This window comes from Pseudidiomarina sp. (assembly GCF_048267825.1).
Classification (GTDB): domain Bacteria; phylum Pseudomonadota; class Gammaproteobacteria; order Enterobacterales; family Alteromonadaceae; genus Pseudidiomarina.
In genome coordinates this window covers 1-55,451 of the sequence record NZ_JBLWWR010000013.1, presented here as the reverse complement: position 1 = coordinate 55,451, position 55,451 = coordinate 1, and the positions used below count along the sequence as shown (strand labels likewise).

The 55,451-nt window shown below is 48.0% G+C and carries 49 protein-coding genes, 1 tRNA gene and 1 pseudogene; 19 read left to right on the top strand and 32 right to left on the bottom strand.

Annotated elements, in window-relative coordinates; all coding sequences use genetic code 11:
- From ACN0UN_RS10095 to ACN0UN_RS10065, 7 genes and pseudogenes are all read right to left on the bottom strand, one after another.
- Positions 1 to 566 (bottom strand): annotated as a pseudogene (locus ACN0UN_RS10095) (hypothetical protein); the annotation flags it as partial.
- Positions 567 to 579: 13 nt separating this feature from the next.
- The gene (locus ACN0UN_RS10090) at positions 580 to 1,188 is read right to left on the bottom strand and encodes an energy transducer TonB (protein WP_417659866.1); all 609 of its coding nucleotides are present in this window, start codon (positions 1,186 to 1,188) and stop codon (positions 580 to 582) included.
- A gap of 2 nt (positions 1,189 to 1,190) precedes the next feature.
- Positions 1,191 to 1,598 carry an ExbD/TolR family protein gene (locus ACN0UN_RS10085; protein ID WP_128352965.1) on the bottom strand — a complete coding sequence of 136 codons (408 nt, stop codon included), beginning with the start codon at positions 1,596 to 1,598 and terminating at the stop codon, positions 1,191 to 1,193.
- Between the two features lie 12 nt (positions 1,599 to 1,610).
- Positions 1,611 to 2,156: a MotA/TolQ/ExbB proton channel family protein gene (locus ACN0UN_RS10080; protein WP_417659868.1), complete on the bottom strand. Its 546-nt coding sequence runs from the start codon at positions 2,154 to 2,156 to the stop codon at positions 1,611 to 1,613.
- 8 nt (positions 2,157 to 2,164) lie between these two features.
- Positions 2,165 to 3,532 (bottom strand): MotA/TolQ/ExbB proton channel family protein, encoded by a 1,368-nt coding sequence (locus ACN0UN_RS10075; protein WP_417659865.1) that lies wholly within the window; start codon positions 3,530 to 3,532, stop codon positions 2,165 to 2,167.
- A 2-nt stretch (positions 3,533 to 3,534) separates the two neighbouring features.
- Positions 3,535 to 4,308 carry a DUF3450 domain-containing protein gene (locus ACN0UN_RS10070; protein ID WP_339878464.1) on the bottom strand — a complete coding sequence of 258 codons (774 nt, stop codon included), beginning with the start codon at positions 4,306 to 4,308 and terminating at the stop codon, positions 3,535 to 3,537.
- An 81-nt stretch (positions 4,309 to 4,389) separates the two neighbouring features.
- Complete coding sequence (locus ACN0UN_RS10065; RefSeq protein ID WP_417659864.1) at positions 4,390 to 5,652, bottom strand: mechanosensitive ion channel family protein; 1,263 nt, start codon at positions 5,650 to 5,652, stop codon at positions 4,390 to 4,392.
- A gap of 147 nt (positions 5,653 to 5,799) precedes the next feature.
- Between ACN0UN_RS10065 and ACN0UN_RS10060 the strand changes: the two genes are divergently transcribed.
- The 4 genes from ACN0UN_RS10060 to srmB all read left to right on the top strand — a co-directional run bounded on the left by ACN0UN_RS10060 (position 5,800) and on the right by srmB (position 11,808).
- Positions 5,800 to 7,530 (top strand): ATP-binding protein, encoded by a 1,731-nt coding sequence (locus tag ACN0UN_RS10060; protein WP_417659863.1) that lies wholly within the window; start codon positions 5,800 to 5,802, stop codon positions 7,528 to 7,530.
- Positions 7,531 to 7,591: 61 nt separating this feature from the next.
- Positions 7,592 to 8,491 carry a recombination-associated protein RdgC gene (gene rdgC, locus ACN0UN_RS10055; RefSeq protein ID WP_417659862.1) on the top strand — a complete coding sequence of 300 codons (900 nt, stop codon included), beginning with the start codon at positions 7,592 to 7,594 and terminating at the stop codon, positions 8,489 to 8,491.
- On the top strand, positions 8,488 to 10,161 hold the full coding sequence (locus ACN0UN_RS10050; RefSeq protein WP_417659861.1) for a dipeptidyl-peptidase 3 family protein: 1,674 nt from the start codon (positions 8,488 to 8,490) through the stop codon (positions 10,159 to 10,161). Before rdgC ends, ACN0UN_RS10050 begins: the two co-directional genes overlap by 4 nt.
- Before the next feature lie 444 nt (positions 10,162 to 10,605).
- A complete protein-coding gene (gene srmB, locus ACN0UN_RS10045; protein ID WP_417659860.1) occupies positions 10,606 to 11,808 on the top strand; it encodes an ATP-dependent RNA helicase SrmB in 1,203 nt (400 codons plus the stop codon).
- Between the two features lie 4 nt (positions 11,809 to 11,812).
- Here srmB and ACN0UN_RS10040 read toward each other — a convergent pair whose 3' ends face one another.
- Together ACN0UN_RS10040 and thiI are read right to left on the bottom strand one after the other, a co-directional pair.
- The gene (locus ACN0UN_RS10040; protein WP_417659859.1) at positions 11,813 to 12,166 is read right to left on the bottom strand and encodes a VanZ family protein; all 354 of its coding nucleotides are present in this window, start codon (positions 12,164 to 12,166) and stop codon (positions 11,813 to 11,815) included.
- An 11-nt stretch (positions 12,167 to 12,177) separates the two neighbouring features.
- Positions 12,178 to 13,689, bottom strand: coding sequence for a tRNA uracil 4-sulfurtransferase ThiI (gene thiI / locus ACN0UN_RS10035; RefSeq protein ID WP_417659858.1), 1,512 nt, complete (start codon positions 13,687 to 13,689; stop codon positions 12,178 to 12,180).
- Positions 13,690 to 13,816: 127 nt separating this feature from the next.
- Between thiI and ACN0UN_RS10030 the strand changes: the two genes are divergently transcribed.
- From ACN0UN_RS10030 to dxs, 3 genes are read left to right on the top strand one after another with little or no spacing between them, the layout of a single operon-like run.
- Entirely contained in the window at positions 13,817 to 14,053 is a 237-nt protein-coding gene (locus ACN0UN_RS10030; protein ID WP_417659857.1) for an exodeoxyribonuclease VII small subunit, read from the top strand.
- A 23-nt stretch (positions 14,054 to 14,076) separates the two neighbouring features.
- The gene (gene ispA, locus ACN0UN_RS10025; protein ID WP_417659867.1) at positions 14,077 to 14,949 is read left to right on the top strand and encodes a (2E,6E)-farnesyl diphosphate synthase; all 873 of its coding nucleotides are present in this window, start codon (positions 14,077 to 14,079) and stop codon (positions 14,947 to 14,949) included.
- A gap of 3 nt (positions 14,950 to 14,952) precedes the next feature.
- Positions 14,953 to 16,827 carry a 1-deoxy-D-xylulose-5-phosphate synthase gene (gene dxs, locus ACN0UN_RS10020; protein WP_417659856.1) on the top strand — a complete coding sequence of 625 codons (1,875 nt, stop codon included), beginning with the start codon at positions 14,953 to 14,955 and terminating at the stop codon, positions 16,825 to 16,827.
- Here the strand turns inward: dxs and ACN0UN_RS10015 are convergent.
- The 10 genes from ACN0UN_RS10015 to yajC are packed head-to-tail and all read right to left on the bottom strand — an operon-like array spanning position 16,795 to position 24,693.
- Positions 16,795 to 17,268, bottom strand: a complete 474-nt coding sequence (locus ACN0UN_RS10015; protein WP_417659855.1) for a phosphatidylglycerophosphatase A — start codon at positions 17,266 to 17,268, stop codon at positions 16,795 to 16,797. The genes dxs and ACN0UN_RS10015 overlap by 33 nt on opposite strands.
- A 3-nt stretch (positions 17,269 to 17,271) precedes the next feature.
- Positions 17,272 to 18,267 carry a thiamine-phosphate kinase gene (gene thiL / locus ACN0UN_RS10010; RefSeq protein ID WP_417659854.1) on the bottom strand — a complete coding sequence of 332 codons (996 nt, stop codon included), beginning with the start codon at positions 18,265 to 18,267 and terminating at the stop codon, positions 17,272 to 17,274.
- 12 nt (positions 18,268 to 18,279) lie between these two features.
- On the bottom strand, positions 18,280 to 18,699 hold the full coding sequence (gene nusB / locus ACN0UN_RS10005) for a transcription antitermination factor NusB (protein ID WP_128352981.1): 420 nt from the start codon (positions 18,697 to 18,699) through the stop codon (positions 18,280 to 18,282).
- Between the two features lie 11 nt (positions 18,700 to 18,710).
- On the bottom strand, positions 18,711 to 19,175 hold the full coding sequence (gene ribE / locus ACN0UN_RS10000) for a 6,7-dimethyl-8-ribityllumazine synthase (protein ID WP_128352982.1): 465 nt from the start codon (positions 19,173 to 19,175) through the stop codon (positions 18,711 to 18,713).
- A 50-nt stretch (positions 19,176 to 19,225) separates the two neighbouring features.
- Positions 19,226 to 19,834, bottom strand: a complete 609-nt coding sequence (locus ACN0UN_RS09995) for a lysophospholipid acyltransferase family protein (protein ID WP_417659853.1) — start codon at positions 19,832 to 19,834, stop codon at positions 19,226 to 19,228.
- On the bottom strand, positions 19,834 to 20,700 hold the full coding sequence (locus ACN0UN_RS09990; protein ID WP_417659852.1) for a DUF3014 domain-containing protein: 867 nt from the start codon (positions 20,698 to 20,700) through the stop codon (positions 19,834 to 19,836). Before ACN0UN_RS09990 ends, ACN0UN_RS09995 begins: the two co-directional genes overlap by 1 nt.
- A gap of 19 nt (positions 20,701 to 20,719) precedes the next feature.
- Entirely contained in the window at positions 20,720 to 21,502 is a 783-nt protein-coding gene (yaaA, locus tag ACN0UN_RS09985; RefSeq protein ID WP_417659851.1) for a peroxide stress protein YaaA, read from the bottom strand.
- 31 nt (positions 21,503 to 21,533) lie between these two features.
- A complete protein-coding gene (secF, locus tag ACN0UN_RS09980) occupies positions 21,534 to 22,481 on the bottom strand; it encodes a protein translocase subunit SecF (protein ID WP_417659850.1) in 948 nt (315 codons plus the stop codon).
- Positions 22,482 to 22,490: 9 nt separating this feature from the next.
- Complete coding sequence (secD, locus tag ACN0UN_RS09975) at positions 22,491 to 24,338, bottom strand: protein translocase subunit SecD (protein ID WP_417659849.1); 1,848 nt, start codon at positions 24,336 to 24,338, stop codon at positions 22,491 to 22,493.
- A gap of 19 nt (positions 24,339 to 24,357) precedes the next feature.
- Positions 24,358 to 24,693 carry a preprotein translocase subunit YajC gene (yajC, locus tag ACN0UN_RS09970; protein ID WP_339878427.1) on the bottom strand — a complete coding sequence of 112 codons (336 nt, stop codon included), beginning with the start codon at positions 24,691 to 24,693 and terminating at the stop codon, positions 24,358 to 24,360.
- Positions 24,694 to 24,880: 187 nt separating this feature from the next.
- Here yajC and ACN0UN_RS09965 point away from each other — a divergent pair, with 187 nt between their 5' ends.
- Positions 24,881 to 25,507 carry a trimeric intracellular cation channel family protein gene (locus ACN0UN_RS09965; RefSeq protein ID WP_128352989.1) on the top strand — a complete coding sequence of 209 codons (627 nt, stop codon included), beginning with the start codon at positions 24,881 to 24,883 and terminating at the stop codon, positions 25,505 to 25,507.
- Between the two features lie 2 nt (positions 25,508 to 25,509).
- Positions 25,510 to 28,887 carry a PAS-domain containing protein gene (locus ACN0UN_RS09960; protein ID WP_417659848.1) on the top strand — a complete coding sequence of 1,126 codons (3,378 nt, stop codon included), beginning with the start codon at positions 25,510 to 25,512 and terminating at the stop codon, positions 28,885 to 28,887.
- Here the strand turns inward: ACN0UN_RS09960 and ACN0UN_RS09955 are convergent.
- The gene (locus ACN0UN_RS09955; RefSeq protein WP_417659847.1) at positions 28,865 to 29,563 is read right to left on the bottom strand and encodes a response regulator; all 699 of its coding nucleotides are present in this window, start codon (positions 29,561 to 29,563) and stop codon (positions 28,865 to 28,867) included. The genes ACN0UN_RS09960 and ACN0UN_RS09955 overlap by 23 nt on opposite strands.
- A gap of 80 nt (positions 29,564 to 29,643) precedes the next feature.
- A complete protein-coding gene (locus ACN0UN_RS09950; protein WP_417659846.1) occupies positions 29,644 to 31,890 on the bottom strand; it encodes a TonB-dependent receptor in 2,247 nt (748 codons plus the stop codon).
- A gap of 233 nt (positions 31,891 to 32,123) precedes the next feature.
- Here ACN0UN_RS09950 and ACN0UN_RS09945 point away from each other — a divergent pair, with 233 nt between their 5' ends.
- Genes ACN0UN_RS09945 through ACN0UN_RS09935 form a run of 3 tightly spaced genes read left to right on the top strand, consistent with a single transcriptional unit; the run spans position 32,124 to position 36,281 of the window.
- Positions 32,124 to 33,419 (top strand): GntP family permease, encoded by a 1,296-nt coding sequence (locus tag ACN0UN_RS09945; protein WP_417659845.1) that lies wholly within the window; start codon positions 32,124 to 32,126, stop codon positions 33,417 to 33,419.
- Positions 33,420 to 33,438: 19 nt separating this feature from the next.
- Complete coding sequence (locus ACN0UN_RS09940) at positions 33,439 to 35,106, top strand: long-chain fatty acid--CoA ligase (protein WP_417659844.1); 1,668 nt, start codon at positions 33,439 to 33,441, stop codon at positions 35,104 to 35,106.
- Complete coding sequence (locus tag ACN0UN_RS09935) at positions 35,103 to 36,281, top strand: E22 family MetX-like putative esterase (RefSeq protein WP_417659843.1); 1,179 nt, start codon at positions 35,103 to 35,105, stop codon at positions 36,279 to 36,281. The genes ACN0UN_RS09940 and ACN0UN_RS09935 overlap by 4 nt, the downstream gene beginning before the upstream one ends.
- Before the next feature lie 72 nt (positions 36,282 to 36,353).
- On the opposite strand, the gene ACN0UN_RS09930 is transcribed toward ACN0UN_RS09935, so the two are convergent.
- Positions 36,354 to 38,141, bottom strand: a complete 1,788-nt coding sequence (locus ACN0UN_RS09930) for a TIGR03545 family protein (protein WP_417659842.1) — start codon at positions 38,139 to 38,141, stop codon at positions 36,354 to 36,356.
- A gap of 5 nt (positions 38,142 to 38,146) precedes the next feature.
- A complete protein-coding gene (locus ACN0UN_RS09925; protein WP_417659841.1) occupies positions 38,147 to 38,653 on the bottom strand; it encodes a TIGR03546 family protein in 507 nt (168 codons plus the stop codon).
- Between the two features lie 164 nt (positions 38,654 to 38,817).
- Between ACN0UN_RS09925 and ACN0UN_RS09920 the strand changes: the two genes are divergently transcribed.
- Positions 38,818 to 40,281: a RimK family protein gene (locus tag ACN0UN_RS09920; protein WP_417659840.1), complete on the top strand. Its 1,464-nt coding sequence runs from the start codon at positions 38,818 to 38,820 to the stop codon at positions 40,279 to 40,281.
- A gap of 1 nt (position 40,282) precedes the next feature.
- A complete protein-coding gene (locus ACN0UN_RS09915; RefSeq protein ID WP_417659839.1) occupies positions 40,283 to 40,747 on the top strand; it encodes a GNAT family N-acetyltransferase in 465 nt (154 codons plus the stop codon).
- A gap of 1 nt (position 40,748) precedes the next feature.
- Here ACN0UN_RS09915 and glpQ read toward each other — a convergent pair whose 3' ends face one another.
- The 3 genes from glpQ to rcsF are packed head-to-tail and all read right to left on the bottom strand — an operon-like array spanning position 40,749 to position 43,239.
- Entirely contained in the window at positions 40,749 to 41,813 is a 1,065-nt protein-coding gene (glpQ, locus tag ACN0UN_RS09910; RefSeq protein ID WP_417659838.1) for a glycerophosphodiester phosphodiesterase, read from the bottom strand.
- Positions 41,813 to 42,853 carry a cysteine synthase A gene (locus tag ACN0UN_RS09905; RefSeq protein ID WP_417659837.1) on the bottom strand — a complete coding sequence of 347 codons (1,041 nt, stop codon included), beginning with the start codon at positions 42,851 to 42,853 and terminating at the stop codon, positions 41,813 to 41,815. Before ACN0UN_RS09905 ends, glpQ begins: the two co-directional genes overlap by 1 nt.
- A gap of 26 nt (positions 42,854 to 42,879) precedes the next feature.
- Complete coding sequence (rcsF, locus tag ACN0UN_RS09900) at positions 42,880 to 43,239, bottom strand: Rcs stress response system protein RcsF (RefSeq protein WP_417659836.1); 360 nt, start codon at positions 43,237 to 43,239, stop codon at positions 42,880 to 42,882.
- A gap of 145 nt (positions 43,240 to 43,384) precedes the next feature.
- On the opposite strand from rcsF, the gene cfa reads away from it, so the two are divergent.
- Positions 43,385 to 44,509: a cyclopropane fatty acyl phospholipid synthase gene (gene cfa / locus ACN0UN_RS09895; protein ID WP_417659835.1), complete on the top strand. Its 1,125-nt coding sequence runs from the start codon at positions 43,385 to 43,387 to the stop codon at positions 44,507 to 44,509.
- A 3-nt stretch (positions 44,510 to 44,512) separates the two neighbouring features.
- Here cfa and ACN0UN_RS09890 read toward each other — a convergent pair whose 3' ends face one another.
- On the bottom strand, positions 44,513 to 45,559 hold the full coding sequence (locus ACN0UN_RS09890) for an AI-2E family transporter (RefSeq protein ID WP_417659834.1): 1,047 nt from the start codon (positions 45,557 to 45,559) through the stop codon (positions 44,513 to 44,515).
- Positions 45,560 to 45,624: 65 nt separating this feature from the next.
- Here ACN0UN_RS09890 and ACN0UN_RS09885 point away from each other — a divergent pair, with 65 nt between their 5' ends.
- From ACN0UN_RS09885 to ACN0UN_RS09870, 4 genes are all read left to right on the top strand, one after another.
- Positions 45,625 to 46,116 carry a DUF962 domain-containing protein gene (locus tag ACN0UN_RS09885; RefSeq protein ID WP_417659833.1) on the top strand — a complete coding sequence of 164 codons (492 nt, stop codon included), beginning with the start codon at positions 45,625 to 45,627 and terminating at the stop codon, positions 46,114 to 46,116.
- Positions 46,117 to 46,354: 238 nt separating this feature from the next.
- Complete coding sequence (locus tag ACN0UN_RS09880; protein ID WP_417659832.1) at positions 46,355 to 47,008, top strand: LiaF domain-containing protein; 654 nt, start codon at positions 46,355 to 46,357, stop codon at positions 47,006 to 47,008.
- A gap of 20 nt (positions 47,009 to 47,028) precedes the next feature.
- The gene (locus ACN0UN_RS09875; RefSeq protein ID WP_417659831.1) at positions 47,029 to 47,568 is read left to right on the top strand and encodes a DUF3750 domain-containing protein; all 540 of its coding nucleotides are present in this window, start codon (positions 47,029 to 47,031) and stop codon (positions 47,566 to 47,568) included.
- Between the two features lie 88 nt (positions 47,569 to 47,656).
- Positions 47,657 to 49,846: an OsmC domain/YcaO domain-containing protein gene (locus tag ACN0UN_RS09870; protein WP_417659830.1), complete on the top strand. Its 2,190-nt coding sequence runs from the start codon at positions 47,657 to 47,659 to the stop codon at positions 49,844 to 49,846.
- A gap of 20 nt (positions 49,847 to 49,866) precedes the next feature.
- On the opposite strand, the gene ACN0UN_RS09865 is transcribed toward ACN0UN_RS09870, so the two are convergent.
- From ACN0UN_RS09865 to rpoD, 5 genes are all read right to left on the bottom strand, one after another.
- Positions 49,867 to 51,408, bottom strand: coding sequence for a S10 family peptidase (locus tag ACN0UN_RS09865; RefSeq protein ID WP_417659829.1), 1,542 nt, complete (start codon positions 51,406 to 51,408; stop codon positions 49,867 to 49,869).
- A 102-nt stretch (positions 51,409 to 51,510) separates the two neighbouring features.
- Complete coding sequence (locus tag ACN0UN_RS09860) at positions 51,511 to 53,586, bottom strand: S8 family peptidase (protein ID WP_417659828.1); 2,076 nt, start codon at positions 53,584 to 53,586, stop codon at positions 51,511 to 51,513.
- Between the two features lie 111 nt (positions 53,587 to 53,697).
- Positions 53,698 to 53,774, bottom strand: a tRNA-Ile gene (locus ACN0UN_RS09855).
- A gap of 104 nt (positions 53,775 to 53,878) precedes the next feature.
- Positions 53,879 to 54,673, bottom strand: a complete 795-nt coding sequence (locus ACN0UN_RS09850) for an amidohydrolase family protein (protein ID WP_128352908.1) — start codon at positions 54,671 to 54,673, stop codon at positions 53,879 to 53,881.
- A gap of 131 nt (positions 54,674 to 54,804) precedes the next feature.
- On the bottom strand, positions 54,805 to 55,451 hold a 647-nt coding region (rpoD, locus tag ACN0UN_RS09845; RefSeq protein WP_417659827.1), incomplete at its 5' end, for an RNA polymerase sigma factor RpoD.

Genomic DNA, 55,451 nt, shown 5'->3' with positions numbered 1-55,451 from the left:
TCTGGTACTTGTTGCTTCGCTTCAACAGCATTAATTGCAGTTGAGATTGGTTTCAAGGCTTGCTGATAATCACCTTTCTGATACAAAGCTTGTGCCTTAAGCACATAGGCTTTTTGCTTTTGATCTGCACCAACCAGCTGTTCCCATTGGTCTAAATACGCCAACGTTTTGACATAATCACCTTGGCCCAAAGCCAGTTGCGCAAGGCTAAATAGAGTGTTTTGCTCCAGTGCTTCAGGAATCGCTTCTTCTTTGGTCACTTTATCGAAGTAACTCATCGCTTTGGCAATGTCGTCCTGGCCGTAATACATGTAACCGTAGAAATTCCAGAGCATGGCGCGCTCATAGCTGTTCATGCTACTCAGCTTACTCTCAACATTGTTTAGCGCTTTCAACCCGGCTTGCACATCGCCTTCATCCGCTAACTGCTGCGCGCGGGCTAACTGGCTATAAACTTGCTCGCGTAAGGCCGGTGTTTTCTTGCGCTCTTGCGCAATGGCACTGGCGTTAGCAAGTACCGAGAGCACAACAGATAATACAACGATAACTTGTATAAAATGACGCATTGACCTATCTCCTCTAACCATCTATCGCGAATGTGAGGCGATTTTGAACGCCCTGTACTTCAACAGGTTCGCCGTTAACCACGCGTGGCTTATATTTAAACTTTAAAACCGCATCCATCGCTGCCTGATCAAAAATGCTTTCAGGCTGCGCCTCAATAACATATGGGTCACGCACGGTTCCTTGCTTGGTGACCGTAAATTCCACCACCACATACCCTTCAATGCCGCGCTGAAGTGCGCGCCGCGGATATACGGCCTGAACTTTTACAATCGGCAAATACTCACCATCACTGGTATCGAGCCCAACCCCACCTGACAAGCTTGTATCCGCTTGAACATCGGTAGAGAAATCTAAGCCCGCCCCGTCATTATCCACCACATCGCTTTGCATTTGCGGTTGCGGCATATTCGGCGGCGGTTGCTCTGGCTCAGGTGGGCGCTGCGGCTTGCGTTCTTTTTCCTGCACGACCTCTTCAGGCTTCACGCGGACAAAGTCCAGCACACTGCCTTTCGGTGGTTCCGACATTGCACCTTCGCCACCGGCTATTAATGACTGCATTAAATAAAACAGCCCGGCAGTAACGGCGAAAGCAACAACTAAAGCGGCTAAAAAACGTTTCATAACTAGTCTTCTTGGGTTGCAATCGAGACATCAAATACACCCGCGGCACGGGCAGCATCCATCACCTTAATCAGGGTTTCAGTGGTGGCTTTTTTATCTGCCTGAATAACCACTGAACCTTGCGGATTTTCCGCATACAGGCGCTCAATGTTGGCTTGCACGGCGCGTGCATCCACTTGACGTTTGTTAATCCAAATTTCACCACTGTCGCTAATCGCAACAAGAATGTTGGCGCGGTCCTTTTGCACTGCAGTAGCTGCTTCTGGACGGTTCACGTCAATGCCCGACTCTTTGACAAAAGACGCCGTAACAATAAAGAAGATCAACATGATGAACACCACATCGAGCATTGGCGTCATATCAATTTGCGCTTCTTCTTCATCAATCAAATTTGCAAAATGCTGTTTCATTGCGCGCTACCTCTATGCGTGTTCAGTCGTATGTTTGTTTGAATGGTCAAGCAGTAAGCGGTCTTCAAGTTTGAGCCGCTCGCGCTTTGCCGTACGTTGTAGCCAGGTGGTTGCAAATACTCCTGACAGCGCACCAACCATTCCTGCCATGGTTGGAATGGTGGCTTTGGAAACACCCGCTGCCATCGATCGTGCATTGCCGGTTCCAGCCACGGCCATAACATCAAAAACTTCAATCATGCCGGTTACGGTGCCCATTAAGCCAAGCAGCGGACACAATGCGACCATGGCCTGCAAAATAGGTAGGTTGCCACCTAAAGCTAAGGAGACCCTTGAAATCATGGCCTCGCGAATTTGTTCTGCCTGCCACGATGACTTATCCGCCCGATTTTTCCATGCCTGCATCGCTGCTTTTGTGTTTTCTCGATGACCACGCAAGTAATAGAAAATACGCTCGAGAATCATTAACCACATGACAAAAATGAGTACGCCGATAACCAGCAGCACGTTGCCGCCGGTTTCGATGAAGTCTTGAATTGCGTTGGTGAACTCAAGCAGAAACATGATTAATGACTCCGCTCAGAGCGCTCCGCAATAATGCCAGACGCTTGTTCTTGCAGTATGTGCACAATGTTACGGCTGCGTGTGTTCAGAGTGGCGAATAACAATGTCATTGGAATGGCAACGACCAGACCCAATACGGTTGTTACGAGTGCTTGCGAAATACCACCCGCCATCAATTTCGGGTCGCCGGTGCCAAACAAGGTAATTGCCTGGAAGGTATTAATCATACCGGTTACGGTACCGAGTAAGCCCATCAGCGGCGCGACCACCGAAATAATCTTAATAAAGGTTAAGTTGCGCGTGATTTTTGGAATCTCACGCAAAATGGCCTCACTGAGCTTCAGCTCCAGCGTTTCAGTGTCGACATCTGGGTATTTGCTTTGCACCGCCATAACACGCCCCAGCGGGTTGTCATTGACTGGTTCCATGTTCTTCATCTGACGTTTCACTTTACCGCCCATCAGAATCAGGGTTACAAAGCGCTCTAATGCAATGAGTAAGCCGATAGCACCTAATGCCAAAATGATATAGCCGACCGTGCCACCTTGGTCGATACGCTCACCGAGGTCAGGCGCTTGTACCAATAGGCCAAGAATCGATCCACCCGTTGGGTCCATAGCGAACTTAACCGGATTGTTTTCTGCCGACTCAAGCGCACCAATGGTGTCAAGGTAGCGGCTCGATGGCTGACGAATTAACTCCGCCACCGTATCCGTGCCAGGCACAAGTTCTAAATAACGGCCATCCGCGACCATATTAAAGGTGCCCACACGGGTTACTGGCTTCTGCACCTTCTCACCGTTTGCAAGCGTCACTTCCGTGGCGAACTGGCTGACTTTGCCAGACTCGGTCATTTCTTGCAGAAGTGCTAACCACACTGACTCAATTTCTTCTATTGATGCCAACTTCGAGCTGCTGCCCATTTTTTGTGCGAGATCACTCAACTGTTCGCTGCGACCAGGAAACTCAACTGAAACAAACGAAGATTGCAGCTTACTGCTGGTGTCGCCCGCAACTTGTTGCAATACACCGAATAGCTCACGTAATGAACCCATGCGCTGGGTTAATGTGTCGGTAAGCCCGGCAAGTTCAATCTCGTTCTTTTCAAAATTGGTTTCTAACGTTTCGCTCAGTTGCTCCAAACGATCACGTTCGGCAATGGCTTCACGCAATATGCGCGCCTGCTCATTGGCTTCTGCGCGAAAGCGCGCTTCACGCTGTTGGTTCTCTTCAGACTGCGCAAACTGACCTTGTTGCAACTGTTGTAACAACTGGTCCAAATTTATCGGGTCTTGCGGCGCAGCAGCGGTGCTTGCTGAAAGTACCATTGCGGCGGCTGCTAACGTGGTGGTGAACAATTGTTTTAGCATGGTTACTCTCCAGCGCCAGTGGTGTTAGTAAAAACGGGAAGCATCAACAGATCAGGTGCAAGCTGTTTGCGCGCAACGCGCAGTGCTTCTTGTACATTGCTGGCATAGCTGGAATCTAAAGGCTGCCAATCGCCTTGTTGTTGATTCCAAACACCCATTTGATTGCCGTCGCGGGTTTTATAAACAAGTACCGTGCGGCCCATGCGCAAGAACTCGACGTCTTGTTGCTGACCGTCAACAGTCATTTCACCGTTATAGGCTTCGATATTACGGCCGTAATCAGCTTCAATTTGAAAGGCTTCCATAACGCGGCGAAATTTCTCTGAAACATCAACATCGGCGCGGTCCATCAAGTCACGTAGGCCAGCTACGCGCTCAGCGCGTTCTTCTGGCAAGAATGGCACGTCAAGCTCAACAAACTTGGCCAGACTATCAATCATGCGCAACATTAATGGGGTAATTTGACGCTCAACCACGCTCACTTCATCAATCGATGTATTGAGTTCGTTTTTTTCGGTGGCTTGGGCGTTAAGTTGTTTTTGCAGTTGCTGGGTATAAACTTCCAGCCCCTGAATTTGACGTGTTATTTGCTTATATTGCTGGATTCTCTCTTGGGTAGAGTCTGCAATTTTTTCAACAGTAAGTTGTGACGATTTCGCCGCTGCATTAATTTTGTTGGCCGCATCAACAACCGGCTCAAGCGATTGTTCTTGAGCGGCAAGCGGTGCGCTTAGCAACGCCAGTGCCGCGACCGAGGAAATAAAGGAATGCTTCATAACAATACCCTGCGCATCTAATGAGTGATGATGCGCACGATACTGCAGTTATGTGACAGCTTGGTGACTCTATTGTGTCAGTTATGTGTCAATATGACGGTTTTGTTTGATTTGTGTGACCATCTCGCGCATATCCACCCCGCTAGGGTGCTGGAACACACGCAAGCCAAACTCGGGCAGGATTGAAATCAAGTGATCGAAAATATCCGACTGAATGCCCTCGTACTCCACCCATTCAGTGGTGGCGGTAAAACAATATATCTCAAATGGCAAACCATCGGCGGTTGGGTTCAAATGACGCACCATTAAGGTCATTTCCTGATGCACCCGTGGATGATTTTTTAGGTACTGCAGCACATACGCGCGGAAGGTTCCCAAATTGCTTATACGACGCGTATTAACCGGCTCTTTGCCTTCGTCTTTCAGTTGTTGGTTCCAGTCATCAATTTCTTTTTGTTTCGTATTCAAATAGTCTTTCAACAAGCGAAAACGATGCAGCTTACCGCGCTCTTCTTCTGATAAAAAGTGAACGCTGTTCTGATCAAGCATCAGACTGCGCTTAATGCGACGCCCGCCCGACTCTTGCATACCCCGCCAGTTTTTAAACGGATCAGAAATAAAACGCTTGGTTGGTATGGTTGATATGGTTTTATCCCAGTTCTGCACTTTTACGGTATGCAGCGCGATATCAATTACATCACCATCAACACTTAAATTCGGCATTTCTACCCAGTCGCCCACGCGAATAATGTCATTCGAGGTAATTTGAACACTGGCAACCAATGATAATAATGTATCTTGAAACACCAACATCAATACCGCAGCCATGGCACCCAGACCGGATAAAAGTATGATGGGTGAGCGGTCAATCAATGCTGCAACTATAAGAATTGTGACAACGGCGTAGATACCAATTTTGACAACCTGGATATACCCTTTAATTGGTTTTTCATAGGCATTGGGTTGCCGTTCATAAACTGTATTTACCACCGTAAGTATGCCGCTAAGCGCGCGGCCGATGGTGAGCACTATGAAGGCGTTACATACATTGGTGACAACTATCGCAACTTCCTCGGGTAGGCCTGGTACCAAGCTAATCCCATAGGAAATAACCAGAGCCGGAACGACGTTGGCCAACCGCGCAATAATATTGCGCTCAAATAACTGGCGATCTTTTCCTGCTGGCGTGTAGGAAAGCGCCGTCATGGCACCGCGCATGAGCACTTTTTTGACAATAAAATTCGCGAGCCAGGCACCACCCAGCAACAGCGCCAATTTGACGACGGTGTCCATATCCGGGTGCTCTGAAAGCCATTGTTGCCACTGCTGAAATTGCTCTTGCATGCGGTTTTATCTCTGTGCGACACCGTATTGGCGAAGGGTTTTAAACTTCCCCTAACATAGCTGAAGCGGGTCGTTTTCTCAATGCTTGATATATTGCGAATCTAGCTAAATTCCAGTACCTTGTGTGAAAGTTTTATAGGACCTCACATGGCAACGTCGAGTATTTCAAAATCCCTTTTGACGAATGTACTCTCAGTGTACTTTGTACTGACACTGATCGTTACGTCCGTGCAGGTTGTGGGAGAATACTACGACACCAAAAACATGTTGGTGCAGGAATTAAACAACCAGCAAAGCACGTTCAGCCACTCGCTGGCCCGCTCATTATGGGAATATAACACACCGCAAATTGATGCAATCGCCGACGGACTTATCAATATTCCGGCCATTGCTGGCTTGGTTATTCGCGATGATACCGGTCGTATTGTCAGTCAACTTGGCCGCACGCCGCCATTGCGCGCATTCCCAGTTATTTCGGCGGACAGTTATGAATTGCCTGAACGCGAGGGTGTGTTTGGTTACTACGCAAAGCTAGTTTTTGAGTTCTCAGGCGACTCCACGCAAGTTGGCGATGTAACGCTCTATACCACCCGAGACATTGCCATTGAGCGTATAAAGGTGAGCCTGTACTTCATCATTGGCTCCGCCATTATCAAAAGTACATTTCTTATCATGCTCTTTAGTTTCGCCTTTCATCGCATGCTGAATCGCCCTATGCGCGACATGATTGGGCAAATCAAAAACTTCCGTCTTGATGACCTTGACCACTCGAAGTTGCATTTACGCAACCTGCGCAATACTGAATTCTTGCTGCTTGAACAAGCTTATAACCAACTGGTAGACAGCCTTAAAGATTATCAGGACGACCTTGACCGCACACAAAAACAATTGCTGCATGCCAATCGAAAACTGGATGAACAAAACGGTATTTTGGAGCAAGAAGTTGCCCGTAAAACCAGTAACTTGAGTCGGGTTCTGGTTGACCTTGAGCGCCAGAAAAACGACCTGGAACTGCGTCAGGAGTCATTGGAAAACGAAATTCGTCAACGCCGCATCATTGAAACCGATTTGCGTGAAATTAACAGCCGTTTGCAAGATTCGTTAAGTGCGCTTGAACGCGCCCAAGATCAATTGATTGAATCTGAGAAAATGGCTTCGCTTGGCGGTCTTGTGGCGGGTATTACGCATGATGTAAATACACCGATAGGTATTTCAGTGACAGCTGCAACCTACATTCGTGATCAACTCGCCGAGGCAGAGCGGGCGCTCGGTAATAAAGAGTTGACCCAGGCACAACTGAAAAAAGTTTTTGCGCTGAGTAAAGAGTCGCTCGACTTGCTTGAAAGCAACTTGGCGCGGGCATCCGATTTGATTAGTAGCTTCAAACAAGTGGCTGTTGATCAGACTTCAGAAGCCATACGCGATATTAATATGAAGCAATACGTGCAAGGCGTTATTCAAACCCTTAATCCACGTTTTAAGCCGTTTAAACCCAATATTCACGTCGCGTGCGCCGATGACATTAACGTGCGCTGCCCAGCTGGGGCATTTGCCCAGATTTTCACAAATTTAATCATAAATTCATTGATTCATGGCTTCGAAAATAAGCAAGATGGTGAAATACATATCACCATTAAACGCATCGATGACAAGCTTGAAATTACTTATAACGACAACGGAAAGGGTTTGGAACAGCAGCAGCTCGATCAGCTGTTTGACCCTTTCTTCACCACCAAAGTGCAACAAGGTGGCAGTGGCTTGGGTACGCATATTATTCGCAACCTGGTTACCCAAACACTAAATGGCACGATTGAAGCACAGAGCAAGCCCGGACACGGCTTAACCTATCGAATGACACTGTCAGTTACGTTTATTTAATTTTAAGCAAGGTTATGAACGCAACAGATACGTGTCGCATTGATTGATTCAAGGAACAAACATGTGGTTTAAGAACTTGCGTATTTACACGCTCGCAGAAGACTTTGCATTACCGGAAAATATTGAACAGCGCCTCGAGGAGCATGCCTTTCGGCCTTGCGGACGCCAGGAACTCGCGACTTTCGGGTGGAGTTCACCTTTTGGTCAAAATAGCGAGGTGCTTTCACACCAGCTTGGCACCAGTTATCTATTTTGTGCCCGCAAAGAAGAAAAGGTGTTACCTGCTGCGGTGGTTACTGCAGAACTTGATGAGGCCGTTGCCCAAATCGAAAGTGAGCAAGGTCGTAAAGTACCGAGCAAAGAAAAGCAAAACATGAAAGAAGACATTATTCATCGTTTGCTACCGCAAGCCTTTACGCGCTTTCGTTTAACCTGGGGCATGCTGGATACTGATTTGGGCATTGTTGTGGTTGATGCGTCAGCGGCTAACCGCGCTGAAGATTTTCTTGGCTTGTTACGCGGCAGCTTCGGCTCGTTACCGGTGAAGCCCCTATTTAGCGAAAACCCAAGTGAGCTCTACTTCACACAGTGGCTGAAAGACGGCAAAGCGCCGGGTTCATTTGATTTTGGTGACGAAGTTGAATTGCATGATGCTGCCGATGAAGGTGGCATTGTCCGTGTTCGTAAACATGCATTGACAGGTACTGAGATAGATACCCATATTGAACATGGTAAACAAGCTATAAAAATAGGGCTAAACTGGAACGATAGAATGACGTTTGTGCTTGAACATGATCTTGCAATAAAACGCTTCAAGCCAACCGACATGCTCATCGACGAGCAGGACAAGCTCGTTGATGCAACGCCAGAACAAAAAATTGATGCTGACTTTGCGCTCTTGGCCGGAGAAATTCGCGCGTTGTATCCTGACTTAGTTAGCTTATTTAAGGAAAAACAATGAACAACACATTACGTATCACCATGACAGCACTGGCCATCAGCTTCGCTTTGGTCGGTTGCAGCAAAGAACCAGCGCCAGTCGAACCGGCTGACACTGAGGTTGCCGAAACAACATTAGTTGCTGGCGCTGAGTCGCGCTTAGGCATTTACTATCCCGTTGATTTAAAAGCTGACTTGAGCCACCTCTCTGATCGCCAACGGCATGTTGTGGAGCTACTCATTGAAGCTTCAGAGATCATGGATAACTTATTTTGGCATCAGGCCTACGGCGCAAGCAAAGAGAGCTTATTGAGCCGTATCAATGATGAGCAAGTGCGCCGATTTGCAGATATAAACTACGGCCCTTGGGACCGTTTAGATAACAATAAGCCGTTTTTAACCGGGTTTGGTGAAAAGCCTGCAGGCGCCAACTTTTATCCTGCTGATATGACCAAAGCTGAGTTTGAACAAGCGCAGTTTCCTGGAAAAATTGACTTGTACACGTTGGTTCGTCGCAACGACCAAGGTGAACTGTATGCGATTCCCTATAATGAAGCCTACCGCAGTGAATTAGAGCGCGCGGCCGCATTGTTACGCGAAGCTGCTGAGTTTGCCGAAGATGAAGGCTTTAAAAAGTATCTAACCATGCGCGCCGATGCTTTTTTAAGTAATAACTACCAGCCGTCTGACTTTGCATGGATGGACATGACCGAAAACGCCATCGATGTGGTCATTGGCCCCATCGAAAGCTACGAAGACCAATTGTACGGCTATCGAGCTGGGTTTGAGTCTTACGTGTTAATCAAAGACTTGGCCTGGAGTGAAAAGCTCGCCGTTTACGCACAGTACTTACCTGAGCTGCAGCGCAACTTACCGGTGCCAGCCGAGTATAAAGCGGAAGTACCTGGTTCGGGTGCTCAGTTGAATGCCTACGACGTGGTTTACTATGCTGGCCACTCCAACGCTGGCAGTAAAACCATTGCGATTAACTTGCCGAACGATGAGCAAGTTCAACTGCAAAAAGGCACGCGCCGTTTACAACTGAAAAACGCCATGCAGGCAAAGTTTGATGCCATTTTGGTGCCTATCGCAAACGAGCTGATTGTGCCGGATCAGCGCCAACACATCACCTTTGATGCTTTTTTTGCCAATACCATGTTTCATGAAGTTGCACATGGTTTAGGCATTAAAAACCTTATTGGCCAAGAAGGAACGGTGCGTGAAGCCTTAAAAGAACATGCATCAGCGCTAGAAGAAGGCAAAGCTGATATTTTAGGTTTGTACATGGTCACGCAATTGCTGGAAGCTGGGGTGATTGAAGAAGGTACACTGGAAGATTATTACACCACGTTCTTAGCGGGCATTTTCCGCTCAGTGCGTTTCGGAGCGTCCAGCGCACACGGCAAAGCCAACATGATTCGCTTCAACTACTTTGAGCAAGCTGGTGCCTTTTCACGCAATGAGCAAGGCCAGTATTCAGTAAACATGGATGCCATGCGCGAAGCGATGAATAGCCTGTCAGAGAAAATTCTGACCCTGCAGGGCGACGGTGACTACGCGGGTGTTGGTGAGTTATTTGACACCATGGGTAATATTGGACCGCAGTTACAAGCTGATCTTGATCGCCTGTCAGCTGCCGACATTCCAGTTGATATAACCTTCCGTCAAGGCAAAGACGTGTTGGGTTTATAAGCATTCAAAGGGAGCCAAGGTGTTTGGCTCCCTTTCTCTCACCTTTCAATTTCGCCAATCACGCTCGGTCGAATTTATTAACAAACCAGTAGAGCGCTGCACTCGGTATTCCAGCAACAAGCGTTAAAATGAACCAAAAGAATCCATTCAATAAATGTTCTTACCGGCTTGTCGGGTTGAAAGCGCATCTGAATACACGGCAACGGCTAATACGACATGAATTATAGCCGTAAGAAGTAAATAAAAAATGCCGATACCCGAAGTAAAAGAATGTTCGAAAATCATACAAATCTCCTTTTGTGATTCGCCACAACTATACCAATAAATATCTCTGCAGACTTAATGTTTTCAAGCATCGCACATTGGTCATCTTTAAGGTAAAATTGCTGGCATTGAAAGCCCATCGGCTTCTCCGTGGCTTCTCCGTAACTACAGGAATAACGCATGACACCCGATTGGGATGAACTCGAACTGGACGATGAACTCATCGACGTTCTACGAGCAGCTGACATTAACAAGCCCGCTAAAGTACAGCAAGCCGTAATTCCAGCGGCCCTTGAAGGGCACGACCTATTGGTTAATTCGCCGACGGGTACGGGTAAAACACTCGCCTTTCTGCTACCAGCTATTCAGCATTTGCTGGATTTCCCACGTCGGCACCCAGGGTCTGCACGCATCTTGATTTTAGCGCCAACGCGCGAATTAGCGCAGCAAATAGCAGAACAAGCCGATGCGTTTGGTGAAACAACCAACCTGAAAACGGTATTAATTACCGGCGGCGTTAATTACGGTTCACAGCATCAAGCTTTGCAAGCCAACCATGACATTGTGGTGGCGACGCCGGGCCGTTTGCTGGACCTTATTGGTGCTGATCAGTATGAGCTTGAAAGCGTTGAGTGGTTGGTGATTGACGAAGCCGATCGTATGCTCGACATGGGCTTCACCAGTGCCGTGAAACAGCTCGTTAACGAAGCACGCAACCTGAAGCAAACTTTGCTATTTTCTGCCACGTTAGACAGCACTGGGGTGCAACGTTTTTCTACGGAAATTCAAAAAGAACCGCAGCAAATTACCATCGACCCACCGAAGCGCGAGCGCGGTAAAATAGTCCAACGCTGGTATCAGGCCGATACCGCAGCGCACAAATTCAAGCTGCTTGAGCGAGTTCTGGGCGAATACAAAGGGCGCCGTATTATCTTTGTGCGCACCCGTGAGCGTGTTGAAGAGCTGGCCGGAAAACTGCAGTCTGCCGGCGTGAAAACGCTGACGTTACGTGGCGATATGCCACAGTCAGATCGCCAACGCATTATCGCGCGCATGGAAAAATTTGAAGACAGTACGTTGATTGCAACGGACGTTGCTGCGCGCGGTATTGATATTGACGATATTGAAGTGGTTATTAACTTTGATTTGCCGAAGCAGGCAGACGTTTACCTGCATCGCATTGGCCGCACCGCCCGCGCCGGTAAATCGGGCGTAGCTGTTGCCTTGGTGGAAGCGCATGATGCCGAACTACTTGGGCGGATTGAGCGTTACCAAAAGGTCAAAATGGAACGTCGTGTTATAGATGACTTACGCCCGCAGTATAAATTCCCTACGCCCGGCAAGTCGAAAAAGAAAAAAGCAAAGAAAAAGAAAGCTAAGTAGGCAACTACTTAGCTTTTTTCTTATGCTGAAAGCGCCAATAGGCGAATGCGTAATACGTTGCGGCGCCAGCCGCATCAGCAAGCAAATCACCTAAGCTTGCTTGCCGATAGGGCAATAAGTCTTGTGCCCACTCAATTGCCAAACCATATGACGTCAAAATAGCCAACGCTGCCCATATCGGGATTGGAAAGGCCCGATGAAATGTCAGGGCCAAAACAAAGAACGCACCGAAATGAACGACTTTATCTGCATGCTCAAATCGCGGTACTTGATTGCCCGAAATTTGCACTAGAAAAGCAACCGACAACCCTATCAGTACAATTAAAAATATAATTCGAGCAACATTTCTTGGCGTCATTTAGTATCCTTTTACGACTTGTTCGCCTTGCTTTCAGGCTGGAACACTGCAACGTTTTTGTACCCCTGCTCTTGCAAATACAGGGCCTGTAATTTACTCATTACCCCTTTGTCACAATACAACAAATAGGTTCTACTCGGATCAAGTTCAGCAAACGCCGTTGCCAATTTGAAAAAGGGGATATGGCGTACCTGAACATCCGAGTTTGGCGCGATAAAGGCTTTTCGCTCAACTTCATCGCTACTGCGAATATCGATAATTTCGCTGGTTGAACTGTCGATTGTACTAACCGAGTCAACTTTTTGAATCTGTTCTTCCGTAGCACTGCCAATTTGGCTGACTTCTTCAACGCGTGACTGCCGCACAACCTGTTCCAGTAAACCGGCGTCTAATGCAGCCTCAGCTTCAATCAACGCATCACGTTGCGCTTTCACTGTCGGCTTGTTGGAAATCACGCCACAGTATTCTGGCATACTTCGCGCAAAATCGGCGGTACCAATTTGTTGCGCAATGTTAATGATTTCCTGTTTATCCATAGTAATCAGCGGGCGCAGCACCAGCTTGTTGGTGGCCTCATCAATTACACTAAGGTTACTCAGCGTCTGGCTCGACACTTGACCTAGTGCTTCCCCTGTTACGATTGCCGCGGTGTGCAGTTTGTCAGCGACCATTTCGGCTGCCCGCAACATTTGGCGTTTTAATACCACGCCCATTAACCCGTTATCTATTTTGGTTAGAATTTCTTCCACCACAGGTGCGAAGTCGATGCTAATAAATTTAAGCGGATGTGAACTGGCGTATTGCTGCCACAGGTAATAAGCAGTTTGCCTGACACCCGTTTCGTGTTGTGCGCCGCCTAAGTTGAAAAAGCAAAAATGCACACGAGCACCGCGGCGAATCAGCTGAAAACTCGCGACACTTGAATCAAAGCCGCCCGAAAGCAGACTTAACACGGTTTCCTGGGTAGGCAGCGGGAAGCCACCTAAGCCCTGTTGTTTGTCACCGAATACACGAACAACGTCATTATCGATTTCAACACGTACCTCAACGTCTGGTCGGCTTAAGTTCACGCGGCTATTGGGGCAATGCTGCAAAATGGCGCCACCTAAGTAACGCTCTAAATCTATCGAGCGAAAAGGATGTGTCCCTTTTCGTTTTACCCGAACAGCGAAACTCTTGTTCGGCAAAGAGGACTGCCAACACTGCAATACTTCCGCCATAATTGGCTCAAAGTCGGTTGGGTCGCCGCTCGCATTTCCGTAAGGCAAAGGCAGCTCATGCGAACGGCTAAACCACGAGATACCCGGAATGCGTTGTAAGAGTTCGCTGATTTGTTCGGCGCCTTGCTGCTGATCGTGAGCAGCAACCACTTCGATTCTATCCCAACACCAGATAACCTTGGCGTCTACTTCGTTACGTCGCAAGATACTTTTCAGATTATTTACCAGTACCTTACCGTAGCGTTTACGAACGCCTTTACTTTTAATGGTGATTTCTGCGTGCAATCGAACTATAAATTTCATGATATTATTTACGGCCGTTTATGTTACTTCGTGTAAAAACGCGGCATTATACCTGATTTGACCGCACTGCGGAATCAAGGTAACTTGTGCGCCATATAACAGCACAGCCACTGGATTCACTAGCCTTATGAGCGATTTATCATTTGAACAAGCCATGCAACAACTTGAGCGTATTGTGGTTCAGCTTGAGCAAGGCGAACTGCCGTTAGAACAAGCGCTTGAACAGTTCGAGCAGGCCGTGAAATTGTCCCGCTTAAGCCAACAGAAATTGCAGCAAGCTGAACAGAAAGTCAGTCAGTTATTGCAACAACAAGGCGCGGAAACCCTTGCACCATTTCAGCCAACAGCTGAGGACGACGCGTGAACCAACGCGAACACCTGCAAGCCCTGCTGGATGAAACGCGGGAACAATTTAATCAACAGCTGACGCGTTTACTTGAGCAGCGTACTGCGCTGGCACCGCGCCTCAATGAGGCCATGCATTATGCTTTGGTGCTTGGCGGTAAGCGTGTGCGCCCTTTCTTAACGCTGCAGGTTGGTCGATTATGCGGTGCTAATAAACATAGCTTAGAACGGGCTGCGGCCGCCGTTGAATGCGTGCATGCGTACTCATTAATCCACGACGACCTACCCGCCATGGATAATGACAGCTTACGCCGCGGTCAACCAACGTGCCACATTGCATTTGACGAAGCTACGGCTGTTTTAGCTGGCGATGCGCTGCAAACCTTGGCTTTTGAATTGCTCAGTACCAACGACAAAGCCTTGGACACAACCCGCCAACTGGAAATGATTCATGTGCTTGCCGATGCCAGCGGTGACCGCGGCATGTGCGGTGGCCAGGCATTGGATTTAGCCGCAACAGGTATGCAACTGCCTGAGTCTGAGCTGGCTCAAATACACATTCATAAAACCGGTGCGTTAATTCGCGCCGCTGTGCAGCTCGGCGTTTTGGCGGGTCATTCAGAAGCCCAATCGTATCGCGCTCACTTTGATGCGTTCGCGCATTATCTGGGCTTGGCATTTCAGGTGCAGGACGACATTTTAGATGTTGTTGGCAATACCGCAGCGCTTGGAAAAACCCAAGGCAGCGACCTGAATGCCAACAAGGCAACCTATGTGAGCTTGCTTGGAATAGACGGCGCGAAGCAACGGTTACACGATTTACACCATAAAGCGCTTCATGCGCTGGGCAAAATTCCTTACAATACCCAGATATTGGAAGCATTCGCAGATCATCTGCTGAACCGGGATCATTAATACATGTCGTCACCTAGCAGTCACTCAACGTCTTCAGCAACTTTGTTGGACACTATCAACCTACCGGCAGACTTACGCTTACTTCATGAGCGTCAGCTACCGCAGGTATGTGCGGAAGTGCGTGAGTTTCTGCTTAATTCGGTTAGCCAGAGCAGCGGGCATTTAGCTTCGGGCTTAGGTACGGTGGAACTCACCGTGGCGCTGCATTATGTGTATTCAACCCCGCATGATCAATTGGTCTGGGATGTTGGCCACCAGGCGTATCCGCATAAAATACTGACTGGCCGCAAGAATCAGTTGCATAGCATTCGTCAGAAAGATGGGTTGCACCCGTTCCCATGGCGTGAAGAAAGCGAATACGACACACTAAGCGTTGGCCATTCCAGCACCTCAATAAGTGCAGCTTTAGGTATGGCGATTGCCGCGCAGCGCAACAACAGTCAGCAAAAAGTCGTTTCCATAATTGGTGATGGCGCGATTACTGCCGGTATGGCTTTTGAAGCACTCAATCATGCGGGTGATATTAAACCCGACATGTTAGTGATTCTTAATGACAACGACATGTCGATTTCGGAAAACGTTGGCGCACTGAATAATCACCTTGCTCGCGTTTTATCCGGCAAGGTTTACACCTCGATTCGCGAAGGTGGTAAAAAATTACTGCAAGGTATGCCCGGTATCTCGCATCTTGCCAGCCGTGCTGAAGAACATGTGAAAGGCATGGTTGCGCCCGGTACTATTTTTGAAGAACTTGGCTTCAACTACATTGGCCCAATTGATGGGCACGATGTGAACCTGCTGGTGGATACACTGCGTAATATGCGTAGCTTAAAAGGCCCGCAGTTTTTACATGTGGTTACCCGCAAAGGCAAAGGCTATGGGCCAGCTGAGAAAGACCCTATCGGTTATCACGGCGTGCCTAAATTTGACCCAAAACAAACATCGCTGCCGAGCAAGAAGCCGGGCACCCCGTCGTATTCCAAAGTGTTTGGCGATTGGCTGTGTGAAATGGCGGCAACGGATGGCAAACTCATGGCGGTTACGCCAGCCATGCGCGAAGGTTCCGGCATGGTCGAGTTTTCCCAAAAATATCCTGACCAGTATTTCGATGTAGCCATTGCTGAACAACATGCGGTTACCTTTGGGGCTGGCTTAGCCATTGGCGGTTACAACCCCGTTGTTGCTATCTATTCAACGTTCCTACAGCGTGGTTATGATCAATTGATTCATGACGTAGCGATACAAAACTTGCCGGTATTGTTCGCGATAGACCGTGCGGGCATTGTTGGTGCTGACGGGCCAACCCACCAAGGCGCATTTGATTTAAGTTACATGCGCTGCGTGCCTAACCTGGTGATTATGGCGCCTAGCGATGAAAACGAATGCCGCAACATGCTCTATACCGGGCACCTGCATCAAGGCCCTGCGGCTGTGCGCTACCCACGTGGTAACGGTATTGGCGTTACGATGGACGAGCACATGCAGCAACTGCCGATTGGCAAGGGCCGCATTGTGAAAAATGGGCAACGCGTGGCTATTTTAAATTTCGGTACCCTGCTTGAAGATGTTCAAACCTGCGCCGAAGCAATCAATGCCACGGTAGTCGATATGCGCTTCGTGAAGCCACTCGACACTGACTTAATTGATAGCGTTTGCGCTGAACATGAACTTATCGTAACGGTTGAAGAGAACGTAATTGCTGGTGGTGCTGGCAGTGCGGTAAGTGAGTATTTGGCATCGCAAGGGAAAGCTATGCAACTCTTGCACTTAGGTTTGCCAGACGCCTTTATTAAACACGGTAGCCAAGACGAGATTCGCCACGAACTGAAGCTTGACGCAGCGGGCTTAGAAGAACAAATTAAAGCCCGTATGAAGTAAGTGTAATACGGTGACGCTGGCCAATCCGGCCAGCAAGTCATCAACCATGATCCCCGCCCCACCTTTTAGGTTTTTATCACACCAGCCAATTGCGCCAGGTTTGTAGATATCGAAAAACCGAAAAAGCACGAACGCGCCAAGTACGTTGTACCAAGTAAATGGCAGTGCAAACATTGCAATCATATAGCCGGCAATTTCGTCCCAGACAATCGCGGGATGGTCGTGTACACCGAGCGCTTTTGCGGTATACCCGCAAATCCATAGCCCTGCCACTGCCGCTATGATTGTCACCAAAGCGTAGCCGACCAAATTCAAATACTGCATTGCGAATACGAGTGGAATGGCCGCTAATGTGCCGAAGGTGCCCGGTGCTTTTGGTGCCAGGCCACTACCAAACCCAAGCGCTAAACAGTGAACGGGGTGCAGCAATAAGCGTTTCATGGCTTATTCCGACTCAACGGCTGGAGAACTGAAATGTTCAAAGCCATGTGCGATTTCCGGTAATTCCCAAGGTTCATCGCCGTGCCGTAGCTGCAGCACTTCTACGTCACTGGTAATTCTGCCAATACAAACCGGTTTGCTGGGGCTGTGCGCGGTTACTGTATCAAATAGTCCACGTTGTGATTCTGGCACGGTAAATAACAATTCATAGTCATCGCCGCTGGTTAACGCATACATTAAAGCTTCTTCAGCCGAAAGGCTTTCCGTTAACGCCATCGACAATGGCAATTCATCCACGCTGATACGCGCGCCGACGTGGGAGGCTTTGAGCACATGCTTGATATCAGCCAACAAACCATCAGATACATCAATGGCGCTGCTGGCTATGCCGCGTAAAGACTGCCCTAGGGCAACCCGTGGTGAAGGGAAATAGAGCCGCTCTGTTAAGCGGCGTTGATAATCAGGATTAAGCTTACGGCGATGTTGACGAGCGGCTAACGCTAGGCCTGCATCACCTAAGGTGCCGCTTACATAAAGCCAGTCACCGGGCTTGGCCCCATCACGACGAACGGCTTTGCCGCGCGGAACAAAACCATGTGCTGTTACCGTAATCGATAACGGCCCCTGGGTGGTGTCACCGCCGATTAACTGACAGTTATAGTAGTCACAGATTTCCCGCAACCCATGCGCGAAGCCGGTTAGCCATTCTTGGTTAATTTGCGGCAAACTAATTGCCAGGCTAATCCATGCGGGCTCGGCACCCATGGCTGCCAGGTCGCTTAAGTTAATGGCGACAATCTTATGGCCAACAGCTCGGGCAGGCGTTTCCTCATCAAAGTGAACACCCTGCACCATGGTATCGGTTACGATAACCAAGTCAGAATTATCTGGAACTCGAGTAACAGCACCATCGTCGCCGATGCCTATTTCTACATCGTCTCGCTTGGGTAGGCGGTGCGTGAAATAGGTTTCAATGAGATCGAACTCACCAAAGGCCATATCGTTTCTCACCTACTGGCGAGCAGCGCGAAGGGAATCAATTGCTTTATCGAGCACACCATTTACAAAACGATGGCTGTCATCAGCACCGAACGCTTTTGCAAGCTCAATCGCTTCATTGATTGCGACCTTATAAGGAACGTCTAGCCGCTCACGTAATTCATAGGCGGCTAATCGCAATACCGCGCGCTCTACTTGATCGAGATCTTTCAGTGGGCGGTCTAAAAACGGTTCAAGCGACGCATCCAAAGTATTTGATTGACCGGCTACGCCTCGCACTAAGGCAAGGAAGTAATCCACATCAATTTTACTGGTGTCGTTATCGGTTAAAAACTGTGCTTCGATATCACTCATGCTATTTTGCGTTAATTGCCATGAGTAAATCGCCTGTACGGCAAGTTTTCTAGCCTTACGGCGTGCAGCTGGTTTCATTATCAACTCTCTTAAATTTGGCTCAGAACATTAACCATTTCGAGTGCGCTGAGTGCCGCCTCGGAGCCTTTATTGCCGGCTTTGGTACCGCTACGTTCAATGGCTTGCTCAATGCTGTCGGTGGTTATAATACCGAATGCAACGGGTACTTCGTGCTCAAGGGCAACGCGACCAAGGCCACTGTTACTCTCGCCAGCAACAAAATCAAAATGCGGCGTACCACCACGGATAACTGCGCCAACAGCGATAATCGCATCGTAGTTACCTGACTTCGCGAGCTTTTTCGCTGTCAGTGGAATTTCATAGGCACCAGGCACACGTACCACAGTGATATCATCACTATTTACTTGGCCATAATGCTTCAGCGTTGTTAAAGCGCCTTCTAACAGGCTATCAACCACAAAGTGGTTAAACCGAGAGACGACAATCGCAAATTTCTTACCTGGAGCGGCAATTCCGCCTTCAATAACTTTCATGGTTGAATCCTTTTCTTAAAATCGGCGCGATAATAGCACAAATTTGCCAATCAGGCATGTTCTGGATGTTTTCCGACCGCATGCGCTAGAGCGGCCTTAACGCGCAGCAATTCGGCGTCAATGTCGCCGCGGATCATCAGTGCTGGGGTGATTTCAATAACTTTACGGGAAAAGTCGAGTGCAATCGGTACTACGGGTACCTTCGCGGACTGGGCTATGTGTAAAAAACCTTTCTTCCATTCATCAACTTTCTTGCGGGTACCTTCTGGCGACAGCGCCAAAATAAGGTGTTCGCGCTGCTTAAATTGCGTAACCATTTGTTCCACCACACCACTAGCAGCACGTCGGTCGACTGGGATGCCGCCCAACCAGCGCAGTAACCCGTTAACTGGGAAACGAAATATTGTGTGCTTGCCTAAGAAACTTAAATTTAAACCTAACGCTAACATCGCAAACACACCGATGAAAAAGTCCCAGTTCGATGTATGAGGAGCAACCGGAATAATGGCTTTGCGTACCTGGGGTAGGTCACCTTCAACTTTCCAACCACCGAGTAAGAATAGGCCGGCACGCCCAAGCCAACGGCTAAAAGCGTTTCCCCGAAGCGGAAAGTCACCTTGAATTTCCGCAGGAATTTGAACTGATGACGCGTCTTTCATTACTGCATAAGAGCCTGTTGTATTGACTCAAGTTTCAGTTTGATACGGCGAATATTATCTGGGCCCGTACGTAACATTTGTTTCTGCGCAGCAGGCAATTCTTCTAAGGTAGGGTCCGCATAACGGTACATTACACTGTCGTCGTTCAATTCAATGACAGTGCCTACCGAAGGCGTTGCTAACAACGTGTCGATAGCTTCCAGTAACACATCGTTCGGATTCTGATCAGGGTAACCAATCTCCGCAAGCGCGTCGCTGATTAATGGCCGATAACGGCCCATCATCGTTACCAGAACTTCAGTGTCCAAGCTTACAAACCAGTCCACAATCGGGTTGTATCGGTCATAGCTACGCGGGTCAATATAGATTTTACCGTTCTGTTCCAGTACACGGAATTGAGCTTTCGGACCTTCGATAACAGCCTTCTCACGAATCACCATGCCTTGACGCAGGTTGTCCACAAACACCACTGCGTCACGGATTATCTGCTTGCTGACAATTGGAGCGATATCCTGCTCGGCTTCTTGCAGCTCAGCCAACACAACTTCTGTGCTTTCCGCTAACTTCGGTAGTGGCTTCGCTGGCTCTGGAGCTGGTTCAGGTTCTAATTCAACCGTTTCGCTAACTTCAGGTATTGGCTCGTCAATTTCAGGCTGTTCAGTCGGTTCAGGTTGTTGTTCAGGAGCTGGCTGAGAGACGGGTTCCGGTTGCTTAATTTCAGGCGCTGCTTGCTTATCTTGCTGCTGTGCTACCCAAAACACGACGACAATCGCAATTGCGATGACCACAATGGCGCTTAAGATTAGCTTACCTTTGTGCGTAGACGTCGCAGCTGGCTGCCCTTGCTCCTGCCCAAAATCTCTCATTGCATACCCCTTAACAGTGTTACTTTTGGTCGCGTTCAGCGCGATAAAATACCAACTCGCTTTCAGTAGACTCGTCCGCGTTAAAGCGATAACCACCGGCGTTAAATTGGCGCAGTTCAGCCACTGTTTTTGGTTGCTCAGTCATAATGTACCGAGTCATCATACCGCGTGCTTTTTTCGCCCAAAAACTAATCACTTTGAATTGACCGTTTTTCTCATCTTTGAATACCGGTGTAATAACACGCGCATTTAAGCGTTTCAGTTGCACACTGGAAAAATATTCCTGTGATGCCAAGTTGATGACGATATCAGACTTAATCGTATCTAAATCTTCATTCAACATGTCGGTGATTTCGTCACCCCAAAACTCATAAAGGTTACGCCCACGCGCAGTGTCTAACTTGGTACCCATTTCGAGACGGTATGGTTGCATCAAGTCCAATGGCCGTAATACACCATATAGACCCGACAATATGCGTAAATGTTCCTGAGCATATGAAATTGCATCTTCAGAAAGTTTTTCGGCGGCGAGACCTGAATAAACATCGCCGTCAAAAGCATAGATTGCAGGGCGAGCGTTGTTGGTCGTAAACGGAGTATGCCACTCGGTAAATCGAGCGGCATTTAATCCTGCCAATTTATCGCTAATCTTCATCAGCTCGCTGAGCTGCTGCGGAGATAAAGCCTGGCAACGATCCACCAGCTCTTGGGCCCGCTCCAACATACGCGGCTGACTGTGCTTGTCAGTCGGTAAAGGACTGTCGTAATCCAAATTTTTAGCAGGTGAAATGACTACCAGCATAATTATCTCCGTTTTATTCTTGCCGCGCCTGTTAAGGCATTGGTTCGAGGTCTTCGCCCTCTTTCTCTACTTCTGGTGGCATTAAGTCTTCACGGCTAACACCTAACGCTAAGGCGAGCGAACTGGCAATGTAAATTGATGAATACGTACCAATTACTACACCGAATAATAATGCTGTAGCGAAACCGTGAATTAACTGACCGCCTAATAAGAATAAAGCAGTTAATACCAGCACCGTTGTTAATGACGTGATCACTGTGCGGCTCATGGTATCGGTTAGTGCGCCATCGATGGTTTCTTCAGAAGTACCCTTGTGGTACTTACGGAAGTTTTCTCGAATTCGGTCACAGACCACCACGGTATCGTTTATCGAGTAACCAATTACAGCAAGTAAAGCTGCTAATACGGTAAGATCAAACTCTAAACCTAAAACGGAAAATAAACCCAGCGTGATAATAACGTCGTGCGCCAAGGCACCTACCGCGCCAAGCGCTAATCGCCATTCGAAGCGAATCGCAATATAAATGAGAATACAAATTAGAGCGGTCAACATGGCTAAACCGCCCTGTTCCGTTAATTCATCACCCACTTGCGGCCCAACGAATTCAATTCGGCGCATTTCCACTGCACCGTCACTTTCAGTGCGCAAAATGGATAGAATTTCGTTACCCAACTGCTGCGCTTTCACACCTTCTTGCGGTTCCACGCGAATCAACACGTCTTGTTGGGTACCAAAGTTCTGTACAACGGCACCACCGAAACCATTGGCATCTAGTGATTTACGAATCGCAGGTAAATCCGCTGATGTTTCATAACCCACTTCAATGACGGTACCGCCAGTGAAGTCTAAGCCCCAGTTCAGCTGATTAACGCTCAAGCTTACAATGGACGCGATTATCAATAGGCCACTGAATATCCATGCGCCAAAACGAAAGCGCATGAATGGAAGTGTTTTGTTTGCTTTAATTAACTCGTGCATAAATTCCCCTTATACCGACAACTTATCGATGCGTTTGCCACCCCAAACAGCGTTGATAACTGCACGGGTACCGACAATTGCGGTAAACATCGAGGTGATAATGCCGATTGCTAACGTTACGGCAAAGCCTTTCACTGGGCCGGTGCCGATAGCAAACAAGATAACTGCAACAATCAAGGTGGTTACGTTCGCGTCCATAATGGTTGAGAATGCACTGTCGTAACCATGATGTATCGCTTGCTGCGGGCTGCGTTTCGCTTTTATTTCTTCGCGTATTCGCTCAAATATAAGTACGTTAGCGTCGACCGCCATACCAACCGTAAGTACGATACCTGCCATACCCGGCAAGGTAAGCGTTGCACCTGGAATCATCGACATAACGCCAATAATCAGTACCAGGTTTGCAGTAAGCGCAAGGTTTGCCACCAAACCAAACTTTTTGTAGTAAACCATCATAAAGGCAACAACCAACAAGAAGCCCCAGATAATTGCCTGTGTGCCTAGCGCGATATTCTCTTTACCCAAACTTGGGCCCAAGGTGCGCTCTTCGACAATCTGAATTGGCGCAATCAACGCACCAGCACGCAATAACAACGCAAGGTTTTGCGCTTCTTGCTGTGAACTGATACCGGTAATACGGAAGTTACTGCCCAAGCGTGATTGAATGGTTGCAACGTTAATAACTTCGGCATGGCGTTCAAACACAATACGGTCGTTTTCGTCACGCTCACCAGTGGCCTTAAACTCGATAAATAAGGTTGCCATTGGCTTGCCGACGTTATCACGCGTGGCCAAAGACATTTTGTCGCCACCGGCGCCGTCTAAGGAAATACTGACTTGCGGGCGTTGATTTTCGTCGAAGCCTGAACTGGCGTTGACAATGTGGTCACCCGTAAGAATCACGTCTTCACGCAGTAAGGTGTTACCGCCGTTGCGATTTGGGAACAGCTCAGCACCAAAAGGCACGCGCCCCATCTCGGCGTCACGTAGGCTATTTTCGTTGTCAACCAGACGAAACTCCAGCGTTGCGGTCGCGCCAAGTATTTCTTTAGCGCGCGCAGTGTCTTGAACACCCGGAAGCTGCACCACGATGCGATCAGCACCTTGGCGCTGAACCACAGGTTCTGCAACACCCAGTTCATTCACACGGTTTCTTAAAATGATGACGTTTTGAGAAATCGCGTAGTCTTGAGTTTCTTTTAATTTCGCTTCAGTCATACGAAGACGCAGTGTTTGGCTGCCTTCTTCTTCGATGAGCGTATAACCTGGATAACGGTTATCTAAGTACTGCTCTGCCGCCGCATAGTCTTCACTGGTGCGCAGCTCAACCACCACATCACTGTCTTGACGACGAATGCTGGTAGAACGAATACGCTCTTCACGCAGTTCGGCGCGCACTGTGTCACGCATTTGATCTTGAATTTTGCGTGTGGCTTCTTGCATGTCCACTTCCATTAAGAAGTGAACACCACCACGTAAATCAAGGCCCAGCTTCATTGGCTCAGCACCAAGATCAGCAAGCCAATCCGGTGTGGCCGGCGCTAAGTTTAACGCCACAATGTAATCGGTGCCTAAATCACGCAAAATCTCGTCACGGGCCTGTAACTGCTCAACGTCAGAGTTAACACGCACCAAGATTTGATCATTCTCAAGCGTGACACCTTTCGGTTGTATTTCCAGCCGTTCCAAGGTTTGTTCAACAGTGCCTAGCGTATCGGTTGTAATCGAGGCATTTCGGCTGGCGGAAATTTGCACCGCATAGTCTTCACCGTAAATGTTCGGCAACGCATACAAGGCAGCCACCGCCAAAATAGCGATGACCATCAGGTTTTTCCAGAGCGGAAACTTATTTAACACGTTAAATCCTTATCTCATGTTACAGAGACTTCATCGTACCTTTTGGCAGTACTGCGGTAACTGCTGATTTTTGCACAGTTACTTCCATACCTTCAGCAACTGCAATCACCATAAAGTCTTTATCTTCAGCGATTTTAGTAATGCGGCCAACGAAACCACCGTTCATCAATACTTCATCACCTTTACCGATGTTTGAAATAAGTTCTTTGTGCGCTTTAACGCGTTTGGCTTGTGGACGGTAGATCATGAAATAAAAGATCAAACCGAACATAACCAACATGAAAATAAGTTCCATACCGCCGCCTTGAGGTGCGCCGGCTTCTTGTGCGTATGCTGTTGGAATTAAGAAATCCATGAATATCCCCTTTCTGTATTTTTAAGTTGTTGAGGTTAGAGATGGGGCTAAATGTAGTGCAAACAAGCCCAATTCTCTAATTTTTAATGAATGGCGGGCATTCTAACGAATTTCTGCTTAAATAGGGAGAAAATTGACGTACACTGAGTGTTCAGTGAGCGCAAATAATTGGAAGAACAACGATAATATGGACCTAGCGACGCTATTTTATTGGATTGACCATTTAGGTGTGGCCGTTTTTGCGGTTTCTGGCACCCTGTTGGCCTTTCGCAAGAACATGGACGGTTTCGGCGTGATTGTTCTTGCCACGGTAACCGCCATTGGCGGCGGCACCACGCGCGATCTCATTCTCGATATGCCGGTATTTTGGGTGTATGACCCCAACTATCTATACACCGTTGCTTTAGCCGCATTAGTCACTATTTTGTGGCTGCGCTACAAAGATTACATTCATCAAAAAACCTTACTTTTAGCCGATGCTGTGGGTGTTGGCTTCTTCACCGTCATGGGCGCGCTAAAGGCTTTAGAAGCAGGTTTTTCACCGTTAATCTGCATCATTATGGGCACGATGACGGCCTGTTTCGGCGGTATGCTTCGCGATGTACTCGCGCGCGATGTGCCCATGGTACTAAAAGGTGAGCTGTACGCCACAACGTGCCTGATAGGCGCTACCGTTTTTGTGTTTATTGCACCCTACTCGCAACTGCTCGCAATTGTGGTTGGCGGGGTAACAACCATTCTCATTCGGCTGGGCGCAATTCGTTGGCAATGGTCGCTCATTGTATTTCATGAGCACAACGACGGGCACCGTTAACCATGCTAAGTACTGGCGTTGCTATACTGCTTGCCATTGCCTATATCGCAATTCTATACAGCATCGCCTACCGCGGTGAACGTAAACCACCGAACCAAGTTAAACCCTACCGTTACGCACTAGCCCAAGGCATTCACTGCACCACCTGGGCGTTCTACGGCACCATTACACAATCTGCCCACTACGGCTGGTCAGTAGCGCCAACCTATGTTGGTGCCATGCTGGTGTTTCTGTTTGCGCACCGTATTCAGATGCGTTTGCTGCACGTGTGTAAGCAACAAAACCTTACCTCAATTGCCGATGTTATCAGCCACCGATATGGCAAATCGCCGACACTTGCCTTGGCGGTGGCGCTTATCGCCCTTATCGGTATTGTGCCCTATATTGCGCTGCAATTACGCGCGGTAACCGGAAGTTTTGCAGCTGTAACCGGCTTAGCCGACAAACCGCTCCCGTGGTTTGGTGATATTGCCGCTCTCGTTGCGCTGGCCATGATGATGTTCGCAATTTTATTTGGTACGCGCCGCATGAGCCTTGCTGAGCAACACTCGGGACTTATGGATGCTGTCGCATTTGAGTCCGTGGTGAAGTTACTGGCGTTTATGGGTGTGGGTATCTACGTAAGTTATTCGTTATTTGATGGCGTTGCCGATGTGTTCTTGCAGGCCGCTCAGTCAGCACAAGTCAGTTCTGTATTGGAAGGTCAGCCAAGCGGTGGGTTCGTTTATTTAACCCATATTTTATTGGGCGGCATTTCAATGTTTTGCCTACCGCGGCAATTTCATGTCAGTTACATTGAAAATACTGACCCAGAAGAGCTCAGGACCGCACGATGGGCTTTTCCGCTGTACTTGTTCGCGATTAATTTGTTTATCTTACCCATCGCACTTGCGGGTTTACTGATGGTTCCGGAAGCCGCTCAGTCCGACACCTTTATGATTTCGGTATTATTGCAAGCCGATACCCCATGGATAACCACAGTTGCGTTCATTGGCGGCTTAGCGTCCGCCACAAGTATGGTTATTATCGCAACCCTGGCACTCAGTATTATGATGTCTAACGACGTGGTGATGCCGTTTTGGTTGCGTGCAACCAAGCGCAAACTGCGTAATGTTACCTTCACCCCGAAACGTATATTACGCATTCGCCGCACCACCATCGCGGTTATTATCTTGCTGGCGTTTGGCTTTCACAAACTCACCGAAGCAAATTTACCCTTAGTCAACGCTGGCCTATTGTCTTTGGCGTTGCTGGCACAACTTGCGCCAGCACTGCTTGGTGGCTTGGTTTGGCAACGTGGTAACAAAGCTGGCGCCAGTATTGGCATAGCGGTTGGTACCGCCATGTGGTTATGGTTGCTATTTATCCCGTCTATCCAATTGAACCGCGGTTTGTCTGACGTTGACTTAAGCTCAGGGGTACTCGCCAGCTTAGGTGCCAATCTCGTTATCTACATCGTGTTTTCTTGGCTCATCAAGGCCAACTCTGTTGAGCAACAGCAGCACCGTTTGTTTACTGACCCAACCGGTGGCCACCCAGAGCTGTATCAACATCAAGCGATTTCGTGGGGTCGGTTGCGCCAGTTGTTAGCGCGTTTTTTTGACTCTATTGAACTGGAACGTCTCAGTGAGCGGTTAAACCATGACTTAACCACCGCCCCAGCCGATGAATTGGTGCCGGGAACTCTTTTGGCACGTATAGAGCGTGAACTTTCTGCAGTCATAGGTAGTGCCGCCAGCCGCATCTTACTTGATACGGTAACGCAGCAACCGACTGTGCCCATTGCGCAAGTTGTAACCTGGGCCACCGAAGCGTCGCAGCTTTATAAGTTCAACCGCGAACTGCTGCAAGCGTCGGTTGAGAACATCCCGCAAGGTATTAGTGTTATTGATCAAGACTTACGGTTAGTGGCATGGAATCACCGTTATGTTGAAGTATTTCAATATCCGCCCGGATTCTTGCAAGCAGGCATGCCGGTCGCCGACTTGCTTCGCTACAATGCGAAGCGCGGCTTAATTAATGCTGACGCGAATTCTGATCTTGATGATGAAGTTGACAAGCGCATCAATTATTTACGCCAAGGCAGTGCCTACCGCTACCAGCGCCAGCAAGGCGATCATGTCATTGAACTGCAAGGCGCACCGATGCCGGGTGGTGGTTTTGTGACAACCTATACCGATATCACTGAATTGGTACAGGCTCAACGTGCGCTTGAAAAAGTGAACATTGAGCTGGAACAACGCGTTGCCGATAGAACCGCGCAGTTATTGGAAGCAAAACAAGCCGAAGAGCGCGCTCACCAAAGTAAATCGCGCTTTTTCGCGGCGGTAAGTCACGACTTAATGCAGCCCTTTAACGCTGCAACCCTATTTTGCGATATGTTGGCCCAACGGCTAACTGACGAGCCCGCGCAACTTGCCCGGCAAATACAGCAGTCGCTGCACAATGCGGAAGAATTGCTAACCATGCTACTGGAAATGACGCGCCTGGAAGCCGGAAACCTTCCGGTTAATCAGCAGTTGGTTGCATTGCATGACATTATTCAACCCTTGGTGGACAGCCAGCAGGTTATTGCTGCAGATAAAGCCATTCAAGTACGCTATGTACCAACCCGCGCGCAACTCACCACCGACCGCAAAATGATCAGCCGCATTGTGCAAAATCTGCTGTCGAATGCTGTGCGTTACACCGACCAGGGTAAAATTTTAATCGGCGCAAAACGCCGGGAAAACTCGCTTCAGCTTAAAGTTATCGATACCGGACGCGGCATACCTAATGATCAACGCAATAAAATTTTCAAAGAGTTTCATCAGGTTAATCAAAGTGGCGATAACCCCGGCTTAGGTCTTGGCCTCGCCATTGTGGAGCGCATGTGCCGGCTGTTGGATATTCCTTTATCGCTTGAATCTCAAGTTGAGCGCGGCACCGTGTTCACACTTACTTTTCATAACGTTACTTGGCAACGCCAATTATCGCGCACCCGAGCAAACGCCCCGGCGGCTTCTGAGATGTTCTTACAAGATATTCGCGTGTGGCTGCTCGACAATGACGCTAGCGTATTACAAGCGATGGCGCAGTTGTTTGAAAGTTGGGGAGCAACGGTTGCTACTGCAGCGAACCGAGACCAACTGCCGTGGAATTCGGCGCAACCAGATTTGCTGGTGTTTGATTACCATCTTGATAATAACGATACGGGCATTAACGTATTGCATGCGGTGCGCGAACATTTCGGCGATTGGCAGCTACCCGCAATAATCAATTCAGCCGACCCTGACGAGAACGTGCGCGAGCAAGTGATTGCCAACCACGCGTCATTCACGCCAAAACCCATTAAAACCGCAGCTCTGAAACGGCTTATTAAACGTCTGCTTCGGCGTTAAACCCTGACGAATTAAGCATTTGTTTAAAGATAATCCCGGCTTGAGTGCGGTTGATTACATTCAATTTACGCAAAATAGCCGAGACATGCTGCTTGATGGTGGTTTCTTGAACATTCAGTTCATGCGCAATTTGCTTGTTGAGCAAACCGTCTGCCAAGCATTCTAAAACGCGAAACTGTTGCGGGGTAAGCTGTTCCAATCGCTGTGCGAAATCAACATATTCTGTGGGCGACTCTGCGTCGACTGCATCACGCAAATATTCGGGTAACCAAGTGTCCCCCGCCAGCACGCTATGCACGGCCTGTTGCAATTCAACCAGTGGCATCGACTTAGGAATGTATGCGCTTGCCCCGAAAGCCATTGCTTGGCGAATTGTAGGAACCTGCTCATTCGCGGAGACAATCACAACGAGAATATCTGGATAGCGACTACGCAGTGACGTTAGACCGGTCAGCCCCTTGTTGCCAGGCATGGTTAAGTCCAGTAACACCAGTTCAATCTGTGGGTGTGCGTGAATTAATTCTAATAATTGCTCAAATGAGGCAGCTTCAAGAATAGGAGCATCCAGCGTTTCTGCTAGTGCTTGTTTTAGTGCAGCTCGAAATAATGGATGATCATCAGCGATAATTGCACGCGCCATGCCTGAACCTGATTGAATGGAAACTGAAGTGGTCATGCTAGCGCGTCCAAAGAAAAAAGTCAGTGGTTACCCGCAATCAATATCAGGTAACCACTGTATGGGGTTAGAACATACTGTTAGAACTTATACCCCACAGACAGGGAGATAGTACGCGGGTCACCGTAGTAACCAATGATTGTGTCTTCACCACCAAGGCCCGGGCCAGTGCGGTTTCCGTCAGCATCACGTGGTGCTGCGAAGTTGTAGCCAGCAAGACGATAAATCTTGTCGCCAATATTCTTCACATGCAAGCCAACGTTCCATTTGCCGTCATCAGATAACCAATTCAAGCTGGTATTGGCGAGGCTGTAGCCGCCCATATCAAGCATTGAAGGCACTTCGAAAATTTGCGTTTCGCTACGATACGCAAGGTTTCCGTTCCAGACCAACTGGCCAATACTGGTATCAAATGATTGGCTAAAGCCAACATTCGCACTCCACTCAGGTGTATTAGCAAACGACCAAATATCTGACACATCGGTATTTTCTTGAGCGACTGGGTCAAAGAAAATAACTGAATCAAATTCAGCATTTACATGGCCAATAGCAGCATTCACGTTCAGGCTATCGGTAACGGCTACTACCGTTTCAATTTCAAAACCTGAAACCGTCGCTTCAGCGGCGTTAAGCACTTGTGATGCAACACCAGCGGTTACAGCACGCTGAACCGTTACTTGCATATCTTGGTAGTCTGAGTAGAACACAGCAGCGTTTAACCGCATGCGGCCATCCAGCAAGTCAGACTTCATGCCAAACTCAAAGGTATCAACAATTTCTGGGTCATATGGGTTTTGTGCGTCAGGGTTCAGTGACACGTCAGCACGCATATCGACGCCGCCTGACTTAAAGCCATTGCTGTAGCTACCATAGAGCATCATGTCGTCATTCAGGCGATAGCTTAAACTTGCGTGTGGCGAGAAACGGCTCCAGTCAGCTTCAGTTGAAAAGTCTGAATTGACGATTAATGGCGCGCCCCAATCACCCGGTTGATTTAAGAAGTGAATGCCTAAATAGGTGTAGCGGTACACGTCTGCAGCTTTGTCGTCCTTGGTGTATCGACCACCTAAAGTTAGGGTAAGTGCATCGTTAAAGCGATACGTGCCTTGGCCATAAAGCGCTTGGCTTTCGGTATCAACACAACCACCCGTGTCCAGGGTTAAGCCCAACTGCGGCAATACAGTACCGAAGTCACCACAGGCTTCACCGTCATAAAAATACAAACCACCAACAAAGTCGAAATTGTCATTGTTGGTATACAAAGCTTGGATTTCTTGGGTGAACTGCTCATCTTGATAGATTGCAGGCACTAACAGCGCGCCGGCGCCGGTTGAGTCAAAGTCGATGTTGGTGTCGGTATACCCTTCACGACCCGCAGTAATTGACTTCAGCGTTAGGTTTTCGTTGACGTTCCAATCGATAACCGCTGACCAACCCTCGGTTTCAACCAAGTTCTCAACTGGCATGGCGATGTTTGAATCATAAACGTCGTCGTATGGTTCTTCACCTGTCAACTGACTGCTGGTTAACCGGTAGCCACCCTTCGGATTGGATTCATCTTTGGTTTTGTCATACGAAAGCTTCACGGACAGGTCATCTGTCACCAGCCATTTTGCACTTAAGCGACCAGTCATCACGTCTTTGTTGTAGTTCTCGTCACCGGTATTAACGAACTCGCCGTAACCGTCACGTTGCAACGATGCAATTGCACCGCCGACAAAGAAGTTGTCTGACAGCGCTGTTTGACCAGAGATCTTGATATCACGCTGCCCATAGGTACCCACTGTACCTTGCAGATTTAACTCGTTATAGCCTGTTAATTCTTTGGTTACGTATTTCATTGCGCCACCAATGGTGTTCTTACCATAGAGTGTGCCTTGTGGGCCGCGCAGTACTTCAATACGCTCAATGTCGAATACTTCTAATACCGCACCTTGCGGACGCGCAACATAAACATCGTCAATGTAAACACCAACGCCTGGCTCAAAACCCCAAAGCGGATCTTGCTGGCCAACACCGCGAATATAAGCGGTTAGCGTTGAGTTGGTGCCACGGCTAACTTGCATGGTTGTGTTCGGCACCCGCTGTTGCAGTTCAGTGATGTCTTCGACACCGATTTCTTCGAGATCATCGGCGCTGAAAGAACTGACTGAAACCGGAACATCTTGAATGCTTTCCGATTTACGACGCGCTGTAACTTGAATACGCTCAAGCCCTTTAAATTCGTTTTCATTTGTTTGCTCTTCTTGCTGAGCGTATGCAGGCACCGCCATTACTGAGGCGATAGTGGCTGCAAGCAGCGAGCGGCGAAAAATGGGTTGACTCATGATGTCGTTCTCCCGGATTGTTAAGTTGTTTTGTATGCTGTTGTTTTATTTATATATCAGTGCAACGAAAGCAAACTGTTGTCATGGCTTATGTACCCTAGCTTAAAGTTTTGCTTTTGTATTCTGTACGTTAGTACTATGTAAAAAAAACAGCGATTGCCGCATGATACTTTCCATCACCGCAGCGCTTCAGGTCATGGTACCCCCTGAAACAACCTTCAAAGAGGTAATGCATGTTAAGCATGATTGGACTCGTAGGCGGATTAGTCCTACTTATCGTTCTAACTTTGCGTGGAATGAATTTATTTATAAGCGCGCCCTTGTGCGCAGTTTTGGTCGCTTTATGCAGTAACGTTCCGCTGTTTCAAGGTGAGCTCAACTTCGTAAGCGCCTACATGGATGGCTTTGCCAGCTTTGTCGCCGCTTGGTTTTTTATGTTCTTGCTGGGTTCTATCTTTGGCAAGTTCATGGAAGACACAGGTGCAGCCGACAGTGTTGCGAAGTGGATTATCACTAAACTTGGCCGTAAACGTGCCATGTTAGCTGTGGTCTTAGCCTGTGCCATTCTCACTTATGGCGGCGTTAGTGTATTCGTGGTCGCGTTTTCAGTTTACCCGATGGCCTTAGCGCTCTTTAAAGATGCCAATTTACCGCGTCGTTTTATTCCTGCCGCGCTCGCGTTCGGTTCAGTAACCTTTACCATGACATCAGCGGGCTCGCCTGAAATACAAAACTGGATTCCAATTCAATACCTTGGCACCTCGCCTTACGCAGCATGGGAAGTCAGCTTGTTCGTTGCGGTGCTCATGGCCTTGTTCGGTTACTGGTGGCTGAGCAAGTTAATTGGTCGTGCGGTCGCTAATGGCGAGAGCTTTGAAGTGCGTGCTGATGATCCGAAGAACATCGAACGCCAATTACCCTCACCTATTAGTGGACTGGTACCTCTGGTCGTGGTGCTCTCGTTAAGCTTTCTTTTTCACGAAGAACTGAAGCAGAACGCCCTCATTATTGCTCTGTCCGGCGGCGTTTTATCGCTCGCTATTATTAACCACAAGTACTTTCAGAATATTTCGCAAGCACTGACAGAAGCATCTACCGGCGCTCTGGTTGCCATAGGTAACACAGCTGCTGTTGTTGGCTTCGGTAGCATTGCGAAAGTAACGCCGGCATTTGAACAAGCCGTTGCCGTTATGACCAATTTACCCGGCAATGAACTGGTCGGTGCCGCAGTGGCGGTGAGTGTTATTGCTGGTTTAACCGGCTCCGCTTCTGGTGGTCAGGCGATTGCGTTGCCGGTACTTGGTCCGCATTACCTTGACGTTGGTGTGAACCCTGACCAATTGCACCGTATTGTCGCGATTTCTTCAGGTGCGCTCGATTCGTTGCCGCACAACGGCTATGTGGTTACAACCATTCGCGGTATCTGTAAAGAAACCCATCAAGCCGCTTACTGGCCCGTTGCGGCAGTAACTGTGGTGGTGCCGTTTGTTGGATTAGCTGTGGCAATTGGCTTGTTTATTTGGTGGTAGTAGGTACCAAGGAACTTATATGTTTGAAACAACGACACAATCGAGCCCGATATTAGCGGGCGAAGCGCAAAATAGTCAGCTGATGATTATTGATTTACTGCGTCATGCCATACGGCGCCACCCACAACAAGAAATTGTGTCACACCGGCTTGAAGGCGATATACATCGGTATACGTACGCCGATTGCTATTCACGCAGTTGTCAGTTGGCGAATGCACTGCAGAGCCTTGGTATTGCGCCGGGTGAACGCGTTGCAACTTTAGCTTGGAACACCTACCGGCACATGGAGCTCTATTACGCCGTAAGTGGAACGGGTGCTGTTGTGCATACGGTTAACCCACGTTTAATGGCGGACCAGATTCGGTGGATTTTAGATGACGCCCAAGCCAGCTGGCTATTTATTGATTTGTGCTTCGTTGATTTGCTCCATGAGTTTGTCAATGAGTTGAAAACCGTAAAAGGTGTGGTGGTACTCGCGGACACCGACAGGCAGCCTGAACTCGACCATGTTTGGTTGCCCGTGCATAATTACGAAACCCTGCTTGCTGCGCAACCGAGTCATTTTGACTGGCCGACATTCCATCAAGACAGCGCCGCGCTGCTTTGTTATACCTCGGGCACAACCGGCAACCCCAAAGGTGTACTCACCTCACATCGCTCAACGGTGTTGCATGCCCAAGCCACTATGGGGCCCGAATTGCTCGACTTGCGTAACGACACCGTGCTCATGCCGATGGTTGCTATGTATCACGTGGGCGCTTGGGGCGCTCCCTATGCGGCACCGTTAGCGGGTTGCAAACTGGTATTGCCCGGTAATGGCATGTCGGGTGAAGCCATGTATCAGCTTATTAGCGAAGAGCAGGTTACTGTAAGCCTTGGAGTGCCCACCATTTGGCTTACGCTGCATAATCATTTGAGTACCCATAACCTGACCGTACCGAGCCTTGAGCGTGTTTGCGTGGGTGGTGCTGCCTCGCCATTGGGGCTGGTGAAAACCTACGACGAGAAATACGATGTTTACTGGCAGCCAATCTGGGGCATGACTGAAACAGGCCCATTGGCCAGCTCTGCGCCGCCTACGCCGCAGCTACTCGCCTTCCCTAAAGCTGAACGCTATGCCATTCAAACCACTGCTGGCCGTGCCTGTTTTGGGGTCGACATGGAAATTTTTGATGCTGAGGGCAATCTATTAGCGCACGACGGTATTACCTCGGGTGAACTGAAGGTTCGTGGGCCTTGGATTACCAAAAGCTATTTTCAACGGGATGACCCCGAAGCGTTTGCTGACGGTTGGCTTGCCACAGGCGATATCGCGGTAATTGACGCGAACGGCTACATGAAGGTTGTGGACCGTAAGAAAGACGTGATTAAAAGCGGCGGTGAATGGATCAGCTCGCTGGAAATCGAAAATATTGCCAGCCAACACCCGGCTGTCAATGAAAGCTGTGTCATTGGTGTAAAACATCCAAAGTGGGACGAACGTCCTTTACTGTTGCTGGTGGCGAATAGCGGACACACCATCGATAAAACTGAAATCTATCAATTTATGGCAGGTAAAATCGCGAAATGGTGGACACCCGACGACATTGTCGTGGTGGAAAGCCTACCGCACACCGGCACTGGCAAACTGATTAAAAACGAACTGCGTAAGCAGTACTTCAATTACCTTGTGGAGCAATCATCATGATTTTGCGAACACTTACAGCCCTGCTGCTTAGCGCCAGCCTGATAGCATGTGGTGCGGCTCAGGCTGATTTAATGGTCGAAAAACAATCGTTTACAACCAAAGACTTCTCTACCGTAAGTGGTGAAACTATTGCTGATGTTACCGTTGGCTGGGAAGCCTACGGTGAGCTTAACGAAGCAAAAGATAACGTGATTCTGATCACGCATTTCTTTTCCGGCAACAGTCACGCTGCAGGCAAGTATACGGCGAATGATCCTCAGCCAGGTTACTGGGATGCGATTATTGGCCCGGGCAAAGCGATTGATACCGATAAATATTATGTGATTAGCTCAGACACCTTGGTCAACGCTTTCCCGCATCTACCGCACGTTATTACAACGGGCCCGGCTTCTATGAATCCAGCAACCGGAAAGCCGTATGGACTCGATTTCCCCGTAGTAACTATTCGTGATTTCGTGAATGTGCAGCATGCCTTGGTGCAAAGTCTCGGCATTGAAAAGCTACATGCCGTGGTTGGGGCATCAATGGGCTCGTTGCAGGCCATCGAATGGGCATCGGTTTATCCGGATATGGTAGAGCGCATGGTATCGGTGATTGGTACAGGTGCTATGGATGCCTGGACCATAACTGCATTGGAGCATTGGGCGCGACCTATTAAGCTCGACCCGAACTGGAACCAAGGTAATTATTATGATGGCGAGGCACCATTAACCGGTGTGACCAATACGCTAGTGATGATCACGCAACAAGCGATGCACCCTGTAGCTTTTAATCAAACGTCACCACAACAAGAGGTATTGCCAAAATCTGCGCTTGAAAGTGTTATGAACGGCTTACCCGCAACTGATTTTTGGTTTGGCGCAGCTGCAAAAAATGCCCCACTGGCCGATGCGAATCACTTGCTCTATCTGGTTAGAGCCAATCAACTCTTTGTTGCTGGGCATGACACAGACTTAGCCACCGGCTTAGAAAAAATTAAAGCTAAAACGCTCTTTTTACCAGCCAAAAACGACTTGTTGCTGCAGCCTTATTTAGCTAAGCAGACGGTCGAGATTTTGAAAACCCAAGGCAAGTCACCACAATATCACGAAATTGAAGGTACTTTTGGTCACCTTGACGGGGTATACAACATTCAGTCGAAAGCGAATGTGCTGGCTGACTTTATTAACGAATAACGTTTTAAGTAGCAGGTTAGAAGAAAAACACCGGCACATAGCCGGTGTTTTTTTATCAGTGCGTTACGTTCATTAGCTGCCAATGACACCCTTCAACTTATCTTTAAGCTTGTCCTCAATTGCACTCTCAAATTTTGCTTTAAGCAATTCCTGCAGTTTTGCATCACGCTGTTCAGCGTTGCTAAGCAACTCTGAGATACCGTCAAGCTCACCTTCGTTGGCACCTAAAAAGCCGCCTGATTGCTCTTGCAACTGACTCCGTAAATCGGCCAATTCAGTTTTACCTGCCTCAAGCGCTGACGCCTTCAACGCACTACCGAGTTGGCGGTCGAGATCTGAGCGAAACGCAAATTCAGGAGCTGTCAGCGTGCCACTAATATCCGCATTAATATCAAGACGCGACAGTTGACGTAATACTGATGCAATAACTTCTGCCCAACGGTTTTCCGCCGCAGCGTCTAACTGCATATCAGACAAACGTACAGTACCACCGCCATCAAACATACTGTCACGCAGTGATACTGCACCTTCTGAATCCAGCAAAGCGGCGACAATATTTGCCATAAATTCACTTTGCTCACTCAATTGCACATTATCAAGTCGGATGCCTTTAACCTGCCACTGTTGTTTCGCATCGATACCGGCCGCTGTAAGGGCAAGCTCACCATTTAAATTCAAGGATTGCCACAAATTGGAATTATCTGCGCGAGCAACAAACGTCGTCGGCTGCCCCAACTGTTCGTGTTGATGGGTGATATTCGCCCAGTTCACATCCAGTATTGTTTCGTTCCACGCAAACTCGGTTTTAGCTTTTTTGATAAGAAACGAAGGCGGTTCATTCGCGTCACTAAAATCAAACCAAATGCCCTCGCCACGTTGTGGCTTCACTAAGGTTTCATCGGCTGAACGCGCCAGCATTGGCGCTAACTGTTCATAGGCCAACAGAATATATTGACTCCATTGACGCATTTGTTCGCCAAATAATACCGCTGTAATTTCAGTCAGCCCCGCGCTATTAAGCTGCATCAGTTCTTGCGCCCGCTCTAAGTCTTGTGCCGGCGCGGCCTTAACAGCTGCAAAATCAGCCTTAACTTTATCCAACGCTGTTGTTGCCGTTTCTTTAATAGCCTTCAATTGTGTTCTATCAGCTTCAAACTTTTCCTTCAGCGCTTCAAACTCTTCTCGTTTTGCCTTCAATTGCTCTGATGTTTTAATTTCAGCACTGGTAATTTTCTTCAGTTCAGCCTCATAAGCTTTTAGGTCTTCGGCGGTAGGTATATTCCCGCGAACTTCATTGATGCGCGACTTCTGCTCAGACAGTGTCGCTTTGGCCTGCTCAATTGCTGCAGGCGTTTTTAAGTCCAGCCGTGCCACAATGTCATCGACATTGGGCATATTAAGATTTAAAGCAGCAAGACCATCACTTGCCCAGCCTTTCATTGCGTCTTTGTCAGGTATTTGGTACACGTCACCTGTTGTTGAGCGCGGCTGATGCACCCGAATACCGGTACTCACCACGTTCTCGAAGTGAAAACGACCCATCAAAAGCTGCTCAACGTTCAGATCAGCGGTCACATCCCGAATCACTAAACGGTTGAAGTCCGGTTGTGCGGGATCAGTCACCTGAATACCCGTAATTGTCACACCAAGTGGGCTCCAACTGTGGTCAACTGATTCAATATTCACTTCAGCACCATTTAAGGTGCCCACAGAGCGCTCAAGCGTCCATTTGATGATGGTGTCGAGTAATAACCAGGAAAATGCCGCTAACAGCGCGCAAATAATCAGGAATGCCGCTAACCCAGGCCAGCGTATTGCACTGCGACGTACGTGAGTTGGGTTGGTCTTTGTCGTTGTCATGTTCATTACCCCCGTATGCCAGAGTAAATGGCCCAAAATCGATTGGCTTTAAGCATTTGCACCAGTTTCAATCGGTTGAACCAAGCCTGAATGCGCTTACGATATTGCGTGATAATAAAGAAGCTGGCGAACAACAAAATCGGGGCAAATGCCAAGCTCACTAATACACTACCCAAGGTGAGGCTGTGCTGAAATTGCAGGACGCGCCAAAATGCTGACTGGTACAGCGATTGCCACAGCGGCTGCCAACTCTCATGCGCAAGCAGATAAAAGCCGACTTGGTGAAACCAAGGATCAAGTAAGTAAGCAACGCCAGAACAAATGACAAAACTCAATATAAAGCCAGTTAAATTAATCCGAAACAACAATGCAATGAGCAGAATCACTAAGTTGTGTACGCGCCAAAGTGGCGTAAAGCCCATCATCATGCCGAGTACAAAGGCAAATGCTAATGCCCAAGCGCCAGACTCGGAATTCAGTGCCTTCAAAAATTTTGCCAGTAGTGTAAGCATAACAACGTACTCCGAACTATATTTGTAGGAACAAGAATAGCTTACCCGCCGTCATTCGGCTATTTTTGTCACGTTTTTTTGCATTTAAAATATATTTTTTGAAGCCCTTGTGTTTTGATCAAAATAGGAATAAAAAGGCGCGGCAAACACGCATTGGAGCACTCATGCAAAACTCAGCTTTAATCATTCTTGACGATATCACTGATTGGCAGCCGTACTACCCAAGCCAGTCCACTGTAACCTCGAGTGAGTACTTACTTCAGACCTCAAGCAAAAGCCGTACACAAATTTTAAATTTATGTGGCGACTTGAGCTATTTGTCCACCGGCTATTACGTTAGTTTGCTTGCTGAGGCCCGCGGACAACGTGTGCTCCCATCCGTGACAACAATTAATGACTTGGCGAATTTCAATCATTACCAGTTGCTCTTGGCCAATACCGACAAGCAGCTGAGCAAGTACCTCGGGAACGTGGACAAATCCGTTCCTGTGCGTATTTTGATTTGCTTCGGCCAAACCGAAGAGCCGCTGCTGAGTAGCTTCGCCCGTCAGATTTTTGACCGTTACCCGTGTCCGATAATCTGGGTTGAGTTTAGTTATCAAGGGCGCTGGTTTATTAATCAACTTGGTGCTGGTGCTCTGCCTGACTTATCCGACGAGCAGCAAACTTTTTTTGGTAACGCTCTGGATAGTTTCAGTAAGCGGGTATGGCGCAAAGCGCGTGCACCAAAAGAATATCGCTATGACTTAGCTATTTTGCATGACCCGAATGAATTTATCCCAACCAGCGATAAAAAGGCTCTGCAGCGCTTTATCAAAGCCGCAAAAGAAGCGGATATTGATGCTGAGCTCATCACTGCTGATGATTACAATCGCTTGCTTGAGTTTGATGCGTTATTTATTCGCGAAACAACACGTATTAACCATTACACCTATCACTTTGCTAAAAAGGCTGAAGCCAACGGCATGGTTGTTATCGATGCACCGCATTCAATTTTACAGTGCGCAAATAAGGTGTTTTTGAAAGAGTTGCTGGATAAACACGAAATACCAACGCCACGAACCGAGCTACTGCTTAGCCAACAGGAAATTGATTACGCCCAAATTGGCGAACGCTTGGGTTACCCTGTGGTACTAAAAATTCCGGATGGGTCGTTTTCAATTGGCGTTGAAAAGGCGGAATCAGAAGAAGAATTGCGCCGTATTGCCGACGAACTATTCAATAAATCGACCATATTACTGGCACAGGAGTTTGTAAAAACCGACTTTGATTGGCGTATTGGTATCTTGAACAATCGCCCTATCTACGCCTGTAAGTATTTTATGGCGCGGAATCATTGGCAAATTTATAACCATGCTAGCGGCACCAGTCGCTCAAAGTCAGGCGGCTTTGAAACCGTGGGTGTGCATCAAGTTCCTAAAGACGTGGTGAGAACCGCTCTGCAGGCCACCAAACTTATTGGTGATGGTTTGTATGGGGTTGATATGAAGGTTACCAGTAAAGGTCCTGTAATCATCGAAATCAATGACAACCCGTCGATTGATTCGGGCGTTGAAGACTTATTACTCGGCGATGAGCTGTATCACATTATCATGCGAGATTTTGCACGGCGCCTGGACGAAAAATAAGATGAATGCAGCCCCTGCATGGCAATTTCGTGAAGCAACGCTCAAAGATGTTGATAACTTGGTTGCTCTTGAGCATCGTTGTTTTGAATACAGCCGCATGGGAGCCCGCAGTTTTAAGCGTTTACTGGCGGCCCCTAGCGCGCATATTTACGTGTGCGAGCAAAATGGCGTTCTGCTCGGCTATTACTTGTCGCTTACGCGTAAAAATAGCCGGCGCTGGCGCTTGTATTCCATCGCTGCTGCGCCCGAAGCACGGGGGACTGGGCTTGGGCGCGCATTGTTGGAGCATGCAATTGAAGTTGCTCGCAATAACGCAGCAATAAGTCTCAATCTAGAAGTGAAAACAGATAACGCAACGGCAATTCGCCTATACGAAAAATTGGATTTCGCGGTGATTGATTTGTTACCAGAGTATTATGACGACGGCACTGACGGCTATCGTATGCGCTTAAGCTTTACTCACTAAATTATAAATCTGGGAAGTCGGTGAAAAAACCATCGACACCAAGCTCAGTCAACCATTGCTTCAACTGCTGATAGCTTTCCACGCCTTCGGGAAGGGCGTCAGCACGTAGCGTATATACATGAACTTGCAGTCCCGCAGCCTGAGCATTTTTAACCACGTCCGAAAATTTTGGTTTGCCATTTTCATCCAAACCCAAGTAAACGTGATTCACCCACACGCCAATGCCATGCGCATAACTACGGAGCGTTTCGAGTCCTGCAGCGGTACGCATGGTGTTGTAGTCAACCTCACTTTCATTCCAGCTGTTTTCGGCAATTAATTGAATCAGTGGAATCGAGGTCATAAACTCGCGTTTCAGTCGCCGCAGTACTTCCGGGTCAAAGCTTTGCAGGTAGATTGGTGCCGGTGGTTCAGCCTCGGTGAATCCATAACGCGCCAATACGCCCATGGTTGAGTTTACTAAATCGTATTCATGGTCTTTATGCCAGCGAGCACTTTTAAACTCAACATATAAGCCGCTGTCGTGGTCGCGGCTTCGATTGAGCCCCAAAATCAATTCAATTTGTTGCCCAAGTGACATAACGTGAAAGTGCCCTTGATCGCGCGCAAATCGCTTCGGATAGCGCTGTTCACCTTCTTTGTTACTGCGCTCAACCAGTTTAAGTTGTTGCAGCTCTGAAAAACTGAAGTCCATGACGTAATAATGCCCATTGGGGCGGTGCTTTTCGGGAAAAACATCACGGACATTACTGATCCGATCGAGTACCAGGTCGTGCAAAACAACGGGCACATGATCACGCGTTAAAACGACGTCCTGTTCGATAAAATCAGCATTTTGCGCATGGGCTATGGCAACTGCTGCCATCGAATGTTCGGGGGCATACCCCGACGCACCGCGGTGAGCAATGATTAATGGCTGTTTCGCCTGTTTTTCATGCTCTGCGACAGGCTGTGGCGGGGGCAAAAGCACAGGCATCGGCTCTACATCTAACTCTTGAGCAGCCACTTTCGGTGCATACGTAGCAGTAACTACGACAACCGAAATTACCATCAATAATCTGAACATTATTGTTTGTACCAAACTTTGTCACCTTGTTCACGATAGCGATTCAGCAGCACCTGAATTGGTTCAGCTTCGGTGCGCGCACCACGTTGCTTTAAGTATTCCGGATTGTATAGCTTACTGGCTGAACGTTCACCGAGGTCACAGGCAAAGGTCACAATCGTTTTACCTGGCCCGTTTAATAGTGCGGCCTGTAAAGCGCCAGCAACGTTCAAGCACGAGCTGCTACCCAGTACCAGCCCTTCTTCTTCAACAATAAAACGTGACAATGTCACCAAATCATCATCGGGTAAATTAACGGCTGCATCAATACGCGCCTGTTTAAAGTTTTCAACCAAACGCATGATACCGATACCTTCTGTAAACGAGCTGCCATGGCTGACATATTCGCCTGTTTTTAAGAAACTATAGATACCAGACCCATCAGGGTCCGCCAGCCAAACTTGTACTTTCTGATTGCGCTCTTTTAAATACTGTGACGTGCCCGCGATGGTGCCTCCGGTGCCTGCAACAGAAACCAGAATATCTATATTACCGTTGGTTTGCTCCCAAATTTCAGGGCCTGTTGTTAGGTAATGAGCCTTCGCATTACTGGTGTTTTCGAACTGATTGGCCCACCAATAATCGTCGCGCTGCTCAGCAAGACGGCGCGCCGTATGATAAAAGTGATTTTCGTTTTTAAAAGGTACCGGGTCGACCGTTTTCAGTTGCGCACCATGCAGCGTAATCATGCGCTCTTTTTCTTTACTTTGGTCATTGGGCATAACGGCCAACATGTGCAAACCAAACGAACGCGCCACCAGCGCCAGACCAATGCCTGTATTACCAGCGGTGCCTTCTACGACGGTCATGCCGGGCTTCAATTCACCGCGCGCCATCGCATCTTTAATAATTTGCAGTGCGGCCCTATCTTTAATGGAACCGCCTGGATTTTGTGATTCTAGTTTCACCCAAATATCGCAGCCCGTAAGCTCCGATAGAGAATTCAAGCGCAATAAATCGGTCTTGCCAATTAATTCGGCCGAGCGCTTAGCAACTTGCATGATGACTCCTTATCTATCAGCAGTAATTAGCGTAACGGTTGTTCTTGGTATGCATCACCGATGCATATCCAGCGCGCTGCACATTCATCGCTGGAGCCCTGTGTACACGCGCGCAACACAACGCGATTTGCACCCAAGTCAGCCGCAGCTATTTTCATTCTCAGCAAGGCTTCTTCCTGGGTCGGTTTTTCATTGAAGAATCGCGCTTGGCATGACGCGCCCTGCACTTCACCAAGGCTAACAAAACTCACATCGTTTCGTGATAGTTCGTAAGGGCGCATAAACTCCACAGTATCTGCCGCGCCTAAATCAAAATTGGATTGCTGCGCAGACCCCGCACAACCGCTAAGAACCAACACTGACAACGCCCACAGTAAATATTTCATAGATGTACCCTAGTCAATTTTATTCCACATTACGGCGCTACAGGCGCTATGTAAAGTTTGAATCATTATAAGTTAGTTCCAATTAAACCACTTATTAATTTGTGTTTGCTACACTTAGTCTCAAGCTACATCAAAGGAGATTTGCATGGCAAACGCGCAAGCCTTTATCGCAGAGCTACTGGCACCAGCCGATATTCAAATTAATGGGAATCGGCCTTGGGATATGCAAGTACGCCAAACGGACTTTCTCAACGATGTTTTAGCACGAGGTAACCTAGCTCTCGGTGAAGCCTATATGGCTGGAGACTGGGACTGTGATCAACTTGATGTATTCTTTTGCCGCCTGTTAGCTCATAAGGTTCATGAGCGTGTCAAACCGTCGCGGCTGCTCTGGCATCATTTAAAAGGCCGATTATTCAATCTGCAAAGTAAAAAACGTGCCTGGCAAGTCGGTGAACATCATTATGATCTCGGTAATAGGCTCTATCGCGCCATGCTTGATGAACGCATGGTGTATACCTGCGGTTACTGGGAACATGCACAAGACTTGAACCGCGCCCAACAAGATAAGCTCGAATTAGTGTGTAAAAAGCTACAGCTTAAACCCGGTATGAAAGTTCTCGATATTGGCTGCGGTTGGGGTAGCTTTATGAAGTATGCAGCGGAAAATTACGGTGTTGAATGCGTGGGCGTTACTGTTTCTAAAGCTCAAGTCGAACTGGGCGAACAGCTATGCCAAGGCCTTCCAATTGAATTTCGTTTACACGACTATCGCCAACTCAACGAATCCTTTGATGCGGTGGTTAGTATCGGTATGTTTGAACACGTCGGGCAGCGTAACTATCGCGAGTATATGAACGTGGCTGCCAACTGCCTCAACCCTGATGGATTATTTCTATTGCATACCATAGGGCGCAATCGCGACGTACGCGGCACCGACCCATGGATTAGCAAATATATTTTCCCCAACGGCGACTTACCAACCTTAGCGCACATTGATACCGCATCAAGAGACCTCATGTGCGCCGAAGACATACACAATTTTGGCGCCGATTATGACCCTACGTTGATGGCGTGGTATCAAAACTTTGAACGCGCGTGGCCCGAGCTTCAGCAACATTATGATGAACGTTTTTTTAGAATGTGGCGCTATTACCTGATGTCTTGTGCGGGCGCTTTTCGCGCCCGTGACTTACAAGTTTGGCAATGGGTATTTAGCAAAAATGCATACATTGGTGGCTACCGCCGCCCGAGCCTCAATAATGCATAACAGTTAATGCGCGTCATTAAAGTCGGTCATGAATATTTGCCATACTGACATAAATAGTGCGGCGACTAAGGGTCCTATCACGAAGCCATTAATACCAAACAGCGAGATACCGCCGATGGTGGAAAACAGCACCACATAATCAGGTAATTTGGTGTCACGACCAACTAAAATTGGGCGTAAAACATTGTCAGCCAGCCCAATAATAATGGCCCCATACGCCATCAGTACGGTCGCGCTAACCCACTCGCCTGTGGCATAAAGATACAAGCCCGCCGGAAACCATACCAAGGCAGCGCCTACAGCTGGAATCAGTGACAGGAACGCCATAATCACGCCCCACAATAGCGGTGCTGGAATGTCCAATAGCCAGAAGATGAACCCACCTAAAGCACCCTGCACTATGGCAACAACTAAGTTACCTTTAACGGTTGCGCGGGTTACCTCTACGAACTTTTCAAACAACGCATGTTCACGATCATCACCAATCGGCAATGCTTTGATCATGAGTTCTTTAATTGTTTGGCCGTCACGCAGTAAGAAAAATGCCAAGTACATCATTAGCGCCAAGCTAATTAGAAAACCAAAGGTGTTCTGACCAATGGTTAGTGTTTCTCGCGCAAGAAATTTCGACGTTGCCTGCACGCCACTGATAACTTGGTCGCGAATGTCGTTGGGATTAATTCCAAACTCAACTAACAGCTCGTCGATAATGGGGAATGCATCGCGCAGTTTTATCAGCATCTCGCGCGGATCAATATCACCTGAATCAAGCCGTTGATAGAGCTGGATACCTTCTTGAACAAATGCGGTTGTTAAGAAAATAACCGGTATCACCACAATCGTCATGCAAATCGCGAGCGTCACTAATGCGTTGGTGTTAGGCCGATGGCCCCAGTAACGCACCAATAGGTTTTGCAGCGGAAAGAAAATAACCGCAACAGCACATGCCCAGAAAATAGATGACCAAAACGGCTCCAAAATAAAACCAAAAGCTAATGTCACTGCTGCCAGTAATAATAAAAAGGCACGACGTTCCAATTGTTCGCGCATGCGTTGTCCTTGTTCTTTATTAGAATCGGGTTAATATTGACAACAAAACAACAGGTGAGCAAGCCATGAAAACAATTACAGACCATTTAGCCAGTTACGCAGCGTATCACCGTGATCGGCGCAATATTTTGACGCACTTAGTTGGTATTCCGATGATTGTTGTTGCGATTGTAATTTTGCTGTCGCGCCCGACTTGGATGATCAGTGACTTTATCCTGTCGCCTGCGATTATTGTCAGCGCCGTTGCGGCACTTTTTTATTTGAAGCTTGATATTGTGCTCGGTGTCATCATGACACTGTTGCTTGGTCTTTGTGTCTGGCTCGGTAGTCACGTTGCGCTGCTTGAAACATCACTGTGGTTGGCGTGGGGCATTGGACTCTTTGTCGTGGGCTGGATTTTTCAGTTTATTGGGCATTATTTTGAAGGCCGCAAACCCGCATTTGTGGACGACATTATGGGTCTTGCGATAGGTCCTTTATTCGTCGTTGCTGAAGTTGTGTTTATGCTTGGCGGTAAAAAACAACTGCATCAAGCTATTGAAGCGCGATTTAAATAAGCCGCGCAGCTTTAACTAAACAATTGAATGTGAAAAAACTAAGCCCGCGTTTATAAAAACGCGGGCTTTTTTTGCGTCTAATCCACTATTAATTGGTTAAATTGCTCACGCGCCGATGTGCGAAAAATACCGCCCCTGTCGCAACGCAGCTAAAACTAAGGCATTAAAGTATGGCCTATAATTTGCATGATGTAACAAAGTAGTTAACTATTAATCATCAACCAATAGGGAAATAACGATGCCAGTTAAATTAGAAGATCGCCCAATTGAGCAGGTTCGCGAAGAGACGGTCGATAAACTCATTGTAAATTATAGCCATGCCATTATTTCAGCCGAAGCGTTTGAGCGCAGACTTGATGAAGCAATGGCAACTGACGCTCACCAACAACTGGTCGACCTGGCCGCAGATTTACCGCTTGAAGCTGACCCAAGCTACGATGCGAAGAAAGAGCGCTCCTTTACACCAAATTACAGTGCCAGCGAAGAAACCGAAGACGACAAACTGATCAGTATTTTAGGTTCCAACGTAAGAGAAGGTCAGTGGTTAGTACCGAAGAAAATTATTGTAATTGATGTGGTTGGCTCGGCGAAACTCGATTTTACTGATGCAGTTTTTCAACATCAGCACGTTGAAGTAAACGTAACCAATGTGCTTGGTAGTCTTGAAATCTTTGTGCCTGAGAACGTTAATGTGAAGACTCGTATGTTCAACATTATTGGTTCTTCTGAGAACAATGCGCCTTCAATGGGCGGACGCCAAGCGCCACAGATAACCATTACGGGTTACTCTATACTCGGTTCACTTGAAGTGTCAGTGAAGCGCACCATGAAAGAGAAACTGGTCGCTTTTGCCAATAGCATGCGTGAAACCTTCGGTATGGAGAAGCGTTAATACATTCAATGAGGTTGTTCATGGTTAAAGGTCTGGTGGTATCGGTATTCGTATTATTAATTAGCGCCTGCTCATCTGGTGATTATCGAACAGCTTCCCGCGAACCTGCGGGCATCGCCCCCAACCCAGCCATTGAACAACAAGCTGTTATCGAAGTTTATGCTGCAGATGCTTTCGGTTGGCGTGGCTGGTTTGCCGTGCACACCTGGATTGCAGTGAAACCTGAACAAGCAGATGAATACACCGTTTACGAAGTGGTCGGTTGGCGTTTGAATCGTGGCCAACCAGCGCTACACAGTTATCAAACCGCTACACCTGATCGTTATTGGTATGGTGCTGAACCTGAACGTGTTTTATCCATTCAAGGCGAGCAAGCTGCCGCGCTCATTCCGCGCATTATCGAAGCAGCCGATCGTTACCCGTGGGCCAACGAATACGAGGCAGTGCCAGGCCCAAACAGTAATACTTTTCCAGCTTGGATAGGTTTGCAAATACCTGAACTGGGCTTGGAGCTGCCGTTCAGTGCAATTGGTAGCGGTTACGCGGACAACGAAAAGTAACCGTTCCGGCCGATTTCCAAGACAAACGCCGTCAAAATCGGGATAATGGCTATCAAGATTTGAAATTCATAACCTCGGTAGCCTGTTCATGGAAATAAAAGTTAACTTTCTCGACAATCTCAGACTTGAAGCCAAGTTTGACGATTTTACTGTCGTCACTGACCAACCTATTCGTTATAAAGGCGATGGTTCGGCACCGAGCCCGTTTGATTACTTTTTAGCGTCATCAGCCATGTGTGCGGCTTATTTCGTAAAGGTCTACTGTGTCGCGCGCGACATTCCAACCGAAAACATTCGGCTGTCGCAAAACAACATTGTTGACCCCGAAAATCGCTACAACCAAATATTCAAAATTCAGGTGGAATTGCCTGATGATATCTCTGAGAAAGACCGCCAAGGTATCTTGCGTTCTATCGATCGCTGCACCGTAAAGAAGGTTGTGCAAACCGGTCCTGAGTTCCAAATTGAAGTGGTGGAAAACTTAGACGAAGATGCGCAAGCACTATTGATGGGGGCCCCTGAAGGTGGCACGCGTACCTTCATTGAGGGCAAAGACCTGCCGCTTGAAGAAACCATCGCCAACATGTCCGCAATTTTGGCCGACCTCGACATGAAAATAGAAATTGCCTCATGGCGCAACATTGTTCCACATGTGTGGTCACTGCATATTCGTGATGCTGCCTCACCGATGTGTTTCACCAACGGTAAAGGCGCAACCAAAGAAAGTGCCTTGTGTTCGTCGCTTGGCGAATTTATTGAGCGTTTAAGCTGTAATTTCTTTTATAACGATCAGTTTTTTGGCGAAGAAATTGCACAGGCTGATTTCGTGCATTATCCAAACGAGAAGTGGTTTGCGTTGCGCGATGACGATGAACTTCCGCAAGGTATTTTGGATGACTATTGCCTGGCCATATACAACCCGGATGACGAGTTACAAGGCTCTCATTTAATTGACACCAACTCAGGGCGCACCGACCGCGGCATTTGCGCATTGCCATTTACCCGTCATTCCGATGGTGAAACGGTTTATTTTCCGTCGAACCTTATCGAAAACCTTTACCTCAGTAATGGCATGAGCGCCGGTAATACCTTGCAGGAAACTCAAGTGCAGTGTCTTTCTGAGATTTTCGAACGCGCGGTAAAAAAGCAAATCATCGAAGAAGAAATTGCGTTACCTGATGTGCCAGAATCGGTACTTGCGAAATACCCGGACATCGTTGAAAGCATTAAAGCCCTAGAAGCACAGGGCTTCCCTGTATTGGTCAAAGATGCATCGCTTGGCGGTCAATTCCCCGTCGCGTGTGTGACTCTCATGAACCCGCGTACCGGTGGTGTATTTGCGTCGTTTGGCGCCCACCCGAGTTTTCATGTGGCGCTAGAGCGCAGTTTAACTGAGTTGTTACAAGGTCGAAGCTTCGAAGGGCTGAATGACTTCCAACCACCAACTTTTAACTCCATGGCCGTTACTGAGCCGAATAACTTTGTCGAACACTTTATTGATTCGTCAGGCCTCGTTTCGTGGCGCTTTTTCAGTGCCCGTAGTGATTATGCGTTTTGTGAATGGGACTTCTCCGGGACCAACCAAGAAGAAGCTGATTACTTATTTGGCATTCTTGCGGATATCGGCAAAGAGGTTTATGTCGCCGTTTATGAAGACTTGGGCGCGCCAGTTTGCCGCATGTTGGTACCTGGATATTCAGAGGTTTACCCCATTGAAGACCTGGTTTGGGATAACACCAACAAAGCCTTGGAATTCCGTGAAGACATTCTCAACCTGCACCGCTTAACAAACGAACAGTTGGCCGATTTGGTGGAACGCCTCGAAGAAAGCCAGCTGGATAACTACATCGATATCATTACGCTGATCGGCATCGAGTTCGACGAAAATACGGTCTGGGGACAACTCACGATTCTTGAGCTGAAGCTGCTTATTTATCTTGCCTTGCAGCAGCATGAAGAAGCTTATGAATTGGTTGAAGCGTTTTTACAGTACAACGAAAACACGGTCGAGCGTGGTTTATTCTATCGCGCCATGAGCGCCGTGCTGGAAGTTACACTGGACGACGAGCTTGAATTGGACGATTACCTGCCGAACTTCCGCCGCATGTTTGGTGAAAGCACCATGGATGCAGTTGTTGGCTCGGTAAATGGATCGGAACGTTTCAATGGGCTGACGCCAACCAATATGCAGCTAGACGGCTTAGACAAGCATCTACGCCTTATTGAAAGCTATAAAAAATTGCATGCTAGGCGTGCTGCAAACGCGAAGCTCAATTGAGCTTCGCGTCGTTCGCATAATTAATCCGCTTGCCCGGTCTGCGCTTTAATAAACTGGCGGGTATCTTCAAGTAATGCCTGTCGTGCTGGTTCATGCACATACATCATGTGGCCGCCGTGATAATAACGGTAAACGATATCGTCACGCGCAATACCATGGCGATTCAGCGTGTACTCAGCATCAAAAAACGGGGTCACAAGGTCGTAATAGCCCGAACCGACCATAACTTTCAGGGTCGGGTTACTGCGTAATACCGCGGCCAAATCTGGCGTGGTATTCACGTAGTGCGGCTCCCACGAACGCCCTTCAGGCAATGGGCTCCAACGCCACTTGCCCGACAGCTCAGGGTCTGCAGGATTCAAATAGGTGCGCTTCCAGTCAATGCCTAAGTCATTACGCATGTAATGCATAAGCGCAGCCTTGTAGGCTGGCGAAATGGATCGCGCAGCGTCCTCACGCGGGCCTGCCGCAACGTCATCGCGTTCGTCTTTAATGTACCGACTATCAAGGCGGCCCACAGCTACACCTTCGTCGCGCCGTAACTCTTTGGCGAAACGAAATGCATTAATACGCAGGTCAACACGCTCAATGTATGCTTTGCTCAAGCCCGTAAAGCGCTGCAGTTCGCTAACCAGCTCAGCGCGCTTATCAGCACTTAGCTGGTTGCCCTGAAACAACGCCGGCAGCAGTTCTTGCGTTGCGAACTCGCGACTTTGCTGAATAAACGCTTCAAAATTACCCGAGTTATCAACTTTTCCGTGATACCAAGCCGTTGCAGCCATGGTCGGAATGTAAGTAATGTAGGAAATAATATTGTCATCGATATACGGCGTAGACCCTTGATAATCAAGCGCCTGCGACACAAACACAATGCCGTTAACGTTAATCACGTAATCATCAAGAAGCACTTTCGCAACCGCAGCGGCGCGGGTGGTACCAAAGCTCTCACCTAACAAAATCACCGGTGAGTTCCAGCGATTATTCTTGGTGAGCCACTCGGCAATGAAAGCAGCCATAGAATTGGCGTCTTCCATGAGTCCCCAAAAATCTTCTTTTTTACCCTTACCCACTGCACGTGAGAACCCTGTACCTACCGGATCAACAAACACCATGTCGGTTACATCAAGAATGGTTTCAGGTGCATCTTTCAAGGTATATGGCGCAGCGCCAGGGTGCTCTGCATCACTTGGCACCACAATGCGTTTCGGGCCATAACCGCCCATATGCAACCAGTTTGAAGAAGAACCCGGTCCTCCGTTCCAAATAAAGGTAACTGGGCGCCCTTGCTTACTTTTCGCCACATAATCAAACGAGAATATTGCAGCAGTTGGCTCGCCTTCGGCATTACGAATATAAGTTTCGCCAGCGTCAACGGTATAGCTTAATTTGGTGCCATTAAACGTACCTTTGTGTTCCGAGCGAAAACGCGTCGGTTCAGGTACTGGCTTTGCTGTTTGTTCTGCTTCTGGCGCGCTTTCGGCAGTTTGTGCCGATGCACTTGTGGGCACAGCCACCAGCAAAAGAATAGATAAAAACGCGATATAGTTGTTCAATGGTTTCACTGTTTCACTTCCTGTCAGGGCGAGTTCATCAGGTTACCACAAACAGGAAAGGCAAAGCCATGCATGTAAAAAAAGGCGCCAAAGGCGCCTTTTTGTTTCGGGCTATTGTACTTCCGACGTAATATCGGTCGTGATCGTGAATGGTGTGGCGACACTTATATAGCCGGTAACACGCAAGGTATAAGTTCCTGGCGTGTCCGTCCAAAACTGTAATACCTCCGGGTTATCTAGTGACGCACTGGATGCGACTTCTACACCCTCTGGGTTTACCAGATAGAAGTCGAGATCAGCTACACCAGTCCAGTTCAACGTAGAGGTTATACTGACGTCATTTGGATTGATCTCCAACGGGAACTCTTGTATTTCAAGGTTTTCAACTGAAGCACCCATCGTGCCAGAATCAACCTGCTGACTGTATGCGAAGCTGACATCTGGAGACAACAAAGCACCATCCACATCCATCCGATCAAACATAACTCGTTTATTCAGAATACGAACTTCCAAATCATGGATACCTTCACCGAGATTACCAAAAGCCACGGAGACATCTTTCGGCGACGCTTCTGATGCGTCAGCTGCGTATATTGTTTTCGTTCCTACAGAGCGCCCATCAACAATGAGTTCAATTGATGTTGGCTTGCTGCTAGTCGCTAAAAAATGAAAACGCGCGCGTTCGCCGCGTATTTTTGCGAAAATTGACGAATTATCGTTTTTAGCTGTAGTAATCGTTTGCTGAAATGCGGAATCGTCGTATTTGCTTTGCCAATTGCCTACGTAAACAAATTCTTCAGCACTGTCATCAGCTTGATTCCAGCCCCCCTGACTCGCCCACAACGTATCGCCATTCAAAAACGCAATACGTTCGCCGGTGGTCACTTTTGCACGATCAACAGCAGCTTTTACATCGATGTAGCCCGCCCCAACTTCGTGGGGAGCGTAATCCATTGGCTCTGCGGTATCTTTGAGAATTTCCTCGATTTGGTCAGGCGACAAATCTGGGTTAACTTCAAGCAATAATGCCGCAACACCTGCTACGAATGGCGTTGCCATCGAAGTACCACTAATGGTGTGATAATAAGCCAAATATTCTGGATGCTCGGGATCTACCAACGGCCCCATCGCTCCAATAGCTGTATTGGGAGCTCGGGTAGAAGTGATATTTTGGCCCGGTGCCGTGATGTCTGGTAGTTTGTATTGGTCACCAGCTACACCGCGACTTGAAAAATCGGCCAATTGCTTGTCACTGGTGCCTGCCGCTACGTTAATTACCCAAGGAGCCACCGCATACTGGTTTAGGGTATCTTCGGCAGGTCCCGAGTTCGACGCTGCAAAACTTACCACCATACCTCTGCTATACGCTTCGAAAGATGCCTTGTTAATCGGGTTGTTAGGATCAAATTCTGCGCCATCGCCGCCGCCCCAGCTGTTGGTAATGATATCAATATCGAGGCGATCTTCATTCGCAATGGCATAATCGAACCCTAACAACGCATACAAGATAGAAAGACCTTCCCCGGCACCAAGGCCAACAAGGTTTGCTCCAGGAGCGATACCATCATGGTAGTAAGCTCTTCGTTCATCGTTCACAGACACCATCCCCGAGCCTGCAACGGTGCCTGCAACATGAGTACCGTGACCTGAAGTCGTATCACTATTCGGTACGCCTTCTATAAACGCGCTACGACCGCCAAGTAAGTCGAGATCGCCGACAATTTTGACGTTTTCAACTGTCTTAGTCTGAAACTCTAGATCCGGATGTGTTGCATCAACGCCAGAATCGAGAACCGCTATCGTGACACCATTACCGACAACGCCATAGTAATCGTGAACGTAGTGACCCCCGGTAATTTCGCCCGATGTATAATTACTATATTCCAATGGAGCGTTCGCGTAGACACTACTAACCGCAGGGTTTTCTATCAGAGCCTGCAATTGCAGCTTCGTAACGGTAGCACCAGCCATAGGCATCGTTTGAAGTGCACGGTACGGGATACCAAGACTTTGCAAAACGCGTTCGATGCTACTTTGCTCGTCAAACGACACAATGACGTTATACGGCCCTGTAAGATTCTGTATATCTTGCTGCAATTTCGGCCCCAAAAGTGCATCAGCGTGAGCGGAAGTTGCACCCAACAGCCCTGAAGCTAAAAGACCTAATGATAGAAGAGTTCGTTTCATTATTATTCTCCAAAAAGATCGTGGTTGACCGTTTCAGATTTGCACAGAACTCAGTAGCTCGATATAGGGGATAACCCCTAATTTTTGATGGGTTCGAACTGTTCAGGGAGATGGTGGCCCCTCCCAGACTTGAACTGGGGACCTACCGATTATGAGTCGGGTGCTCTAACCAACTGAGCTAAGGGGCCATACAGATTGAGGGTGTGCTTTGGCCAACTCGATTGCGTTAACCAAAAGCGGGCGCAAGTATATGAAATTTCGGCCCGCTTGTCATGACCCCGTACGAGGTTTTTTACAGGTTAATGTGATAGAAGTCTGCGGCGTTGCCAGCAAACACTTTATCAATTGCTTTTTCGTCACCGAGTGCTTCGCAAACGGTTTCAATGTCACGTACGTTAAATGGACGCTCGGCACGTGTTGAAGGTAAATCAGTACCGAACATCAAACACGCCGGGTTAATTGCGTACAGTGACTTCACGGCCTTGCTGACATCCACTTCAGTGCGACCGAAGCCACTGGCTTTAATCTTCACGCCGTTTTCAGCCAGTTTCTGAATTTGTGATAGGCCTGAGCGTGCCATACCTAAATGGTCAATAGACACTTTCGGAAGCTTGATGAGTTTTGGTGCGACTTCATCCAGCTCACGGCTATCAACGTACATTTCCAGGTGCCAACCGGCTAAATCCCAAATGCGTTTACCAAAGTCGACCAGGTTATCCAGCCCACTTACAACGCCACGTTTTAAGTTCACGCGAATACCGCGAATACGGTGGTCGCGCAGCTTTAATATTTCTTCGTCGGAGACACTGCTCGGTAAGTTGGTGATACCAACATATTGGTCACCCATTTCAGCCAAGGCCGCTTTTAAGTAGCTTTGGTCAAAACCTTGTACTGAACCCGAAACAATTACGCCACCAATGACATTGAAGTCTTTAGTGCGATGAATATAGTCTTCGATTGAGAATTGCGATGGCAAAAAGCCTTGGTTCTCAATCAATGGAAATGAATCGTTATAAATGTGAAAGTGCGCGTCGATAATGCGACGCGGATGCTGTCTTTCGGTGTTATTCTGATCAACTGCGATCATATTTCATCCTTTTCAGCGAAGTTAGGCACATATTAACAGATTTTGGGCGAAAAATAAAAAAAGCCCTGCCCGCATGGGCTAGAGCTTTTTTAGACGTTTTTTACATGCTTTCGTTCAGAAAGCGTTTTAGTTTACTCGTCTAGGAACGATTTCAACTGCTCTGAACGGCTTGGATGACGCAATTTACGTAGCGCTTTCGCTTCAATCTGACGAATACGTTCACGCGTTACATCAAACTGCTTACCAACTTCTTCAAGCGTGTGGTCTGTGTTCATGTCGATACCAAAACGCATGCGCAAAACTTTCGCTTCACGTTGAGTCAGGCCGCCAAGAACTTCGCGAACCGCATTGCGTAAACTTTCTGAAGTAGCAGAATCCACTGGCAAGTCGAGGGTTGTGTCCTCGATGAAATCACCAAGATGCGAATCTTCGTCGTCACCAATAGGTGTCTCCATAGAAATCGGCTCTTTGGCAATCTTCAGTACCTTACGGATTTTGTCTTCTGGCATAACCATGCGCTCAGAAAGTTCTTCTGGCGTTGGTTCGCGGCCCATTTCTTGCAGCATTTGACGTGAAATACGATTCAATTTATTGATCGTTTCAATCATGTGCACAGGAATACGGATGGTGCGCGCCTGGTCAGCAATTGAACGTGTAATTGCTTGGCGAATCCACCAAGTTGCATAAGTTGAGAACTTATAACCACGGCGATATTCGAATTTATCAACGGCTTTCATCAAACCGATGTTACCTTCTTGGATAAGGTCCAAGAACTGCA

What these genes read in the sequence shown, in the direction of transcription:
- nusB (WP_128352981.1), bottom strand. Translation starts at nt 18,699, where the DNA reads ATGAAACCAGCTGCACGCCGTAAGGCTAGAAAACTTGCCGTACAGGCG.
- ACN0UN_RS09860 (WP_417659828.1), bottom strand. Translation starts at nt 53,586, where the DNA reads ATGAAACGAACTCTTCTATCATTAGGTCTTTTAGCTTCAGGGCTGTTG.
- ACN0UN_RS09945 (WP_417659845.1), top strand. Translation starts at nt 32,124, where the DNA reads ATGTTAAGCATGATTGGACTCGTAGGCGGATTAGTCCTACTTATCGTT.
- dxs (WP_417659856.1), top strand. Translation starts at nt 14,953, where the DNA reads ATGTCGTCACCTAGCAGTCACTCAACGTCTTCAGCAACTTTGTTGGAC.
- rcsF (WP_417659836.1), bottom strand. Translation starts at nt 43,239, where the DNA reads ATGAAATATTTACTGTGGGCGTTGTCAGTGTTGGTTCTTAGCGGTTGT.
- ribE (WP_128352982.1), bottom strand. Translation starts at nt 19,175, where the DNA reads ATGAAAGTTATTGAAGGCGGAATTGCCGCTCCAGGTAAGAAATTTGCG.
- ACN0UN_RS09850 (WP_128352908.1), bottom strand. Translation starts at nt 54,673, where the DNA reads ATGATCGCAGTTGATCAGAATAACACCGAAAGACAGCATCCGCGTCGC.
- ACN0UN_RS09940 (WP_417659844.1), top strand. Translation starts at nt 33,439, where the DNA reads ATGTTTGAAACAACGACACAATCGAGCCCGATATTAGCGGGCGAAGCG.
- ACN0UN_RS09950 (WP_417659846.1), bottom strand. Translation starts at nt 31,890, where the DNA reads ATGAGTCAACCCATTTTTCGCCGCTCGCTGCTTGCAGCCACTATCGCC.
- ACN0UN_RS09880 (WP_417659832.1), top strand. Translation starts at nt 46,355, where the DNA reads ATGCCAGTTAAATTAGAAGATCGCCCAATTGAGCAGGTTCGCGAAGAG.
- ACN0UN_RS09915 (WP_417659839.1), top strand. Translation starts at nt 40,283, where the DNA reads ATGAATGCAGCCCCTGCATGGCAATTTCGTGAAGCAACGCTCAAAGAT.
- ACN0UN_RS10050 (WP_417659861.1), top strand. Translation starts at nt 8,488, where the DNA reads ATGAACAACACATTACGTATCACCATGACAGCACTGGCCATCAGCTTC.
- ACN0UN_RS10030 (WP_417659857.1), top strand. Translation starts at nt 13,817, where the DNA reads ATGAGCGATTTATCATTTGAACAAGCCATGCAACAACTTGAGCGTATT.
- thiL (WP_417659854.1), bottom strand. Translation starts at nt 18,267, where the DNA reads ATGGCCTTTGGTGAGTTCGATCTCATTGAAACCTATTTCACGCACCGC.
- ACN0UN_RS10070 (WP_339878464.1), bottom strand. Translation starts at nt 4,308, where the DNA reads ATGAAGCATTCCTTTATTTCCTCGGTCGCGGCACTGGCGTTGCTAAGC.
- ACN0UN_RS10060 (WP_417659863.1), top strand. Translation starts at nt 5,800, where the DNA reads ATGGCAACGTCGAGTATTTCAAAATCCCTTTTGACGAATGTACTCTCA.
- ACN0UN_RS09920 (WP_417659840.1), top strand. Translation starts at nt 38,818, where the DNA reads ATGCAAAACTCAGCTTTAATCATTCTTGACGATATCACTGATTGGCAG.
- ACN0UN_RS10075 (WP_417659865.1), bottom strand. Translation starts at nt 3,532, where the DNA reads ATGCTAAAACAATTGTTCACCACCACGTTAGCAGCCGCCGCAATGGTA.
- thiI (WP_417659858.1), bottom strand. Translation starts at nt 13,689, where the DNA reads ATGAAATTTATAGTTCGATTGCACGCAGAAATCACCATTAAAAGTAAA.
- ACN0UN_RS09890 (WP_417659834.1), bottom strand. Translation starts at nt 45,559, where the DNA reads ATGCGCGAACAATTGGAACGTCGTGCCTTTTTATTATTACTGGCAGCA.
- ACN0UN_RS09960 (WP_417659848.1), top strand. Translation starts at nt 25,510, where the DNA reads ATGCTAAGTACTGGCGTTGCTATACTGCTTGCCATTGCCTATATCGCA.
- glpQ (WP_417659838.1), bottom strand. Translation starts at nt 41,813, where the DNA reads ATGTTCAGATTATTGATGGTAATTTCGGTTGTCGTAGTTACTGCTACG.
- ACN0UN_RS09935 (WP_417659843.1), top strand. Translation starts at nt 35,103, where the DNA reads ATGATTTTGCGAACACTTACAGCCCTGCTGCTTAGCGCCAGCCTGATA.
- ACN0UN_RS09885 (WP_417659833.1), top strand. Translation starts at nt 45,625, where the DNA reads ATGAAAACAATTACAGACCATTTAGCCAGTTACGCAGCGTATCACCGT.
- yajC (WP_339878427.1), bottom strand. Translation starts at nt 24,693, where the DNA reads ATGGATTTCTTAATTCCAACAGCATACGCACAAGAAGCCGGCGCACCT.
- ACN0UN_RS09995 (WP_417659853.1), bottom strand. Translation starts at nt 19,834, where the DNA reads ATGAAAGACGCGTCATCAGTTCAAATTCCTGCGGAAATTCAAGGTGAC.
- secF (WP_417659850.1), bottom strand. Translation starts at nt 22,481, where the DNA reads ATGCACGAGTTAATTAAAGCAAACAAAACACTTCCATTCATGCGCTTT.
- ACN0UN_RS10065 (WP_417659864.1), bottom strand. Translation starts at nt 5,652, where the DNA reads ATGCAAGAGCAATTTCAGCAGTGGCAACAATGGCTTTCAGAGCACCCG.
- ACN0UN_RS09925 (WP_417659841.1), bottom strand. Translation starts at nt 38,653, where the DNA reads ATGCTTACACTACTGGCAAAATTTTTGAAGGCACTGAATTCCGAGTCT.
- ACN0UN_RS10085 (WP_128352965.1), bottom strand. Translation starts at nt 1,598, where the DNA reads ATGAAACAGCATTTTGCAAATTTGATTGATGAAGAAGAAGCGCAAATT.
- ACN0UN_RS10040 (WP_417659859.1), bottom strand. Translation starts at nt 12,166, where the DNA reads ATGACGCCAAGAAATGTTGCTCGAATTATATTTTTAATTGTACTGATA.
- ACN0UN_RS09875 (WP_417659831.1), top strand. Translation starts at nt 47,029, where the DNA reads ATGGTTAAAGGTCTGGTGGTATCGGTATTCGTATTATTAATTAGCGCC.
- ACN0UN_RS10090 (WP_417659866.1), bottom strand. Translation starts at nt 1,188, where the DNA reads ATGAAACGTTTTTTAGCCGCTTTAGTTGTTGCTTTCGCCGTTACTGCC.
- ACN0UN_RS09965 (WP_128352989.1), top strand. Translation starts at nt 24,881, where the DNA reads ATGGACCTAGCGACGCTATTTTATTGGATTGACCATTTAGGTGTGGCC.
- ACN0UN_RS09990 (WP_417659852.1), bottom strand. Translation starts at nt 20,700, where the DNA reads ATGAGAGATTTTGGGCAGGAGCAAGGGCAGCCAGCTGCGACGTCTACG.
- ACN0UN_RS09905 (WP_417659837.1), bottom strand. Translation starts at nt 42,853, where the DNA reads ATGCAAGTTGCTAAGCGCTCGGCCGAATTAATTGGCAAGACCGATTTA.
- ACN0UN_RS09955 (WP_417659847.1), bottom strand. Translation starts at nt 29,563, where the DNA reads ATGACCACTTCAGTTTCCATTCAATCAGGTTCAGGCATGGCGCGTGCA.
- yaaA (WP_417659851.1), bottom strand. Translation starts at nt 21,502, where the DNA reads ATGCTGGTAGTCATTTCACCTGCTAAAAATTTGGATTACGACAGTCCT.
- ACN0UN_RS09930 (WP_417659842.1), bottom strand. Translation starts at nt 38,141, where the DNA reads ATGACAACGACAAAGACCAACCCAACTCACGTACGTCGCAGTGCAATA.
- ACN0UN_RS10015 (WP_417659855.1), bottom strand. Translation starts at nt 17,268, where the DNA reads ATGAAACGCTTATTGCTGCACCCCGTTCACTGTTTAGCGCTTGGGTTT.
- srmB (WP_417659860.1), top strand. Translation starts at nt 10,606, where the DNA reads ATGACACCCGATTGGGATGAACTCGAACTGGACGATGAACTCATCGAC.
- cfa (WP_417659835.1), top strand. Translation starts at nt 43,385, where the DNA reads ATGGCAAACGCGCAAGCCTTTATCGCAGAGCTACTGGCACCAGCCGAT.
- rdgC (WP_417659862.1), top strand. Translation starts at nt 7,592, where the DNA reads ATGTGGTTTAAGAACTTGCGTATTTACACGCTCGCAGAAGACTTTGCA.
- ACN0UN_RS09870 (WP_417659830.1), top strand. Translation starts at nt 47,657, where the DNA reads ATGGAAATAAAAGTTAACTTTCTCGACAATCTCAGACTTGAAGCCAAG.